51 protein-coding genes and 1 tRNA gene (2 of these 52 only partly in view) are annotated in these 57,671 nt (G+C 48.6%); 22 read left to right on the top strand and 30 right to left on the bottom strand.

The window, feature by feature from the left end:
- Window positions 1-281 carry the 3' portion of an HNH endonuclease gene (locus tag ACXAGC_RS17450; RefSeq protein ID WP_119501225.1) on the top strand. 274 nt of this gene lie to the left of the window's left edge, so the window shows 281 of its 555 coding nt (coding positions 275-555); its start codon lies off the left edge, out of view; it ends in the stop codon at window positions 279-281.
- Window positions 282-283: 2 nt separating this feature from the next.
- On the opposite strand, the gene ACXAGC_RS17445 is transcribed toward ACXAGC_RS17450, so the two are convergent.
- The 5 genes from ACXAGC_RS17445 to ACXAGC_RS17425 all read right to left on the bottom strand — a co-directional run bounded on the left by ACXAGC_RS17445 (window position 284) and on the right by ACXAGC_RS17425 (window position 6,493).
- A complete protein-coding gene (locus ACXAGC_RS17445; protein ID WP_442858461.1) occupies window positions 284-1,171 on the bottom strand; it encodes a mechanosensitive ion channel family protein in 888 nt (295 codons plus the stop codon).
- 110 nt (window positions 1,172-1,281) lie between these two features.
- The gene (locus ACXAGC_RS17440) at window positions 1,282-2,529 is read right to left on the bottom strand and encodes a glutamate-5-semialdehyde dehydrogenase (RefSeq protein WP_474845807.1); all 1,248 of its coding nucleotides are present in this window, start codon (window positions 2,527-2,529) and stop codon (window positions 1,282-1,284) included.
- Window positions 2,526-3,635: a glutamate 5-kinase gene (gene proB / locus ACXAGC_RS17435; protein ID WP_474845805.1), complete on the bottom strand. Its 1,110-nt coding sequence runs from the start codon at window positions 3,633-3,635 to the stop codon at window positions 2,526-2,528. Before proB ends, ACXAGC_RS17440 begins: the two co-directional genes overlap by 4 nt.
- Window positions 3,636-3,649: 14 nt before the next feature.
- Window positions 3,650-5,149, bottom strand: a complete 1,500-nt coding sequence (gene putP / locus ACXAGC_RS17430) for a sodium/proline symporter PutP (protein ID WP_474845803.1) — start codon at window positions 5,147-5,149, stop codon at window positions 3,650-3,652.
- Between the two features lie 345 nt (window positions 5,150-5,494).
- Complete coding sequence (locus ACXAGC_RS17425; RefSeq protein ID WP_474845801.1) at window positions 5,495-6,493, bottom strand: DNA topoisomerase IB; 999 nt, start codon at window positions 6,491-6,493, stop codon at window positions 5,495-5,497.
- A 403-nt stretch (window positions 6,494-6,896) separates the two neighbouring features.
- Here ACXAGC_RS17425 and ACXAGC_RS17420 point away from each other — a divergent pair, with 403 nt between their 5' ends.
- The gene (locus tag ACXAGC_RS17420; RefSeq protein ID WP_474845799.1) at window positions 6,897-7,448 is read left to right on the top strand and encodes a hypothetical protein; all 552 of its coding nucleotides are present in this window, start codon (window positions 6,897-6,899) and stop codon (window positions 7,446-7,448) included.
- 57 nt (window positions 7,449-7,505) lie between these two features.
- Here ACXAGC_RS17420 and ACXAGC_RS17415 read toward each other — a convergent pair whose 3' ends face one another.
- Window positions 7,506-8,036, bottom strand: a complete 531-nt coding sequence (locus ACXAGC_RS17415; RefSeq protein WP_474845797.1) for a DUF2878 domain-containing protein — start codon at window positions 8,034-8,036, stop codon at window positions 7,506-7,508.
- A gap of 148 nt (window positions 8,037-8,184) precedes the next feature.
- On the opposite strand from ACXAGC_RS17415, the gene ACXAGC_RS17410 reads away from it, so the two are divergent.
- Window positions 8,185-9,804 carry a diacylglycerol kinase family protein gene (locus tag ACXAGC_RS17410; protein WP_474845795.1) on the top strand — a complete coding sequence of 540 codons (1,620 nt, stop codon included), beginning with the start codon at window positions 8,185-8,187 and terminating at the stop codon, window positions 9,802-9,804.
- A gap of 28 nt (window positions 9,805-9,832) precedes the next feature.
- Entirely contained in the window at window positions 9,833-11,137 is a 1,305-nt protein-coding gene (locus ACXAGC_RS17405; RefSeq protein ID WP_474845793.1) for a DUF2254 domain-containing protein, read from the top strand.
- A 2-nt stretch (window positions 11,138-11,139) separates the two neighbouring features.
- Here ACXAGC_RS17405 and ACXAGC_RS17400 read toward each other — a convergent pair whose 3' ends face one another.
- From ACXAGC_RS17400 to ftsH, 7 genes are all read right to left on the bottom strand, one after another.
- Window positions 11,140-11,298 carry a YqaE/Pmp3 family membrane protein gene (locus ACXAGC_RS17400; protein ID WP_119501215.1) on the bottom strand — a complete coding sequence of 53 codons (159 nt, stop codon included), beginning with the start codon at window positions 11,296-11,298 and terminating at the stop codon, window positions 11,140-11,142.
- A 185-nt stretch (window positions 11,299-11,483) separates the two neighbouring features.
- Window positions 11,484-11,568 (bottom strand) — tRNA-Leu (locus tag ACXAGC_RS17395).
- Between the two features lie 7 nt (window positions 11,569-11,575).
- Entirely contained in the window at window positions 11,576-11,962 is a 387-nt protein-coding gene (gene secG, locus ACXAGC_RS17390; protein WP_119501131.1) for a preprotein translocase subunit SecG, read from the bottom strand.
- Window positions 11,963-11,972: 10 nt separating this feature from the next.
- Window positions 11,973-12,719 carry a triose-phosphate isomerase gene (gene tpiA, locus ACXAGC_RS17385; RefSeq protein ID WP_474845790.1) on the bottom strand — a complete coding sequence of 249 codons (747 nt, stop codon included), beginning with the start codon at window positions 12,717-12,719 and terminating at the stop codon, window positions 11,973-11,975.
- Window positions 12,720-12,813: 94 nt separating this feature from the next.
- Window positions 12,814-14,157: a phosphoglucosamine mutase gene (gene glmM, locus ACXAGC_RS17380; protein WP_119501129.1), complete on the bottom strand. Its 1,344-nt coding sequence runs from the start codon at window positions 14,155-14,157 to the stop codon at window positions 12,814-12,816.
- A gap of 1 nt (window position 14,158) precedes the next feature.
- Window positions 14,159-15,001: a dihydropteroate synthase gene (folP, locus tag ACXAGC_RS17375; protein ID WP_474845788.1), complete on the bottom strand. Its 843-nt coding sequence runs from the start codon at window positions 14,999-15,001 to the stop codon at window positions 14,159-14,161.
- Between the two features lie 91 nt (window positions 15,002-15,092).
- Window positions 15,093-17,042 (bottom strand): ATP-dependent zinc metalloprotease FtsH, encoded by a 1,950-nt coding sequence (gene ftsH / locus ACXAGC_RS17370; protein WP_119501127.1) that lies wholly within the window; start codon window positions 17,040-17,042, stop codon window positions 15,093-15,095.
- 458 nt (window positions 17,043-17,500) lie between these two features.
- Between ftsH and yhbY the strand changes: the two genes are divergently transcribed.
- Entirely contained in the window at window positions 17,501-17,797 is a 297-nt protein-coding gene (gene yhbY / locus ACXAGC_RS17365) for a ribosome assembly RNA-binding protein YhbY (protein ID WP_119501126.1), read from the top strand.
- Window positions 17,798-17,889: 92 nt separating this feature from the next.
- On the top strand, window positions 17,890-18,681 hold the full coding sequence (locus ACXAGC_RS17360; RefSeq protein ID WP_474845785.1) for a 3-hydroxyacyl-CoA dehydrogenase: 792 nt from the start codon (window positions 17,890-17,892) through the stop codon (window positions 18,679-18,681).
- Window positions 18,682-18,686: 5 nt separating this feature from the next.
- Here the strand turns inward: ACXAGC_RS17360 and ACXAGC_RS17355 are convergent, their stop codons facing one another.
- Together ACXAGC_RS17355 and ACXAGC_RS17350 are read right to left on the bottom strand one after the other, a co-directional pair.
- Window positions 18,687-19,778, bottom strand: a complete 1,092-nt coding sequence (locus tag ACXAGC_RS17355) for a DUF2891 domain-containing protein (protein ID WP_474845783.1) — start codon at window positions 19,776-19,778, stop codon at window positions 18,687-18,689.
- An 87-nt stretch (window positions 19,779-19,865) separates the two neighbouring features.
- A complete protein-coding gene (locus tag ACXAGC_RS17350) occupies window positions 19,866-22,271 on the bottom strand; it encodes a Lon protease family protein (RefSeq protein WP_474845781.1) in 2,406 nt (801 codons plus the stop codon).
- A gap of 231 nt (window positions 22,272-22,502) precedes the next feature.
- Here ACXAGC_RS17350 and ACXAGC_RS17345 point away from each other — a divergent pair, with 231 nt between their 5' ends.
- The 13 genes from ACXAGC_RS17345 to lipA all read left to right on the top strand — a co-directional run bounded on the left by ACXAGC_RS17345 (window position 22,503) and on the right by lipA (window position 35,520).
- The gene (locus ACXAGC_RS17345; protein ID WP_474845779.1) at window positions 22,503-23,030 is read left to right on the top strand and encodes an SRPBCC family protein; all 528 of its coding nucleotides are present in this window, start codon (window positions 22,503-22,505) and stop codon (window positions 23,028-23,030) included.
- A gap of 117 nt (window positions 23,031-23,147) precedes the next feature.
- Window positions 23,148-25,754 (top strand): leucine--tRNA ligase, encoded by a 2,607-nt coding sequence (leuS, locus tag ACXAGC_RS17340; RefSeq protein ID WP_474845975.1) that lies wholly within the window; start codon window positions 23,148-23,150, stop codon window positions 25,752-25,754.
- Complete coding sequence (locus ACXAGC_RS17335) at window positions 25,754-26,272, top strand: LPS-assembly lipoprotein LptE (protein WP_119501123.1); 519 nt, start codon at window positions 25,754-25,756, stop codon at window positions 26,270-26,272. Before leuS ends, ACXAGC_RS17335 begins: the two co-directional genes overlap by 1 nt.
- A gap of 9 nt (window positions 26,273-26,281) precedes the next feature.
- Window positions 26,282-27,316 carry a DNA polymerase III subunit delta gene (gene holA, locus ACXAGC_RS17330; protein ID WP_474845777.1) on the top strand — a complete coding sequence of 345 codons (1,035 nt, stop codon included), beginning with the start codon at window positions 26,282-26,284 and terminating at the stop codon, window positions 27,314-27,316.
- A gap of 79 nt (window positions 27,317-27,395) precedes the next feature.
- Complete coding sequence (rsfS, locus tag ACXAGC_RS17325; protein ID WP_119501121.1) at window positions 27,396-27,713, top strand: ribosome silencing factor; 318 nt, start codon at window positions 27,396-27,398, stop codon at window positions 27,711-27,713.
- Window positions 27,714-27,806: 93 nt separating this feature from the next.
- Window positions 27,807-28,277 (top strand): 23S rRNA (pseudouridine(1915)-N(3))-methyltransferase RlmH, encoded by a 471-nt coding sequence (rlmH, locus tag ACXAGC_RS17320; protein WP_474845774.1) that lies wholly within the window; start codon window positions 27,807-27,809, stop codon window positions 28,275-28,277.
- Between the two features lie 2 nt (window positions 28,278-28,279).
- Complete coding sequence (mrdA, locus tag ACXAGC_RS17315; protein WP_119501119.1) at window positions 28,280-30,193, top strand: penicillin-binding protein 2; 1,914 nt, start codon at window positions 28,280-28,282, stop codon at window positions 30,191-30,193.
- Window positions 30,190-31,305 (top strand): rod shape-determining protein RodA, encoded by a 1,116-nt coding sequence (gene rodA / locus ACXAGC_RS17310; protein WP_119501118.1) that lies wholly within the window; start codon window positions 30,190-30,192, stop codon window positions 31,303-31,305. The genes mrdA and rodA overlap by 4 nt, the downstream gene beginning before the upstream one ends.
- A gap of 6 nt (window positions 31,306-31,311) precedes the next feature.
- Complete coding sequence (locus ACXAGC_RS17305) at window positions 31,312-32,166, top strand: septal ring lytic transglycosylase RlpA family protein (protein ID WP_474845772.1); 855 nt, start codon at window positions 31,312-31,314, stop codon at window positions 32,164-32,166.
- 247 nt (window positions 32,167-32,413) lie between these two features.
- A complete protein-coding gene (locus tag ACXAGC_RS17300; protein ID WP_232373553.1) occupies window positions 32,414-33,562 on the top strand; it encodes a D-alanyl-D-alanine carboxypeptidase family protein in 1,149 nt (382 codons plus the stop codon).
- Window positions 33,563-33,644: 82 nt separating this feature from the next.
- Window positions 33,645-33,908, top strand: coding sequence for a DUF493 family protein YbeD (ybeD, locus tag ACXAGC_RS17295; RefSeq protein WP_474845770.1), 264 nt, complete (start codon window positions 33,645-33,647; stop codon window positions 33,906-33,908).
- A gap of 72 nt (window positions 33,909-33,980) precedes the next feature.
- Window positions 33,981-34,565, top strand: coding sequence for a lipoyl(octanoyl) transferase LipB (gene lipB, locus ACXAGC_RS17290; RefSeq protein ID WP_474845973.1), 585 nt, complete (start codon window positions 33,981-33,983; stop codon window positions 34,563-34,565).
- A complete protein-coding gene (gene lipA / locus ACXAGC_RS17285) occupies window positions 34,558-35,520 on the top strand; it encodes a lipoyl synthase (RefSeq protein WP_119501113.1) in 963 nt (320 codons plus the stop codon). Before lipB ends, lipA begins: the two co-directional genes overlap by 8 nt.
- 44 nt (window positions 35,521-35,564) lie before the next feature.
- Here the strand turns inward: lipA and ACXAGC_RS17280 are convergent, their stop codons facing one another.
- From ACXAGC_RS17280 to ACXAGC_RS17270, 3 genes are read right to left on the bottom strand one after another with little or no spacing between them, the layout of a single operon-like run.
- Window positions 35,565-37,274 (bottom strand): GGDEF domain-containing protein, encoded by a 1,710-nt coding sequence (locus ACXAGC_RS17280; RefSeq protein ID WP_474845767.1) that lies wholly within the window; start codon window positions 37,272-37,274, stop codon window positions 35,565-35,567.
- Window positions 37,275-37,313: 39 nt separating this feature from the next.
- Complete coding sequence (locus ACXAGC_RS17275; protein ID WP_474845765.1) at window positions 37,314-37,526, bottom strand: hypothetical protein; 213 nt, start codon at window positions 37,524-37,526, stop codon at window positions 37,314-37,316.
- Window positions 37,523-38,329, bottom strand: a complete 807-nt coding sequence (locus tag ACXAGC_RS17270; protein ID WP_119501110.1) for an SAM-dependent methyltransferase — start codon at window positions 38,327-38,329, stop codon at window positions 37,523-37,525. The genes ACXAGC_RS17275 and ACXAGC_RS17270 overlap by 4 nt, the downstream gene beginning before the upstream one ends.
- Before the next feature lie 260 nt (window positions 38,330-38,589).
- Between ACXAGC_RS17270 and ansA the strand changes: the two genes are divergently transcribed.
- On the top strand, window positions 38,590-39,597 hold the full coding sequence (gene ansA / locus ACXAGC_RS17265; protein ID WP_474845763.1) for an asparaginase: 1,008 nt from the start codon (window positions 38,590-38,592) through the stop codon (window positions 39,595-39,597).
- A gap of 13 nt (window positions 39,598-39,610) precedes the next feature.
- Window positions 39,611-40,447 carry a DUF2797 domain-containing protein gene (locus ACXAGC_RS17260; RefSeq protein ID WP_474845761.1) on the top strand — a complete coding sequence of 279 codons (837 nt, stop codon included), beginning with the start codon at window positions 39,611-39,613 and terminating at the stop codon, window positions 40,445-40,447.
- A gap of 88 nt (window positions 40,448-40,535) precedes the next feature.
- On the opposite strand, the gene ACXAGC_RS17255 is transcribed toward ACXAGC_RS17260, so the two are convergent.
- The 7 genes from ACXAGC_RS17255 to ACXAGC_RS17225 all read right to left on the bottom strand — a co-directional run bounded on the left by ACXAGC_RS17255 (window position 40,536) and on the right by ACXAGC_RS17225 (window position 48,770).
- A complete protein-coding gene (locus ACXAGC_RS17255; protein ID WP_232373521.1) occupies window positions 40,536-40,736 on the bottom strand; it encodes a hypothetical protein in 201 nt (66 codons plus the stop codon).
- A gap of 20 nt (window positions 40,737-40,756) precedes the next feature.
- The gene (locus ACXAGC_RS17250; RefSeq protein WP_474845759.1) at window positions 40,757-43,555 is read right to left on the bottom strand and encodes a DUF349 domain-containing protein; all 2,799 of its coding nucleotides are present in this window, start codon (window positions 43,553-43,555) and stop codon (window positions 40,757-40,759) included.
- On the bottom strand, window positions 43,545-43,835 hold the full coding sequence (locus tag ACXAGC_RS17245) for a YeaC family protein (protein ID WP_119501105.1): 291 nt from the start codon (window positions 43,833-43,835) through the stop codon (window positions 43,545-43,547). The genes ACXAGC_RS17250 and ACXAGC_RS17245 overlap by 11 nt, the downstream gene beginning before the upstream one ends.
- Complete coding sequence (locus ACXAGC_RS17240) at window positions 43,832-44,161, bottom strand: hypothetical protein (protein WP_119501104.1); 330 nt, start codon at window positions 44,159-44,161, stop codon at window positions 43,832-43,834. Before ACXAGC_RS17240 ends, ACXAGC_RS17245 begins: the two co-directional genes overlap by 4 nt.
- Before the next feature lie 144 nt (window positions 44,162-44,305).
- A complete protein-coding gene (locus ACXAGC_RS17235; RefSeq protein WP_474845756.1) occupies window positions 44,306-45,970 on the bottom strand; it encodes an alanine/glycine:cation symporter family protein in 1,665 nt (554 codons plus the stop codon).
- A 44-nt stretch (window positions 45,971-46,014) separates the two neighbouring features.
- Window positions 46,015-47,142, bottom strand: a complete 1,128-nt coding sequence (locus tag ACXAGC_RS17230; RefSeq protein ID WP_474845754.1) for a M14 family metallopeptidase — start codon at window positions 47,140-47,142, stop codon at window positions 46,015-46,017.
- A 182-nt stretch (window positions 47,143-47,324) separates the two neighbouring features.
- The gene (locus tag ACXAGC_RS17225) at window positions 47,325-48,770 is read right to left on the bottom strand and encodes a glyceraldehyde-3-phosphate dehydrogenase (RefSeq protein WP_474845752.1); all 1,446 of its coding nucleotides are present in this window, start codon (window positions 48,768-48,770) and stop codon (window positions 47,325-47,327) included.
- A 241-nt stretch (window positions 48,771-49,011) separates the two neighbouring features.
- On the opposite strand from ACXAGC_RS17225, the gene ACXAGC_RS17220 reads away from it, so the two are divergent.
- The gene (locus ACXAGC_RS17220; protein ID WP_474845971.1) at window positions 49,012-49,791 is read left to right on the top strand and encodes a DUF2989 domain-containing protein; all 780 of its coding nucleotides are present in this window, start codon (window positions 49,012-49,014) and stop codon (window positions 49,789-49,791) included.
- A 160-nt stretch (window positions 49,792-49,951) separates the two neighbouring features.
- Here ACXAGC_RS17220 and msrB read toward each other — a convergent pair whose 3' ends face one another.
- From msrB to malQ, 5 genes are all read right to left on the bottom strand, one after another.
- On the bottom strand, window positions 49,952-50,353 hold the full coding sequence (gene msrB / locus ACXAGC_RS17215; protein WP_303574270.1) for a peptide-methionine (R)-S-oxide reductase MsrB: 402 nt from the start codon (window positions 50,351-50,353) through the stop codon (window positions 49,952-49,954).
- A gap of 26 nt (window positions 50,354-50,379) precedes the next feature.
- A complete protein-coding gene (gndA, locus tag ACXAGC_RS17210) occupies window positions 50,380-51,927 on the bottom strand; it encodes an NADP-dependent phosphogluconate dehydrogenase (protein ID WP_474845750.1) in 1,548 nt (515 codons plus the stop codon).
- A 137-nt stretch (window positions 51,928-52,064) separates the two neighbouring features.
- A complete protein-coding gene (gene glgX / locus ACXAGC_RS17205) occupies window positions 52,065-54,140 on the bottom strand; it encodes a glycogen debranching protein GlgX (protein ID WP_474845748.1) in 2,076 nt (691 codons plus the stop codon).
- 17 nt (window positions 54,141-54,157) lie between these two features.
- Entirely contained in the window at window positions 54,158-56,326 is a 2,169-nt protein-coding gene (gene glgB, locus ACXAGC_RS17200) for a 1,4-alpha-glucan branching protein GlgB (RefSeq protein ID WP_474845746.1), read from the bottom strand.
- Between the two features lie 51 nt (window positions 56,327-56,377).
- Window positions 56,378-57,671, bottom strand: partial view of a 4-alpha-glucanotransferase gene (malQ, locus tag ACXAGC_RS17195; RefSeq protein ID WP_474845744.1) — the 3' portion only. 911 nt of this gene lie beyond the right edge of the window; 1,294 of the gene's 2,205 nt are visible here — the last part of the coding sequence; its start codon lies beyond the right edge, outside the window; its stop codon occupies window positions 56,378-56,380.

Here is a 57,671-nt window from a genome sequence, read left to right as displayed (position 1 = left end):
GTCAGCGCTTCAGCCCCGGCCAGCTCACCCGCGACCATATCATTCCACGATCCCGTGGTGGTCAGGATAAATGGACGAATGTCGCCACAGCCTGCGGGCGCTGTAATCACGCCAAGGGAGCCCGTACACCGGAAGAAGCTGACATGCCGTTACTTGCCGTTCCTTTCAGGCCAAATCTTTATGAACGTTTCTACCTGATGAACCGGCGTATTCTGGCTGACCAGATGGCTTTTCTGAGCAGTCACTTTTCACGACAGCGTAACTGGCAGGAAGGCGTATAGCGCTATTCCTCTGCTACCGTTTTGCCGGACGGGCGATTGGCTGTGGCAATTTCACTGTGCCACAGCGCCATCCAGTCTTCTGATATTTTTTGCTGCAACGTATGGGCTTCATCAATGGGGCAGAACAAAGACACGGTGATGCGCAATTTAGCAAACTGATTGGTTTCAATTGCGATATCCGGATCGATATCAATAAACTCCGCTTCCATATGGCGTTCGATTAAACTTTTATAACGTCCGGCGACTTCACGGAAATGTTCGCAATGCTTCAGCGTCCGGGTTTTAAAAGCAGGCAGAATTGCATAGGGATTCGTCTCCGGCTCCATGACCAGAGTAAAACTGTGCAGGGTGTAGCGTCGCAGGAAGTTAAGATTTCTGATTGGCTGGGTAACCAGCTGGCTGTTCGGAATATACAAATGCTTACCGGTGTAGGTATGGGATTCGGGATCGACTTCCAGCAGCGCGGTTTTAGCCCAGTCCATTTCCACCACTTCACCACGAATATTATTCATCTCAATCCAGTCACCCACGCGAAACGGCCGGGCGCCGAGGTAATAAATAAATCCCATAAAACACTGAATGAATTCACGGGTAGCAAAAACAATGGCCACCATAAAAGCAGCAATGGAGATTGCGAGGTTCTGGATTTCGGTGGACCATACCATGATCAACAGCACCAGTAAGGTTGCGTTACCCAACTGTTCAATGATGTTGATGGAATGACGTCTGTCTTCGCCGGTTTTTTTACTGCGTTTTTTAAGCAAACGTAAAATGGCACGTTTAGTCAGCAAAAAAACAATGATCAGGACTGCAGACGCCGGCAGTTTGTGGGACTGGGAAAAATCGGCAACCTGTTGCCACCAGGCTTGAAAATCAACGCTGATGTCTATCATAAAACCTACGTAAGAACCGGATTAACATAAAAAAACACCGGGCTGTTGCCCGGTGCTTTGGATTATCGCAATTCAGTACTATAAGTACAATGCGGACCAGTGAAAAGTTACGATCTCACCTGCCCTGTTCCGTTAACGAGGAATTTCTCAGCGGTGAGCGATTCCAGACCCATCGGGCCATAGGCATGCAATTTAGTGGTTGCGATACCAATTTCTGCTCCCAGCCCGAGCTGACTGCCGTCAGAAAAACGTGACGAAGCGTTTACCATCACAACTGAGGCGTCGACAGCACGCTGGAAGTAGTTCGCTGCATCAGCGTTTTCGGTACAAATAACTTCGGTGTGGTTACTGCCGAAATCAGCAATATGCTGAATAGCGGCATCGAAGTCTTCAACCACACGTACGGCGATTTCCAGTCCAAGGTACTCTTCACCAAAAGCATCATCAGCAATAACATCTGCATTATTGAAGTACTGCGCACCTTTGTCATTTACATGCACTTTCACATTGTGCTCTTCAAAGGCTTTCGCTACCTGAGGTAAAAAGTCACCGGCAACAGCCTCATGCACCACCAGACCTTCCAGTGCATTACACACACCGGTACGCTGTGTTTTACCGTTCAGCAGCAGCGCCATAGCTTTATCCAGGTCAGCATCTTTATCTACGTATAAGTGACAAACACCTTTGAAGTGCTGGATTACCGGCACTTTAGAGTTGTCCGTTACGTAGTTGATGAGCCCTTCACCACCACGCGGGATAATGACATCAATGTAATCACGCTGCTCCATCAACTCCTGCATTAACGCACGGTCCGGATCAGGAACCACACTAATCAACTCTTTCGGTAACCCGTGCTTTTCAAGTACATCCTGCAATAACCCGGCAATTGCCAGACTGGTATCCAGTGCTTCTTTACCGCCACGCAGGATAACGCCGTTACCGGATTTAAAACACAGTGCACCAGCGTCAGCCGTTACATTAGGTCGTGCTTCATAAATCATGCACACTACGCCTAACGGGATACGCATTTTCTTAATTTCAATGCCATTCGGACGGGTACCGATAACACGTTCCTGCCCGACAGGATCGTCCAGCGAAATAATCACTTCAATGCCTTCCGCCATGGCTTCAATGCGTTCATCATTCAGCGTCAGACGGTCAATCATAGCTGCATCCAGACCATTCTCTCTGGCCCGTGCAACTTCTTCAGTGTTGACCTGTTTAATTGACGCTGTATTAGCACGGAGAGCCGCTGCCATGTCTTTAAGCACGGCATTCTTCGTGCTTTCATCCAGTACCGCTAATTTCTGTGCGGCTTGTTTGGCATTTTTTGCTAATGTCGTAATTAAACTCATTCTTTCTCCAGATTTGCTAAATTCTTTTTCGAAATGATGGGGCCGGTTTTTTCTTCAAACTCCGACGCAAACTCATCATTTTCCTGATTGGCGATAAAGTTAAGCAGGCAACTGCTGTAATTCGAGCGTGCCTTCACCAGTTTGGTCCCGTCATCTTTTCTGACGATGATGGTGTCTCCCACCGAGAACTCACCTTTAACGTCCACAATTTCTTTGCTGGTCAGCGATTCTGCATCTTCAGACAGGATCGGCGCAAATTCACTTTCTACGATCACCTCACCCTGCGCGCGGGTTGTGTGTCTCATCCAGTGCTCGTTTTCTGCCATCGGCTTCTCATGAGCAATGAAGTGAGTACCCGGATTTTTTCCGTCCAGCAGCATATTAAACGAAAGCTCGGTAAAACCATTAATAATGAAAGTATCTATACCATGCGATACCGCTTTCTCTGCTGCTTCAATTTTCGTGCGCATGCCGCCAGTACCCACACCGCCTTCAACAGCCCCACCAGCCATGTCATAAATTTGCTGATCGATATGCTCAACTTCCGACAGTAAAGATGCATCATCATTGGTATGCGGATTTTTATCATAAAGACCATCCACATCAGAACAAATAATTAATGCATCCGCATCAGCAGCTGCTGCTACCATCGCAGATAAGTTATCATTATCGCCAACTTTCAACTTGTCTGTTGTTACCGTATCGTTTTCATTTACGATAGGAAGAATGTTGTGATCAAGCAGACTGAAAATCGTGTCCCGGATGCTCACGTAACGCTCACGGTCACGTAAATCAGCATGTGTCAGCAACATCTGTGCCGAAGGAAAGTCAAATAACCGGTCCCAGGTAGCCATCATTTCTGTCTGACCCGCTGCGGCCATCGCCTTCTTCACAGTAATATCGGTACGTTCTCCATCAGGGAACTGATGTGCACCTGCGGCTACTGAGCCTGAAGATACCAGCACAACCTGTGTTCCCATCGCACGGCATTTCACAATGAACTGTGCAATACTGAGCAGATAGTGACTGCTGCAGCCTTTGCGGTTCGGTGAAATTAAAGCACTACCGACTTTAATGACAATGCGATTCCAATTTTTACGTATCATAATATCAATTTACCTTAAGATTGTTGATTCGCCAGTTCCCGGTTCGCTTCGCTGAACATCGCCGATACTTCAGACGACGGGGCCTTGCCCATAGCGGAGAACAACCACAGTGTTACTGTGCTTACAGCAAACCCGGGGATAATTTCGTAAATAACACTACTCAGTGTTTTCCCGTCTTCCAGGACAGGAACATAAATCCAGACCAATACCGTTGCCGCACCACTGATAATACCAGCCAGCGCTGCGTTATGTGTCAGGTCACGTTTATACAAACAAAACAATACCAATGGTCCGAAGGCTGCACCAAAGCCTGCCCACGCATTGCTCACCAGAGACAAAATTGTATTCGACGAGTCCAGTGCCAGTAGCAACGCTGCTATCGCAACCCCTGCTACACCAAAACGTCCAATTTTCACGGTGTCTGATTCACTCACCTGTTTCTTACTGACCACACGATAAATGTCTTCAGTCAGTGAACTCGCCGATACCAGCAACTGCGATGAAATCGTACTCATGATCGCAGCGAGAATTGCTGCCATCAAAAAACCGCTGATTAACGGATGGAACAATAATTGAGAAAACACAATAAATATTGTTTCCGGATCGTCAATCGCAAGGCCAAACTGATTAGCATAAGCAATACCGACAAACCCCGTTCCCAGTGCACCTGTGATTGTTACCAGCATCCACGACATACCAATATTCCGGGCAGTAGAAATTGCCTTTACTGACCGGATTGCCATGAACCGTACAATAATGTGCGGCTGGCCAAAATATCCCAGCCCCCACGCCAAACTGGACACCAGTCCAATCAAAGTGACGCCTTCCCAGGATGCGACCAGGCCAGGTATCGACTCATGAGCTGCATTATTCATTTGTGCAATACTGTCAAACTCTGTGAATGCAACAACCGGTACGAGTACCAGAGCGACAAACATAATGCATCCCTGAACGAAATCGGTCATGCTGACGGCTAAAAAACCACCAAGTAGAGTATAGGATACAACCACGCCCAGCGTGATTAATAATCCCCACTGGTACTGTACGTCGAAAGCACTCTCAAACAGCTTGCCCCCGGCCACCAGACCAGCAGACGTATAAAGCGTGAAAAACATCACGATGATGGCAGCAGAAACAATTCGTACTCTTGCGTCGGATTTACCGAACCGTTTCGCGAAAAATTCGGGCACAGTCAGTGAGTCATCTGCTACTTCTGTGTAAACCCTCAGTTTGGGTGCCACCAACAGGTAATTAGCCAGTGCACCGGCAACCAGACCGATAGCAATGTAAAGCGCATCAAATCCCGATAAATACATCGCTCCCGGTAATCCCATTAACATCCAGCCGCTCATGTCTGAGGCGCCTGCTGATAACGCTGTAACCTGAGGGCTGACCTGCCGGCCGCCGAGAATATATCCTGAGATATCGCTGGTAGATTGCCTGTACGCAAATAAACCAATTCCCAGCATTGCCAGAAAATACAGGGCTAAAGAGATGTAGCCTTCAAATTGCATAACCGGTATTCAGCTCCTTACTTTAAACAGATAAAGAAAAAGGCGCCGCATGCGCCGTTTTGTTTACCTGACCAATTAATTTGAGTTCTAACTATAGCAAAAAAACGCAATTACCTTCAAGTCTAATTATTTGAAACACTGACTTTACGGCTTCTTGCTGCCAATTTCTTCATTACCGGATTCAGCAACACTCCAACAATAAAAGAAAATTCAAATCATTGTTTTAGAACATATAAGCAACAGAAAAATAAATTAGCTTAGCTATCAGACACAGCAATTCATGCCAGTTATACGCTAAAAATTGTTTTTCAGATTAAAACTACCCTGTTCAGCAAGTTGACAGTTTTATGACACAATAATTTGAGCAAGACGCTGTTCAATCGCCGAAGTGAGCTTGTTGCCTGGTTTATTCTTTTCCAATATCCCTTCGATCTCCATCAGAGTCTGCTGACGATTTTCTTCCTCTTCACACAGAGAAATTAGTTTCGGGTGAATGTAATATTGCCGGCACACTGAGGGCGTATTGCCGAGCATGGAAGCAATGTGCTTAACAAAAGTCGTATCCCAGCGCCGGCGCTGGTTTTGCAGATACAAATTCTCCACATCCGGCAGTGACAAAAGACCGAAACGGGATGCCCCCCAAGTTCTGAAATCTTTGCAGGAAAAATCATCGCCAAGACGGGAGTGAATAAAGGCATTCACGTCACCACTGTCAACGTCCTGCCAGCGGCCATCATCACCGGTGTAACGAAAAATTGCGTAACCCTGCGCCTGCGCACTGTCACACACCAGGCTGGCTAATTTTGGATCTGAGATATCTACATGACGCTCCTTTCCGTGCTTTCCGGTAAAACTCAGCGACACCGCTTTACCCTCTTTCTCAAGATGCTGCCTGCGTAATGTGGTTAATCCGAAGGTACTGTTTTGCTCAGAATAGACCTTATTACCTGCCCTCAAACCCGTGTGGTCTAACATCAGGCAAACAAGGGCCAGACTCTTTTCGCGGGACCATCCTTTAGTGTCTACAGCACGCCAGCAGAATTGCCGGAATTCCGGTAAAGCGTCTGCAAAGTCGCTGAGTTTCGAAAATTTTTCCTGCTGACGTTGTTTATGCCAGTTGTCGTGATAAATATATTGTTTGCGACCCTTTGCATCGATACCGGTTGCCTGCAGAGGTGCGGAAGCGTCACCCGCAATGTGTACATCACGCCAGTTGGGAGGAATCACCATTTTACGGATGCGATTAAGCTTGCGCTTATCCTGCAGTTGCCTGCCACTCTCGTAGCAATAACTGAAGCCCTTACCTCTGCGCTGACGCACAATATTTAATTCACTTTTTTCCATGTTACAGTCCGGTCTAAAAAAAGATGGATGCTCTGGTGCGCCCTTTAACAACCCTAAGCAAATAAAAAGCCAGACTCCTTCGTGATGCTTGCAGGCAACTCATATCGCTGGCGTACGTTTTTTTGTCGCCGGAAACACTGCGGAAACACTGGTTGATGAGTCTGAATAATTTTCAGTAGTTACGAAAATTATTCAGACGAAACCATGAAAATCTTATATTCACCTCTCTAGCACTTAAGTAAGTACAATAAAAACAAGAACCTGCAAAAAGGAATAAAGTTTGAATATATCTGTTTGACCATGAGTATTTGAATATATTAATCAGGTCCGGTGTTAAGAAATAGTTTAAGCGTGACACGTGTTCTCTTAATCCCGCTCTGAAAGGAACGTAAAGGTAAGAAATATGAGTAACAAAGCTACATTGACTGACATTCATGCGATTGTACATGCTGAACACATTCAGGTAGCTGCTGTCTATGATTCACAGCAGGATGCGCTAAATTCGATAGCGTCTGTTATCGCTGAAACCGCAGTTGAAAAAGATCAGATTACTTTGATAAACCCTATGGACCCTCATTTCAGTGAGAAACTGGAAAGAGTCAGTAGTAAAATAGGCAAAACATTATGGTCGTCTCACCTGAAGCTGGGCTTTGCCGGGCTTGTTGCCGGCTTAATTGTCGCGGCTCTGCTCGTCCAGTTCGGACCGGCACTCACTAAAAACAATCCCTTATTCACGTACATCGCGCTAATCAGTCCGGGACTGTTTATCGGGCTGTTCATCGCAGGACTGACAGGATTACGTCCTGACCGGCACGAAATTATAGAAACTGTCAGATCGGCCATAAAGCGCAAGAAGTACGCACTTGTTGTGAACCTGAAAAAGGGTCAACAAGTTAACAGCATAAAAACGTTGCTGGGTTCGCGGGGACACAAGGTCACTGAAGCAATTCAGTAGTACGGATGACTGGACTGACGAATGTCTGGTCTCATTACCCTGTCGTCCCGGCTGCAATCAGCTCCCAGCAGCGGTTTTGCCTTCCCGGCCGTTGAGAAAGGCATCTGCGTAGAGACCAAGCGGAACCGTAACGGCCCATAGTGCACTGAGTATGCCGAGGGTTAATACCGTATCAGCCGGAAATACAACGGCACCTGCCTGTGCACCGGCGTAATAGCTCAGCGGACCTGACACGGCGCCCAACACTGCAGCAAGAGCATATCTGCCCTGTAAGTAATCGAGGCTGACACGCAACATTAAACCAAAGGCAATCCACAACGAAATAAGCCATATAGGTATCAGCCAACCTTCATAGTCACTGAATGCAAAAAATCCTGACCAGAGCAACGCGCCATCAATGACACAGCCATAAATGGCAATCCCTGCAGCCATTATCAGGTCCGTTTTTTTACGGGGAGACAGGATGAAAAACGCGGCAATAAGTAGCCCGATAATGGCGACATGCTCCGAGGTGTAAAGAATAGCCAGAAACCAGATAGTCTGAAACCAGACAAAGTACAACACTTTTCTTATCGCAGAGGCCGGCATAGGTTTCCTTCAGGTAATCAGGTTAAAGATAAAATGAAAGTGACAACAGCGAATATATTTCTCCTGTTGCTAACAGGATTTTTAACCGTTTTAGTATTTCATTACGTAATGACAGCAGCATAGTTCAATACAGGAAAGGAGACACTTTGTGAAAATGGTGAAGTATTATCTGGCCGGCGCGATATTAGCATTTGCACTGGGTTTTCTTATTCCCTGGTGGCCTGCAGTTGTTGTTTTTTGGTGGAGCGGATTTTCACTGGCAGCCGTTTCACTGGCGTACATCGTAAACTACCCTGCTCTTTTTCGTAAACGTGAAGACGGCTCTATCCCCTTCTACATCAGGTGGATATTCATCCCTTTTTTACTCGGTACGGGAACCTATAATGCATGGGCTAGAAAATACGACAAAGTACCTCCTATCCAAAGAATTGAGCCTCAGTTGTATCTTGCCTGCAGATTGTCAGGTAGTGATGTCGCGGCGCTGAAAGAAGAAGGCGTGGATGCCATTCTTGATGTCACGGCTGAATTTGATGGCCTTGACTGGTCTGCGTACCAGTATGACTGTGCTTATCTGAATATCCCTGTTCTTGATCATACCAGTCCGACACCGGAACAACTTACCACTGCCATAAACTGGATCCAGCAGCAAACGTCAGCAGGAAAAAAAGTCGTTGTACATTGTGCACTGGGACGGGGACGTTCAGTACTGACAGTTGCAGCCTGGTTACTGGCAAAAGATCAGACGCTCTCAGTGATGGATGCCATGAATCAAATCCAGTCTGTCAGACAAACGGCCAGGTTAAACAAAAAGCAACTGGCGGCACTTAAGAGTGTTAAATCTGGTGGCCGCCTCAAATTGACACGTACATTGTGCCTCATCGCCAATCCGGTCGCCGGTGGCGGTAAATGGGAGCAGGAAAAAGAACATATTCTTTCAGAACTAAACCCTCATTTCAGGGTAACGGTAAGTGAAACCACCCCGGAATACTCAGCAACGGAGCTTGCTGAGAAGGCGCTCAATCAGGGTACGGATATCATTGTCGCCTGTGGCGGTGACGGAACAGTCACTGAAGTAGCCAGTGTATGCACAGACAACCGTGCGGTGCTGGGTGTTATTCCTCTTGGCACGGCAAATGCCCTCAGTCAGGTATTCCATGGTTACATCAGCAAACTCATGCCCATTCAGACGGCCTGTGATGTCATTATCGACGGACACACACGGGCCGTTGATACTGCAATGTGCAACGGAGAACTGATGTTACTGGTTGCAGCCGTAGGCTTTGAACAGGAAATGATTGCGTCTGCTGACCGTGAAGAGAAGAACGAAGGCGGACAGATGGCTTACTTGCGCGGTTTATGGCAGGCAATATCTGCAAACACCGACATGAAACTGGAGGTCAGTTTTGACAATAATGAAACTGAGACCATTACTACTCCGAGCTTCGTTATAGCGAATGCTGCACCGGTGACCACAGCACTGGCTCAGGGCGGCGACGAACCGGACGTAACCGACGGAAAACTGGACATTACCTGGCTGACCTCACAGGAGGACAGTGAAACACAGTTTCTATCGCTGGCCGAACTTATCTTCACGACTAAAACCAGTAAGCAAAATTCAGGGCGAATAAAACACAGACAGGTAAAAAGTATCACCGTCACCCTTCCTGAGCAGGCAAGTTATGCCATCGACGGAGAAATACGTGAAGCAGATAAGCTGGAAGTACAAGCGATACCCGGCAACCTCACCGTACTGACTGCCCGCGATTAGTTCGAACAGGAAAAGGGAACGCCTGACTATGATAAAACCTGTCACCAGCTTTGCCAGAGCAAGATGGGAAGGAATACGTGCCAGTTACTGGTTTATACCAGTATGCATGATGTTTACTGCATTTTTGCTGGGTTACACTCTGATTTACTATACGCCGGAGGTAGTGTCTGAAGCGGTATTCAAAAACCTTATCCCTCCGGTACCTGCCGAAGAAGCCAGTGATCTTATCTCTGCAATTGCAACGTCTATCATTACTGCCACGAGCATAGCGTTCTCAATGACACTGGTCGCTCTGACCATGGCATCTTCTCAGTTCGGGCCCAGACTGCTGCAGACATTTATGGACGACCGCGGTACCCAGTGCGTACTGGGGATCCTCACCTCCACCTTTATATTTTGCTTAAGCGCACTCCACCGCATCAGTGTCAGTGACACCGATTTGGTTATATCTTCAGTACTCTCGCTGATTGTCCTTGCCATCGGTATTGCTGACACTCTGGTATTAATTTATTACATTCACCATATCGCCAGATTTATTCAGGTGGATGAAATCATTAACCGCTGTTACCGCGAGTGCACTGACAATCTGAAAAATTTATTTGCACTGACCGACGAGGAGAAGGGCCACCATCGCCTTGCACCGGCCCTGATCAACGATAGTCCTGTCACTACGCATCTCTCGCTGGACAAAGCCGGGTATATCCAAACCATAGACTATCTCAGCTTGTTGTCCGGTGACGGTATTGACGGCGTGAAAGTGTATGTTCGTGCCGGTGATTATGTGGTACCCGGTGAAACAATTATCACTGTGCACAGCAGTGAAAAGCTTAGCAACGACAGCCGTGATTTTTATCTTTCGTGTTTTGTGCCGGGTAAGCGCAGAACATCATTGCAGGACCCGGAATTTTCATTAACGCAACTCGTGGAAGTGGCACTCAGAGCTCTGTCACCCGGCATCAATGATCCGATAACAGCAATGACCTGTGCAGACCGTCTCACAGCCGTTTGCTTACTGATGTCCGAATGTGAATTTCCCTGTGACACGGTGATGAACAGTCATGTCGACGTGTGGATGCAACGAAGGACTTACACCTTTGAGTCTGTTCTTAACACTGCATTTGACCAGATAAGGCAGGCGGGCTCATCTCACGTGGATGTAATGTTGCATCTCCTTGGCTGTCTCAAAACATTGAAAGAAAAGTTGCCGGAAGAATACAAAGGGACAATTCAAAAGCAGGTTGAGGCTGTCAATGACCTTGCAGCCCTACATCTGCATTGCGAAAAAGACAGGAAAGATGTTGCGGCTGCCGTGAATGCAGCCGCAACAGTCTGAACTTAACGGGTTGCGATGATATACACTGCGTGAACGATTCCAGGGATGTAACCCAGTAACGTCAGCAGAATATTAATCCAGAACTGCACCCCGATGCCAACCTGTAAAAATACACCCAGCGGAGGCAGTAAAATTGACAGTAATATGCGAAGAATATCCATAGTTTTCCCTTTCTGTTGACTAATAAATACAGTTACAAGGGATGAAGCCAGAATGATGCCAGAATGTTAAGGGCAAATATGAAAAGCCGCACTGTCCGCTGAGTGTTACCTCCGGCTAACCGCAAAGAAGGACAAATATTACAGACATAAAAAAAGCCCCGGCGTTTAAGCCGGGGCTTTCAGTTTGGTGCGGAAAGCGGGACTTGAACCCGCACGACCGAAGTCACCACCCCCTCAAGATGGCGTGTCTACCAATTCCACCACTTCCGCAAAACTTTTAGTTAGGAATATCACCTTCTGCTGAATCTGTTGCCGGTACGTCAGAAACCGGAACATCAGATGCATCTGCAGCAGGAACATCATCAGCAGCAGGTAATTCCTGTTGCTCTACAGGAACTTCAAGATCCTGCCAGCCGTCTTCGGCTTTTTCTGTGTTCGCTGTGATGTTACCTAAGAATAAACTCAATACAAAAAATAAGGTAGCCAGTACAGACGTGGTTTTGGTCATAAAATTACCAGAACCCGAAGAACCGAATACGGTATTAGAACCACCGCTACCAAACGAAGCGCCCATGTTTGCACCTTTACCCTGCTGGATAAGTACAAAACCAATAAGCATCAACGCTACAATCAAATAAGCGACTAAAAGCACTTCGTATAACATAATTACCTCGTCAATTTGCCGCCTGGCAGATTGCGTTAAAATCTGACGCTTTAAGACTTGCTCCGCCAATTAAGCCGCCATCAATATCAGGCTGGCCGAACAATTCTTTTGCGTTATCCGGCTTCACACTGCCGCCGTATAATATCTGCATTGAAGCAGCAAGTGAACCGTCATATGAAGCAATGAACTCACGAATGAATTTATGAACATCCTGAGCTTCCTGCGGCGACGCTGTAACACCCGTACCGATTGCCCAGATTGGCTCATAAGCTATAACGGCATTTTTCAGTGAAGAAACCGGAATCAAATCGAATACGGCTTTCAACTGTGCTTCAACAAACTCGTTAACTTGTCCGGCTTCTCTTACTGAAAGAGGTTCGCCACAACAAATTACCGGTGTAATTCCTGCTTCAATCAGCTTCAGGGCTTTTTCAGCAACCAGTTGACTGGATTCACCATGGTCATCACGACGCTCTGAATGCCCGACAATACAATATTTGCAGTCAAACTCTTTCAGCATTGTGACGGATAAATCGCCGGTATGTGCACCATTATCACATGCACTCACATCCTGAGCACCGGTGGCGATACCTTTACCTGAGAAAGCTGGAATAAGAATTGATGGCGGACAAATCACAACATCAATATTTTCTGCTGCAGTCCTGTCAAAAGACGCTGCAAATTCTTCTACCAATGAACGACTTCCGTTCATCTTCCAGTTTCCGGCAACCAGAAGCTTACGACTCACTGTATCCACAATTTATCCCTGCCCTGACCTGAAGCGGGCCTGATATTAACGATATCCGCCCTATTATACAAGCCTAAAAATGATAATATTTATGACGAATCAATCAATTGGCCACTTTGCGTACAGCATCGGCGATAAACTCAGCCCATTTCAGAGACTGCATTTCATCGTCGGATTCTACCATCACCCGGATCAACGGTTCTGTACCGCTTTTACGTAGCAATACCCGCCCTGTTTTACCCAGTGAACTTTCAGCTTCTTTCACTGCATCTGTAACAGCAGACATGGCCAACGGATTATCAGAGGACTCATCATAACGGACATTAATCAGTTTTTGCGGAAATTTATCAAACCCGCCGCTTAAATCGTGCAAATCCATGCCCGAACGTAACATGGCAGTGATGACCTGAAGACCGGCGACAATACCGTCTCCGGTAGATGCCACATTTAAGTTCAGCACGTGACCACTATTTTCACCACCGATAGCCCAGCCTTTCTGCTGCAGTAACTCCATTACGTAACGGTCACCTACAGCACTGCGGGCGAACGGAATGGATAATTTGCCCAAAGCCACTTCCAGACCCAGATTGCTCATGAGTGTACCCACTACACCACCGGATAAACGACCGGATTTAAGCGCATCGCGGGCGATAATATATAAAATCTGATCACCATCCAGCACGTTACCCAGGTGATCAACCAGCATAATTCGGTCGCCGTCACCGTCCAGAGCAAACCCCATGTCAGCGCCTGTCTCAAGCACTTTTTCCACGATGGCGTTCATTGAAGTAGCACCGACTTTGTCGTTAATGTTCAGGCCGTCCGGCTTAGTACCGATTTCGATAACTTCTGCACCAAGTTCTGACAACACATTCGGTGCTATGTGATACGTCGCACCGTGGGCACAGTCGACAACAATCTTCATGCCTTTTAACGACAGATCTGACGGGAACGTGCCTTTACAGAACTCAATGTAACGTCCGGCTGCGTCGTTGATACGGGTTGCCTTACCCAACTTATTGGAAGCAACGCATGTCATTGGCTTATCAAGCATGGACTCAATGGCAATTTCGATATCGTCATCCAGTTTGAAACCATCGGATGAAAAGAACTTAATGCCATTATCATAATAAGGATTATGAGACGCAGAAATCACAATACCGGCTTCTGAGCGAAATGTTTTAGTAAGATAAGCAATCGCCGGTGTGGGCATCGGACCTAACAAACCGATATTAATACCGGCTGCGGACAAGCCTGCTTCCAACGCAGACTCAAGCATATAACCTGAAATCCGCGTATCTTTCCCTATCAGTACTTTATTTGTACCATGGCCTGCCAGCACTTTACCGGCTGCCCAGCCCAACTTGGTGACAAACTCGGGATTAATAGCGCTTTCACCTACTTTCCCTCTGATGCCGTCTGTACCAAAATACTTGCGCTGACCCATTTCAGGCTCCTTGAATATTGTCTTTTATTTGTTGAATCTTATTCACGATTTTCATCGCATCCATTGTTTCTGCCACATCGTGAACACGGATCACTTTTGCGCCCATTTGCGCCGCAATAGTGGCAAGGGCAATGCTGCCCGCCAGCCGCTCTGATACAGGTTTATCCAGCAGTTGGCCAATCATAGATTTTCTCGACATACCAACCAGTAGCGGATAACCGAGATGTTGCACCCTTCCCATTTCAACCAGCAGTTGATAATTGTGGTCGAGGCTCTTTCCAAAACCAAAGCCCGGATCCAGAAGAATGCTGCTGTCATCAATACCGGCATGCTTACAGGCATCTATGCGTGACAGCAAAAAATTAATCACTTCGTCTGCCACATCATCATACTCAGGGCTCGCTTGCATGGTTCGCGGCTGACCTTTCATGTGCATCAGACACACAGGTACCTTTGCTTCTGCTGCGGCCTCCAGTGCCCCCGGTTCCTGCAAGGCGCGGACATCATTAATTAAACCCGCTCCGGCCTTCACGCTTTCCCGCATTACAGTGGCCTTGCTGGTGTCCACAGAGAGTACTACGCCTTCCAGACCGGCCAGTTTCTCTACCACCGGCACCACGCGGTCTAACTCTTCCTGTTCAGACACTTCCGGCGCCCCCGGGCGTGTCGATTCACCGCCTATGTCAATAAATGTCGCGCCGGCCTCTACCATCCGCATGGCATGTTCAACGGCTTTAACTACCGTATTGTGGGCTCCGCCGTCTGAGAAGGAATCCGGTGTGACATTGAGTATACCCATAACGCGGGCCTGATTGAGGTCGATTTCGGTATGTTTGAAATGCATAACGTATATCTGTCTTTATGAATATGGAGAGGAAAGCTGGCTTTATAAAGCACAAACAAAAAGCGCCAGTTGAAACTGGCGCCTGGAGATTTTAGCCCGGAAGGTCGCCGGGTTTACCTACCGGTGGCTTATCCAAACCATCGTCGGTAATTTCGCCCTCACGGGCCGGCTTGCCGCCGGGAGGATTGTCTCCACCTTTCGGCGCACGATCGTCCCAGTCCGCAGGCGGACGCACATCACGGCGTGCCATCAGATCGTCAATTTGCTTCGCATCAATGGTCTCGTACTTCATCAGAGCATCTTTCATCGAATGCAGAATATCAATATTCTCTTCAAGAATTTTATAAGCACGATCATAGTTTGCATCGATAAAAGATTTAATCTCTGCATCGATGGCGCGGGCAGTATCGTCAGACATGTGCGAAGCTTTAGACATGGATTTGCCCAGGAACACTTCGCCTTCGTCTTCTGCGTACAACATCGGACCCATTTTACTCGACAGGCCCCACTGCGTGACCATCTTACGGGCGATCTCAGTTGCACGTTCAATGTCATTAGAAGCGCCGGTGGTCACCATGTCGTCGCCGTAAATGATTTGTTCAGCAATACGGCCACCAAACAGACTTGAAATCATACTTTCAAGATGTTGCTTGGAATGGCTCACACGATCCTGCTCCGGCAGATACATGGTAACACCCAGTGCACGACCACGGGGAATGATCGACACTTTGTAAACCGGATCATGTTCAGGAACAAGACGGCCAACGATTGCGTGACCGGCCTCGTGATACGCTGTCATGGCTTTCTCGTTTTCCGACATCACCATGGACTTACGCTCAGCACCCATCATGATCTTGTCTTTGGCTTTATCGAACTCTTCCATCGACACAAGGCGTTTGTTAGCACGGGCGGCGAACAGAGCAGCTTCGTTAACCAGGTTCGCAAGGTCAGCACCGGAGAAGCCGGGTGTACCACGGGCAATTACAGAAGCTTCCACGTTGTCACCAACCGGTACTTTGCGCATGTGGACTTTCAGGATTTGCTCACGGCCACGGATATCAGGCAGACCTACAATAACCTGACGGTCGAAACGGCCGGGACGTAACAGTGCCGGGTCAAGGACATCTGGACGGTTAGTCGCTGCGATAACGATAATACCTTCGTGACCTTCAAAACCATCCATTTCTACCAGCATCTGGTTAAGTGTCTGTTCACGTTCATCGTGACCACCGCCAAGACCAGCACCACGCTGACGACCTACTGCATCGATCTCATCGATAAAGATAATGCAAGGCGCAGCCTTTTTGGCTTGCTCGAACATGTCACGGACACGGGATGCACCCACACCCACAAACATTTCAACAAAGTCGGAACCTGAAATAGTAAAGAACGGTACTTTTGCTTCACCGGCAATGGCTTTAGCCAACAATGTTTTACCTGTACCCGGCGGACCCACCATCAGAACGCCTTTAGGAATCTTACCGCCAAGCTTCTGGAATTTTGAAGGATCGCGCAGGAAGTCTACCAGTTCTACTACGTCCTCTTTCGCTTCGTCACAACCGGCAACGTCGGCGAAAGTGGTTTTAATTTGATCTTCACCCAGCAAACGGGCTTTGCTTTTGCCGAAAGACATGGCTCCGCGGCCACCGCCACCCTGCATTTGACGCATGAAGAAAATCCAGACTGCAATTAACAGCAGCATGGGGAACCATGAAATGAAGATAGACGTCAGGATAGACGGCTTCTCAGGCGGCTCACCTAATACACGTACATCCTTCTTCACCAAATCTGAAATGAGCTGATCATCAAAATAGGGAATATAGGTAACGAATGTTTCGCCGTTACGTTTCGTGCCGCGGATTTCGCGGGACTCACTGTCAATGCGAACTTCGCGGACATTGCCCTGATTCGCTTCTTTCAGGAATGTTGTGTAATCCGTTTGTGCACGTGTCGATTCACCAGGTGAAAAGCTCTGGAACACCGACATCAACACAACGGCGATAACCAACCATAAGATTAAATTTTTTGCCATATCGCTCAAGCTACTAACCTCTAAAAATACCGGAACACCCGGGATTGATGACAATTTACTGCCAACATGTTCATTTACCGCTCACTATGGTGAAACCGGCGTCCGGAACATGCTCCGCTCCCATTGTTTCCGTACGAAATGCGATCCTTACTTCGTCAAATTACAGCCTACTACAAATTATAGACCGTAGCCACCAATACACGTTCCCGTTACCACGTAAATTAACGCCTTGTAACGTTTTACGTGCAAGTGTGCAGTTCTGTTCAGTATTGCTTATATAATTGGTGGCATTATGCGACTTTTTTGTCATTCGCACATAATGTCGTTAGGATTGTAACGAAGATGGCGTTAGAATATGGCATTTCAAGGCATTAACTTAAAATAAATGGTTTTACGTTCAGTCAGTGACCACGTTGGCCCGGCGTTTAGGTTAAACAAATTTATCAATAGTAAAGAAAAACGACGAAATGAAACTTTCCAATAAACAGAAACAATTCCTTAAGGGCCTGGCCCACTCTTTGAAACCCGTTGTGCAATTAGGTGCTAACGGCCTCACAGAGGGTGTTGTATCTGAAATTGACAGCGCACTGGCACACCACGAACTGATTAAAGTGAAGGTGCCTACCGATGATCGTGAAGAAAAAACACTGATCATGGATGCTATTGTGCGGGAAACCGAATCTGTAAAAGTACAGTCCATCGGACACACACTGATTATCTTCCGCCCTTCCGAAGAGCGTAAAATTCAGTTGCCAAAACAATAAAGTCTTTTTACATCTTCTATTATGTAATCACTTTGTTAACAAACTCTGCCACGTTACACTTACGTTAACGTAAACCTGATAACGGGCAGAGAATGATGTCAGAACAAACCACACTTCCGCTTTCCTCCATCACAGCCGTCATTACCGGTGGCAGTTCAGGACTGGGTTTTGCTACCGCGCAGCATCTGTTGCAGCGTGGCGCGACCGTTGCTCTTTTTGATATAGACCGTGAAAAAGGGGAAAAGGCTGTCCGTGAGGCAGGTGGAAATGCACATTTCTACCCCGTCGATGTTTGCAGTGAAGACGAGGTTTCTGACGCATTGCAAGCTTTCCGGGAGAAAGCCGGACGTATTAACCTTTGTGTTTCCTGCGCTGGAATCGCACCGGCTGCGAGAACGCTTGATAAAACAGGCAATGCTGCCTCTTTTGATCAGTTCCGTAAAGTAACCGATATCAATCTTAACGGTACCTTCAACGTGAGCCGGCTTGCTGCTCAGACCATGGCCGCACAGGAAGCAGATGAAAACGGTGAACGGGGTGTCATCATTAATACTGCATCCATTGCCGGCTACGAGGGGCAGACCGGACAGACCGCCTACGCGGCCAGTAAGGCGGGCATTATCGGTATGACACTGCCCATGGCCAGGGACCTGGCCGCTGTGGGGATCCGTGTTAATGCAATTGCGCCCGGCGTAATGGGCACTCCCATGTTACTGGCCATGCCGGAGCACGTTCAGGCAGCATTGAGCGCCAATGTGCCCTTCCCTAAACGGCTTGGTCTGCCACAGGAATTTGCAGCACTGGTGGCGCATATTGCACTTAACACCTATATAAACGGTGAGACCATCCGTCTTGATGGCGCACTCCGTATGCCGCCTAAATAAATGATTTACTCTGTGGCGCGGGCACGTTGTTGTAACGCATAAACAGCAAAGCTGCCCAGCCAGTGTGTACCTTCATAATTTTCATCAACGATGGCGGGCAATGAATGGGCCACGTGCGTGTCTGCCAGCGCCCGCAGATGACCAAATTCATCGGGATATTCTGCTGCAAGGCCATACATCACCCAGGCACGGCTGAAATTAAGCCCGTCCAGATGCACCAGTTTACCGTCAGTCCGGTCACTTACCCGTGCCACATCAATGTGAAAGTCAGCATGATCTAACGCCGGCAGAAAACCTTCCGCCCAGTTCATGAAGGACTTCTTATCCATCACTTTTCGCATCAGATCCAGTTCTTCAAAACAAGGGGAAAGAAAATCGAAGCCGTTTGGCTCCCATGAGAGCGGACACTGTTTATCGCCGCCAAACCAGTGCACAGCCCGCTCTGTAATGAGCCTCTGCAATGCTTTGTCATCAGCAATCAGGGCATAATCCAGTGCCATCGACATTCCGAAAGCCGTATTCGGATGCTCGCCGGTGCGGACCGGATACACCAGCTTTGGTAAGAACTGATGATATTTGCCAACAATCAGTTCAGTCAGGGGAGACAGGTTCTGACTCAGTTCAGCAGCCCCGGTGTCATCCCAAAGTTTCAGTTCTGCGGCCAGAGCCAGTAACCAGGCCCAGCCATAAGTGCGCTCAAAACTGGCATTTTGTGGTTTTTCAAAATATGCCACTTCCTGAAGAATTTTATCTGCGGTCAGGTTTTCCTTAAGCTTTGCTTTAATTTCTGTCGCTTTGGCAAGATCAGGAAAATGGCGGAGCAGATTTACCAGCATCCAGTGACCGTGTACGCTGGAGTGCCAGTCAAAACACCCGTAAAAGGCGGGGTGCAGTGCAGCCGGTCCCTGCAAGTCCTGTGGACCGGATAATGTTTGATTTAACTTGTTCGGGTACTCTGTTGTTACACAATGCAGCGGCATCTCTGACAACCGCTCAGCTTCCTGCAGAGATAACTCCGGAGTTTCAGGTGCACTGAATGCGCCCGTGCTGAAGAGCGTCAGGGCAACTAAAGCTGTTAGTTTTCTACCCGTTACCATTCCGGTAATTATACTCCCCGCAAATAAACTCCCCGTAGATAACTTTTTCATCTTTCCTGCCACCTTCTGACGTTTTTTATTATGTGTTTATTCATCGTCGCCTCCGTTAACAATCAGTGCAATGTTATAAAGGCGGTTCACGGCATGATAGTTCACCGAATTTTTCGGATAACGCCCGCGGGACGTCATATTGCCGGCTTCTTTTTCCATCAACAGTGAAATGGCATCATCCACGGTTTCAGCAGTGTAAATATGGAAAAGCCCTTTTTTTACTGCATCAATAACTGCTTTATCCAGTACCAGGTTAATGGCATTGGATTTAGGGATAATCACCCCCTGACTACCGGTAAGCCCGCGGTGCTGGCATAAATCGAAAAAGCCTTCAATTTTTTCGTTCACGCCGCCTACTGCCTGTACCTCACCGTACTGGTTAATTGAGCCGGTTACTGCCAGAGACTGGGTAGCCGGAATTTCCGTCAATGCAGATATCAGTGCAATAAGTTCTGCCAGCGAGGCACTGTCACCATCAATGTGTCCGTAGGATTGTTCCAGCGCTATATTGGCTGACAAGGTCAACGGGAAATGCTGGGCATATTTGTTTCCAAGATAACCGGTTAACAGCATAACCCCTTTAGAGTGAATGGGTTGTCCCAGTTCAACTTCCCGTTCAATATCCACCACGCCGTTGGCACCGGCATACACCGTAGAGGTAATGCGGGCCGGCGTACCGAATGCTGTACCCCCGACTTCCAGTACGGTCAGGCCATTAACGGTACCTACTGACTTACCTTCGGTAGCGATTAGGACATGACCTTCTTTAATGTCGTTTAGCAGTGCATGACTCACCCGGCCGGTGCGGCGTTTTTTCGCACTCAGTGCAATTTCAATGTGCTCCAGTTCAAGATGCGTGCTTTGCTGCTGAGCCGCAAAATACCGGGCCTCATTGATAAGCTCTATGACTTCGGCAAAATGGGCTGAGAATTTTTGCTGATGTTCAGCCATACGCAGGGAATATTCCACCAGCCGCTGCATGGCTTTAGAGGAAATCCCGCTTAAGCCGCATTCGCTGAGGTGATGACGCACCTTTCCCGTAAAATCAAAAGTAGATTGACGGGTTACCGGTATTTCGTAATCGAAATCCACCAGCACTCTGAACAGTTCGTCAAATTCATCATCATAATCCTGCAGGGTATAATAGAGATCCCGTGAACCCAGCAGTATCACTTTCACATCCAGGTCCACCGGTTGCGGGTTTAATGTGATGGCGTTCACCATACCCACATCCTGCTGGGGAAGATCCATTTTCAATGAACCGGATTTTATCGCCAGTTTCAGTGCATCCCACACGAAGGGCTGCTCTATGACCTGATCAACATCCAGTAACAGATAGCCACCATTGGCACGGTGCAAAGCCCCTGCTCTTATCATTCTGTAATTGGTATAAACACTGCCATGCAGGTTGGTGTACTCAATTTTACCAAACAAGTTTTGATAGGTAGGGTTCGGCTCATACACCACCGGCGCGCCGTCCTGTAACTGATGACCCACCAGCACATTAGGCAAATAAAGTTCTTCCAGATAAAGCCGTCTGTCGAGTTCGTCGGGCTTGTCCTCTTTTGACTCCTCTGCCAGCAGTGACACGATGGTGTCTACCAGATGGGAACGCATGCGCCGCAGGGTTTTCAGTACGCCGAGATGGCCGGCATATTTATGTTCCAGTACTTTGAGTAAGGGTCTGATCCCCTGCTCTGCGGTTTTCTTATTCAGTTGCCTGATACGCTCAGAACTTTCACGTTTCCATACCGGCAACCCGAGTAAACTTTCACTGAGACGGTTTTCAAGTTCAGCAATCAAGTCATAAAAATACTGACGCTTGTCATCATCGAGTACGGCAAATTCTTCATCGGTAACGGGTTTACCGTTTACTATCGGGGCGAAGGTAATGGCGTTAGATTCGTCATAAAGGGCTACATCATGAGCCTGCGCGTAGCGTTCCACTGCATCGATGGCTTCATCATAACGGCGCTCAAATTCTCTGGAAATGGCTGACTTCTGACGCTGATAGCCCGGGTTGTCAAAAGCTGCCGGAAATGTATCAAGCAAGTCGTCAATCAGACCGTTTATATCTTTAACCAGATCTTTGCCTTCACCCGGCGCCATGCGCAGAACAAAGGGTTCACGTTCTTCATCAAAGTTATTCAGATAGACCCAGTCTTCCGGTGAAGGCAATGATGCCACCTGACGCTCAATGTAATCCTTTACCAGCGAGAACCGTCCGGTGGCCGGCTCCCCCATCACATAGAGGTTATATCCGCGGTTGCGTACGCCAAGGCCGAATGACAATGCTTCACGGGCACGCTCCTGGCCAATAAAGGTTGCATTAACGGCTTCCTCATCTTTTAAAGCCTGGTTTATCTGCCGCCGGTTCAGCGACGGTGTCAGTGCTGCGGGAGATAAAGCATATTTAGCGCGCAGAACGGAAAGGTCGGTCATAACTGCCTGTTTACCTTATATCATCAAACTGCTCCGTTAGCCGGCAGGTTTGATTTTGTGGAGATAAGATCAAGTGAAACGCGAAAAATTCCCACTGTCAAACCATAAAAAGGCTGTATCAGCCATTTTTCTCCACTTGTTTTGATAAATTGTATCAAAAAGCACCACATTACGGTTTAATGGGCATTATTAACCGTATTGCCAGCAAAATTTTAAGGATTATGAGCGTCCATGACTAAAACCACTGCTGCACTCGCCCTCCTGAGTTTAATTTTATCCTTTAACACCTCTGCCAAAGTGGAAAGCAGTGGTAACGGCGGCTTTATTGTTCTTAATACCGTTTCGGTGAACGCAGCGGCTGACACTGTCTGGCAAGCGCTGGTAAACGATGTCGACCGGTGGTGGCCCAAAGATCACTCATGGTGGACGGGCACCTTCAGTATTGATGCCCGTGCCGGCGGTTGTTTTTGCGAACGGGCCGGTGAACGGAGTGCTGAACACATGCGGATAAGTTTTGTTGACCCTGCAAAGCAGTTGGTAATGACCGGCGGACTGGGGCCGTTACAAGCTATGGGCATGACCGGCGCTCTGAACTGGCAACTGGAACAAACCGGCGCAGATACAAGAATATCGCTTCGGTATCACGTTCAGGGATACAGCGAAAGCGGATACAAAGACCTCGCGCCTGTTGTCGACCATGTCCAGGGATTACAACTTAAAGCGCTGGCAGATTTTTTAACCACTGCCAAAACTGACTAAAATCCCGTCAGATAAGGATAAAAGTAGCCCCCGCCTATTGTGAGTGCACTGCGCGCCGGGGTATTCTATGCGGCTAATCACGAAGTAATTAATACCAACGCGGAAGCCTTATTCACGATGGCCGAAAATCAGTACAACCCGAAACAAATCGAGCAGGATGTCCAGCAGTACTGGGAATCCAATCAGTCTTTCAAAGCAGAAGAAGACGCGTCTAAAGAAAAATTCTACTGCCTTTCAATGTTCCCTTACCCCAGCGGCCGTCTCCATATGGGACACGTACGTAACTACACCATCGGTGACGTAATCAGCCGTTTCCAGCGCATGCAGGGTAAAAATGTTCTGCAGCCAATGGGTTGGGACGCATTCGGGTTACCTGCTGAGAACGCAGCCATCAATAACAATACGGCTCCGGCAAACTGGACCTATTCAAACATTGAATATATGAAAGGCCAGTTGAAGTCGCTGGGTTTCGGTTATGACTGGGATCGCGAAGTCGCTACCTGTAAACCTGACTATTATCGCTGGGAGCAGTGGTTTTTCACCCGCCTGTACGAAAAAGGGCTGGTATATAAGAAAAACGCCACCGTTAACTGGGATCCGGTGGACCAGACAGTACTGGCCAACGAACAGGTTATCGACGGTCGTGGCTGGCGTTCAGGTGCTCTGGTAGAACAAAAAGAAATCCCTCAGTGGTTTATTAAAATTACAGACTACGCTGAAGAATTATTATCTGACCTGGATCAGCTGGAAGACTGGCCTGATCAGGTTCGCGCCATGCAGGCAAACTGGATTGGCCGTTCAGAAGGTGTAGATATTACCTTTAAACTGAAAACACCTGCCGGTGAAGTGGAAACCCTGACCGTTTACACCACACGCCCTGATACATTCTTTGGTGTTACATACCTGGGCGTTGCTGCCCAGCATCCTGTGGCAGAATTTGCTGCCAGACATAACCCTGCTCTTGCAACCTTTATCGAAGAATGTAAGAACACGAAAGTGGCTGAAGCAGAACTGGCCACCATGGAAAAGAAAGGGTGTGATACCGGATTAACAGCGATTCACCCGCTCACCGGCGAGGAAGTACCGGTTTGGGCTGCTAATTTCGTATTGATGGGCTATGGCTCCGGTGCAGTCATGGCCGTTCCCGGCCATGACCAGCGTGACTGGGAATTTGCTACCAAATACAATCTGCCGGTTAAACAGGTCATTACACCTGCAGATGGTAACAGTGAAACCTGTGACTTAACTGCGTCTGCGTATACTGAAAAAGGCACCTTAATTAACTCCGGTGAGTTTGATGGCTTAGCCTTCGACGCCGCTTTCAATGCAATAGCAGAAAAATTATCTGCCGCAGGTGTGGGTACTAAGAAAGTTAATTACCGTCTTCGTGACTGGGGCGTAAGCCGTCAGCGTTACTGGGGCGCTCCTATTCCAATGCTGAATCTGGAAAACGGCGAGTCTGTGCCGGTTCCCGCCAGTGAATTACCGGTGGTGTTACCGGAAGACGTGGAAATGAATGGTGTAACTTCGCCAATCAAAGCTGATCCTGAATGGGCAAAAACGACCTTTAACGGTGAACCAGCCCTGCGTGAGACCGACACCTTCGATACCTTTATGGAATCATCCTGGTATTATGCCCGTTACAGCTGCGCACAAAATGGCGATGCCATGCTTGATCCAACTCAGGCGAATTACTGGCTGCCGGTAGATCAGTACATCGGCGGTATTGAACACGCCATTCTTCACCTGCTCTACTCCCGTTTCTTCCACAAACTGCTGCGTGATGAAGGTCTGGTAGAGTCAGATGAGCCGTTTAAACGCCTGTTATGTCAGGGTATGGTGCTGGCAGATTCCTATTTCAGTGAAGATGAAAACGGCAAGAAAACCTGGTATTCGCCGCTGGCTGTTTCCACCGAGAAAGATGATAAAGGCCGGATCACGAAAGCCTGGCTGACCAGCGACGGTACGCCGGTAGAACACGGCGGCATGACTAAAATGTCAAAGTCGAAAAATAATGGTATCGATCCTCAGGCGGTTATCGATCAGTACGGTGCAGATACTGTACGCCTGTTTACAATGTTCGCCGCGCCACCTGAGCAAACCCTTGAATGGGTTGATTCCGGCGTGGAAGGGGCAAACCGCTTCCTGAAACGTATCTGGAAACTGGTCAGTGAGCACATTGAAGTTTCCGGCACACCGGGCAAGGTTGATGCACAAGCACTGAATAAAGATCAGCAAGCGTTACGTCGTGAAGTGCATAAGACAATTGCCAAGGTCAGTGATGACCTGGGTCGTCGTCAGACCTTCAACACTGCCGTAGCTGCGGTAATGGAATTACTGAATCATCTGCAAAAGGCACCTCAGGAGTCTGAAACTGACCACGCTATTATGCGTGAAGCGGTTGAAGGCGTGCTGCGTTTGCTAAACCCCATCACGCCGCATATCTGTCATCACCTGTGGCAGGCACTTGGCCATGATACACCTGTAGAATATGCCGGCTGGCCGGTAGCTGATCCTGCTGCCCTGGTAGAAGATGAGAAGCTGATTGTAGTGCAGGTTAACGGTAAAGTGCGCGCTAAAATGACCGTGGCAGCAGATGCGGCAAAAGAAGCCGTCGAAGCAGATGCCCTTGCCCAGGCCAATGTTCAACAGTTTATCGAAGGTAAAACGGTGCGCAAAATCATCGTAGTACCCGGTAAGCTGGTTAACATTGTAGCTAACTGATGAAGACGTTCTTCCGGCTGTTAACAGCAGGCGCAGCCGCACTGGTGCTTACCGGTTGCGGCTTTCATCTGCGCGGTAATGAAGCGTTGCCGCCATCAGTTAATTACGTTGCGGTAACGTCTGCGCAGGCCCATGCGCCACTGGCCAGAGCGTTGAAGAAAAAACTGGCAGTGTACGACCTCCACGGCGGTACACTGGCAGACAGCCCGTCTCCGGACATGTCGGTTCTGATCAACATTCAGCCGGAGCAACTGGAACGGCGTTTATTGTCCGTGTTTTCTACCGGTCAGGTAGCTGAATACGAGCTGATTTACGGTGTCCGTTATACAGTGACCTTCCCCGACAAGGCTCCCCTGCCCGCGTATTTTGAAGTATTGCGGGATTACCAGGATGATCCTGAACAGGTGCTGGCAAAATCGCGGGAGCTGGAACTGGTTCTTAGCGAAATGCGGGATGAAGCGGCAGACAAAATTATCCGTCGTATAGCCAGCCAGTCTTCTCAGGCAGTGGCGGAATAAACAACTGCCATGCAAATCTATCCAAACCGTTTTGAAGCGGAACTAGATAAAGGCCTCAAGCCTTGTTATTTGCTGTTTGGTGATGAGCCACAGCAAAAATTTTCCATGATCGAAGCGGTGCGGGAAAAAGCCAGAGCTCAGGGCTTCACTGAGCGGACAGTATTCGTTGCCGACAGTGGTTTTAACTGGAGTCAGTTAATTGAGGCCACTCAATCTCTGTCCTTATTTGCTTCGCAACAAATTATTGAACTGGAACTACCTACCGGTAAACCCGGTACTGAAGGTAGTCAGACCCTGCAATCGGTAGCAGCGAATCTGGGTAACGACATTCTGTTACTGATCCACGGTCCCCGTATTGGCAAAGATGTACAAAAAGCCAAATGGTTCAAGGTTCTTGACGATACCGGCATTCATTCCATTTGCTATGCACTGGAAGGTAATAATCTTCACACATGGATCCAGCAGACTATGCAAAAAGCCGGACTTAACGGCGATGCAGCCTGTGTCCGCATGATTGCAGATATGTGTGAGGGCAATATGCTGGCCGCTCATCAGGAAATCCAGAAGTTATCGCTGGTTTATGCCGGACAGGCCATTACACCTGAACAGGTAGAAGCGGCCATTGTCGATCAATCCAGATTCAATGTATTTCAGCTGGTTGATGTCATGCTGAACGGAGACCGGCAGCGCTGTATCCGCATGTTGTACCGTCTGGAAAGTGAGGGCATTGAACCTAATATACTGATCTGGGCATTTATTCGTGAATGGCAGACCTTAAGCCAGTTACACGAAGTCAGATCGTCCGGACAACCTGTCCAGTGGATGAAGTTCGGGATCTGGAAAAATCGTCAGGGCTGTTATCAGTCGGCACTGAACCGGCTGAGCGCTGCCCACCTTGACCATATCAGAGAGGCGCTGGAACAGGCCGACTTTGCTTTTAAACAAAATACAGTGGAAAGGCCTTATATCAAGCTTGCACACCTTTGTATGTTGTTCATGGGCATAGAGCTTAACGGATTAACTTTGATGCCGGACCTGCACTGACACCGGTGTGGGAATTGCGGTAAAATTCGCTATAGTTAAAATGTTGTACGTTAATTTTTTGTGTATTTGAGGAGAACTTTTGGACAGTAACCAGTTCAAACAATTCGTGTTAGATAAAATCGACGACATGAAAGCCCGTGATGTCATTCAACTGGACGTTAAAGGTAAGTCGACAATTACTGACCTGATGATTATCTGCTCGGGTAATTCCAAGCGACACGTGGTGTCTATCGCGGATAATCTGCATGTAGAAATGAAACAGGCCGGACATCCGCCTCTGAGCATTGAAGGCAAAGAGACCGGTGAATGGGTTCTTGTTGATCTCGGTGACATCATCGTGCACGTCATGCAGGATGAAGCGAGAGATTTCTACCAGCTTGAAAAGCTCTGGGGCTGAACATCAGCCATCAGTATGCCACGGCGTTGACTGTCAGCGGCGTTCCGGCAAGACTTATCACTTCAAATCGCTCAACCGGGAAGTTGTAAAACGGTGAAAATTCAAATCGTTGCGGTAGGAACTAAAATGCCTGACTGGGTTGCCAGAGGTGTTGATGAGTTTGTGCGCCGTTTTCCCGCTGACATGCCTGTCAGCTTTACTGAAATTGCCGCGGGAAAGCGTGGTAAAAATGCAGATATCCCGCGCATCCTTCAAAAGGAAGGAGAAGCAACGCTGGCGGCAATCCCGAAGGGAAACCGCATCGTCACACTGGAAGTCACCGGTAAGCCATGGGATACCCCCCAACTTGCCAGACAACTCGATGCCTGGAAGATGGACGGGCGTGACGTAAGTTTACTCATCGGAGGCCCGGAAGGACTCGCTCATGAGTGTATTGCCGCATCGGAACAGCGCTGGTCACTTTCTAATCTGACATTACCCCACCCTCTGGTGCGCATCATTGTGGCGGAAAGCTTGTATCGCGCCTGGTCTGTTACCCAGAACCATCCGTATCACCGGGAATAGTCATGGCCCGTAAACGTCAGGCGATTCGTGACCATACAGCGGAAGCGAACCTGTTTGCCCGCCGCGCCGCTGTTTCACTGCTTATTGTGTTTGCCATGCTCGGTATCGTGGTGAGTAACCTCTACGTACTGCAAGTGGAACAGCACGATGCTTATCAGACCCGCTCCAACGGTAACCGCATAAAGGTTCTGCCCATTGCCCCTAACCGTGGATTGATTTACGACCGCAACGGTATTTTGCTGGCTGAAAACCGGCCGGTATTCAGCCTGGAAGTCATTCCTGAAGAAGTCGACAGTCTGGACGACACCCTGGACAGCCTGTCTGCACTCATGGGGATCACGCAGGAAGAGCGTGACAACTTTCTTAAAATATACCGCGGACAACGACGGTTTAAGCCCATCGCTCTGCGCACCCAGCTAAATGAAGAAGAAGTGGCATTGTTTTCTGCCCAGCAACACCGTTTTCCGGGTGTTTCTGTGGAAGCCCGTCTTTCGCGCTACTATCCCTACGGTGAAACGCTGACTCACGTACTTGGCTACGTAGCAAAAATTAATAAGAAAGATTTACAGAAATTGCAGGAAGCCGGTCAGGAAGATAACTACGCAGCTACCTACGACATCGGTAAACTGGGTATCGAAAAATACCATGAAGAAGAATTACACGGCCAGGTCGGTTATCAGCAGGTAGAAGTGAACAGTCAGGGACGGATAATCCGTACGTTGAGTGTTGATCCGCCGGTGCCAGGTAAAGACATTGTGCTGAATATTGATCTTGCCCTGCAACTGGCTGCAAAAAAAGCGCTGGATGGTAAGCGGGGTACGGTGGTCGTTTCGGCGCCTGATACCGGTGGTGTACTGGCCATGTATTCCAGCCCGAGTTACGACCCTAACCTGTTTGTCCACGGGATCAGCAGCAAAAACTACAGTGCCTTACTGAATTCCCCTGACCGGCCTCTGATTAACCGCGCTACGCAGGGACAATATCCACCGGCTTCCACTATCAAGCCTCTGCTTGGTCTGGTGGGCCTTGAGGACGGTGTCATTACACCAAAGACCACTATCAATGACACCGGACGTTACAAGCTCCCCAACGTCAGCCATGTGTGGCGTGACTGGAAAAAATGGGGGCACGGGAAAGTGAATGTTGAACGGGCCATTATGATGTCCTGCGATACTTTCTACTATGACCTTGCCTACAAGCTCGGTATCGATCGAATCAGTGATGCGATGTCTGAATTCGGTTTCGGCGATTACACCGGCGTAGACTTATACGAAGAATCAGACGCCAATATGCCAAGCCGCGGCTGGAAACGTGCCCGTTTTAATCAGCCCTGGTACATCGGCGATACGATTCCTGTGGGTATTGGCCAGAGTTACTGGACAGCGACACCAATCCAATTGAATCAGGCAATAAATACACTGATAAACCACGGCGAACGGTTTGTTCCTCAAATTATGATGGGATTCATGAGTGAAAACGGCGAGGTCTCGCAGGAGCCTTTAAAAACCATGCGTCCGATTATGGTGAAAGAAAGGAAAAACTGGGATTTAATGCTCAGTGCCATGCACGATGTTAATCATTCCGATGAAGGTACAGGCCGCAAGTCATTCTCTGATGCCCCTTACCAGTCCGGGGGTAAATCCGGTACTGCACAACTTTTTTCAGTAGGCCAGAACGAGTCCTACAACGAAGAAGAGGTTTCTGAACATCTTCGTGATAATGCCATGTATGTAGCCTTCGCCCCTTATGAGCAACCTGAAGTCTCTGTGGCGGTTGTGGTTGAAAATGCCGGAGGCGGCAGTTCCAATGCCGCGCCGGTAGCCCGTCAGGTTATGGATTTTTTCTTCCGCGAAAGGGACTTTATGCAGCCTGATTATGTGCCGCCGGAGCAAGCATCAAAGGAACAGGCTGAATGAAACGTACAACGATAAAACAAAATCAGTCTACTCTGCTCGAACGGCTTCATATTGACGGCTGGCTGTTGCTGGGATTGCTGGTTTTAATGGTGGTCGGCCTGTATACCCTTTATTCGGCCTCCGGTCAGGATCCCGGCCAGATGGAACGGCAGTTCGCCCGTCTCGGTATTGCCATGGGTGTAATGTGCGTCATGGCGCAGGTACCACCTATGGCCTACCGGCGGTTATCCACTTATGCTTACATTGCCGGCTTACTGATGCTGATTGCTGTACTTTTATTCGGCGACGTGGGTAAAGGTGCCCAGCGCTGGCTTGATCTTAAATTTGTTCGTTTTCAGCCATCGGAACTGATGAAGCTTGCGGTGCCCATGATGGTGGCCTGGTATATCAGTAAGTTTACCCTGCCCCCCCGTCTTATTCAGATAGGCATTGGCTTCACTCTGGTTATCGTACCCACAATCCTCATCGCTAAACAGCCGGATTTAGGGACGTCGCTACTTATTGCCAGTTCGGGAATTTTTGCTATTTTTCTGGCAGGCATGAGCTGGCGTCTTATTGGCATTGTTGCCGCCATGGGCGGTGCGTTTGCACCGGTAATGTGGTTTTTTCTGATGCAGGAATATCAGAAGCAGCGGGTAATCACGTTTTTAAATCCTGAATCCGATCCTCTGGGCGCCGGTTATCATATTATCCAGTCTAAAATTGCCATTGGTTCCGGCGGCCTTCAGGGCAAAGGCTGGTTGCAGGGAACCCAGTCACAGCTTGAGTTTCTGCCGGAACGTCACACCGATTTTATCTTTGCGGTTTTCAGTGAAGAATTCGGTCTGACTGGCGTCATCGGATTACTCGCAATTTACCTGTTTATCATTATTCGCGGCCTGATCATTGCCAACCGTGCTCAGGACGCCTACAGTAAGTTACTGGCGGGTTCGATAACCCTGACCTTCTTTGTTTACGTGTTTGTAAATATGGGTATGGTGTCAGGCTTACTGCCCGTAGTAGGAGTGCCACTGCCACTGGTTAGTTTTGGCGGTACGTCAATGGTGACATTGATGGCAGGTTTTGGCATTCTGATGGCAATCGGAACACAAAAAAGATTCTTATCCCGATAACCGGTTATGTGCGCTAAATACTGTATCTTACTGCTATGTGCAGTCGTGTTATGCGGCTGCCAGTCTTCAGGTCGCTATGCCCAGCACAGCGATTCAGCCCCCACGTTTGTGTATGACGAACCGGATTACACTGACGCAGACCCGCAATACGAACCTTACCGTGAATGGAACAGCCGCCCCTACGAAGTATTGGGTAAACGATATTTTCCGTTGCAATCCGGCAAAGGTTTTGTGGAAACCGGGCTGGCTTCCTGGTACGGCCAGAAATTTCACGGGCACCTCACTTCTAACGGTGAAACCTACAATATGTTTGCAATGACAGCGGCACATAAAACCTTGCCGCTGCCCTCATTTGTTAAAGTGACTAACCTGAGTAATGGCAAGACAGCCATCGTGCGGGTAAATGATCGTGGCCCCTTTCATTCCAGCCGGATTATCGACTTGTCTTATGCCGCAGCGAAGAAACTGGATTACCAGCAGCACGGCACGGCAAAGGTGAAGCTGGAAGTGATTCATTTTGATGAGAACAATCAGGTGACTGTGGGCGATCAGCCTACTGTCAGCTATGAACAATATGCCGGCATTGTTCCGCTGCCTGAAGAGCCGGAAGCTGAGCCGGTTTCTGCTGCTGACGACGGGCTTTACATTCAGGTCGCCGCAGTGAGTGATCCTGAACGTGCCAAATCAGTATCTACCGTCCTGTCCCAACTTTATCAGGTGCCTGCTGAAATACCGTTAATTAATAATATCTACAAATTACGGCTGGGCCCGCTGGCTGACCGCTTTCAGGCAAAAATGCTGTTAGATGATTTGCAGAAAAATGGCTATCCCGGTGCTTATACCGTGGGCGGCAACCTGTAAATATGGCATTCATCTGCCGAACTTGTGGATTTGCCGGGTAAATCGGTCAGCAACACTGTAATCCGGTAGACTTTTAAGGTACAAATCAGCATCTGAATCACTTTGCTCTTTATATAAGGAACAAAGCTGCACTGACTCTGGTCCAGGCTTGTTGCTTACGTTAAAATTCAAAACAGTTTGTCTTAAATAAAAAACGGTAATTGATATTCCCATGCATAAAATTATAAATCGCGCTAAACCGTCTTTCATGCTCACCATGTTTATCATGATGTGCATGTCTTATGTTGCCAAAGTCCACGCCAACGTCGTGATCCCGCCGCCGCCAAGTGTTGCCGCTGAAGGCTTCGTGCTGATGGATAACGAAACGGGCCAGGTTATCGCAGAGAAAAATGCAGACATGCAGTTGCCGCCTGCAAGTCTGACTAAAATGATGACGACGTATGTCATCGGAAAAGAGCTGGAAGCCGGCAATATCAGCATGGACGATGAAGTAACCATTTCTGAAAATGCATGGGCGAAGAATTTTCCGGAATCATCAAAAATGTTCATTGAGGTGGGTACACAGGTAAAAGTGGCCGACCTGGTTCGCGGTATTATTATTCAGTCCGGTAACGATGCCTGTGTTGCTATGGCTGAACATATCGCCGGTTCTGAAAGTGCCTTTGCCAGCATGATGAATGCCCACGCGCAGGCGCTGGGTATGTCTTCTTCACATTTTGTGAACAGCCACGGCCTGCACGACCCCGATCACTACGTAACGCCGCGGGATATGGCGCTGTTGTCTCAGGCGCTGGTCGCTGAGACGCCGGAAATCTACGCGATTTACAGCGAAAAAGAGTACACCTACAACGGTATCAAACAGTACAACCGTAACAGCTTGCTGTGGGATCAGAGCCTGAATGTGGATGGCATTAAAACCGGTCACACTTCTGATGCAGGCTACAGCCTCATCACCTCGGCCAAACAAGGTGATATGCGTTTAATTTCTGTTGTGATGGGCACAGACAGTGAACGCGCCCGAAAAGAAGAAAACAAAAAATTATTGCGTTACGGTTTCCGTTTCTATGAAACTGTAACCCCTTATAAAGCCGGTGAAAGCTTCGTTGCTCACCGCATTTATATGGGTGACCGCGAAACTGTAGATCTTGGAATTAATCAATCTACCCCCATTACCATTCCCCGTGGCCAGGCAGGTAACCTGGAAGCCAGCTTTGAGTTAGATAAGAAACTGGAAGCGCCACTGGCAAAAGGCCAGGTGGTCGGCACACTTTACCTGCAACTGGACGGCGAAGACGTTGCCAACTATCCCCTTGTTGCTTTGCAGGAAGTGAATGAAGGTGGTTTCTTCGATCGTATGGTTGATTATGTCATGCTGCAGCTTGGCTGGGACGAATAACCGGTCAGTAGTGCTAGTTGATCAGCGGCCAGATTGTTATAATCTGGCCGTTTTGTTTATATAAAGAAGTAAGGATATCGTAATGGATACCCGTTTCGATGAGTTGCTGGATTTTCCCTGTTTCCAGACGTTTAAAGTAATGGGTGTAGCCCATGAAGAATTACCGCAGCAGGTGATTACCTGTCTGCAGAAGCATTCGCCGGGAGATTACTCTCCTACCGTTAAGCCCAGTGCTAAAGGTAACTACCATTCTGTGTCGGTGAGTGTCCGTGTGACCAGTAAAGAGCACATGGAAACCATTTATACCGAGCTGGCTAAAATTGAACTGGTCAGGGTTGTATTGTAAGTGACCGCAACACATCATCCTGTAATTGTCCGTCAGTTAGCCCGTCAGTCTTATTTGCCGGTGTGGCAAAAAATGCAGTCGTTCACAGATGAGCGTGACGCAGACACAACCGATGAAATCTGGCTGGTAGAGCATGACGCTGTGTTTACCCAGGGTCAGGCGGGTAAAGCCGAACACATATTGATGCCGGGAGATATTCCTGTAGTCAACGTAGACCGTGGCGGTCAGGTTACCTACCATGGTCCCGGCCAGCAGGTTATTTACCTGATGCTGAATATTAAGCGTCGAAAACTGGGTGTGCGGGAGCTGGTGACGGCGATGGAAGATGCAGTGGTTGCATTACTGGCAGACTACGGTGTAGAAGCCCGCGCTAAGAAAGATGCTCCCGGTGTGTACGTTGATGAACGGAAAGTGTGTTCCTTAGGATTACGGATCCGTAAAGGTTGTTCATTCCATGGACTCGCACTCAATGTTAATATGGACTTAGCTCCGTTCAACCGGATTAATCCCTGCGGCTATGCCGGCATGGAAATGATTGATACTGCGCGGTTAGCAGGGCCTGATTCGCTGGAAATTGCAGGCCCGGCTCTCACGCAACACCTTCTGAATATTCTAAATATTCAGGAAGTCATAAACAAAGAAGGTTTTGATGAGTAACGCACGTCCTAAAGCCGGGGTAAAACTCCGCGATGATGAGAAAGTAAAACATATTCCGATTACGATCGTCCCTACCGAAAAAGAGGAGATGCTTCGTAAACCGTCATGGATCAAGATTAAGCTTCCACGTACAACTGATCGTATTGACGAAATCAAACAGACGCTGCGTAAAAACAAACTGCATTCCGTATGTGAAGAAGCCTCCTGCCCTAACCTGGCTGAGTGTTTTAACCACGGAACTGCCACCTTCATGATTTTAGGTGATATTTGTACCCGTCGTTGTCCTTTCTGCGATGTCGCTCACGGAAAACCATTACCGCCCAGTGCCGAAGAACCGGAAAAACTGGCTAAGACCATTGCGGAAATGAAGTTGAAATACGTGGTGATTACTTCAGTAGACCGTGATGATCTCAGAGACGGTGGTGCTCAGCACTTTGTTGATTGTATTAATGCAATACGTGAACACAGTCCGTCAACCACCATTGAAGTACTGGTACCGGATTTCCGTGGCCGTATGGATCGTGCACTGGAGATTTTCAAAAGCGGTGTACCGGATGTATTCAACCATAACCTTGAAACCATTCCTCGCCTTTACCGGGAATGCCGCCCGGGCGCGAACTATCAGTGGTCTCTGGATCTGCTGAAGAAGTTTAAAGCTCAGCACCCTGACGTGAAAACCAAGTCCGGCCTGATGATGGGCATGGGTGAAGAGAACGAAGAGATTGAAGGTGTACTGCGTGATTTACGTGCTCACGATGTCGACATGCTGACTCTGGGTCAATACCTGCAACCGTCCCGTCACCATTACCCGGTGAAACGTTATGTGCACCCGAACGAATTTGATGCGCTTGGCGATTACGCGAAAGATATCGGCTTCGTGCACGCGGCATGCGGTCCAATGGTTCGCTCAAGCTATCATGCAGACCAGCAGGCAGCCGGTAAAGAAGTGAAGTAACTCTCAGCTAAGTATTATAAAAAACCCGGCAAATGCCGGGTTTTTTAATTCATTGAATGACTGTACTCATAAACCTGATTGCGGCCGAAGCGTTTAGACTGATAAAGCGCAAGATCCGAAGCCGAAAACAGGTTATCCAGACCATATCCTACCTGCGATGAACTGCTGACTCCGAAACTGGCTGATACAGTAAACTTATGACCGGATATCCCGGAATCAATTTCTTCAATGGCCTGCCTGCAGCGTTCCGCCAGTTCGAATCCCTGCTCTGTTGTCATTCCTTCGGCCAGAATTCCAAATTCTTCTCCGCCCATGCGGGTGACCAGACCTTTCTCCGGACAGCAATTTTTAAGAACACGGGCCACTTCCCGCAAAACCCAGTCTCCCACCTGATGACCATAAGTGTCGTTAAGACCTTTAAATAAATCCAGATCCAGCAGTAACATCACCACAGACGTTTCATTTTTCTGGCAGCGTTTAAGTATTTCTGCGGCAAGGTCGGTAAAGTAACCCCGATTATAAACACCTGTCAGACTGTCGCGGGTTGCCAGGTAGCGCAGGCGTCTGGCAAGCGTGCGGCTGCGGTAGCTCCACAATAGCAAAGCAACACCCATTACTGACACCAGCGAGAGGGCCAGCACCGTGGTCTTCATTTTCTGGCTGCTGTATTTTGCTTCTGCCTGAAGTAACTTGTTTTGTTTGTCCAGCAGGAGAATTTCATTTTCTTTACTGGATACATCAAACATGGCTTTCTGAAATGCGAGTTCTTTTATGCTTTGTTCTGAATGCAGCGCATCTTCCATGCGTTGTTTATTGCTGATGTAATCAAACGCCTTATGATATTGCTGCTTTTCAACGGCTATCCCGACCAGGATACGGTATGCATCGCGCAGGGCCTCTTTAAATTCCTCACGGATATCCTTTTGAATCACACCCAGTGCCAGTGCTTCAGCATCTTCTACTTTTCCTTCGCTGAGGCGCATCTCAGCCAGCGATAAACTGAATCCGGCCATCAAATGATGAAACTGACTCTCGTTTACCCGCCAGGTAGCCTCCTTCTCGATAATGCGTGCTTTGTTGAAAGCCTCTTCATTTACATATAAATCAAGCAGATGGACGTAATTGAAAGCGATGTAGTAGTTTTGCCCTGCCCGTCTGCAGACATCAATCGCATGATTAAAACCTTTTTCAGACGCCGTGTTGTTATGGAGGTTTATTTCTTCACCCAGAGAGAGTGCGAAACAGCGCAAATCATCCCCTGCCTCTTTTGTTGCAAGGATTTTTCCCACCATATCAGACGCCATGTCATACAAACCGGCCTGGCTGTAAAATACCACCATGCCTTTCCAGGCGGATAAATTACTCTGTACGTCATTCAGCCGGGCGATTTGCGCTTCAAGTTCTTTTGCCAGGCCGAACGCATGGTCCCATTCGTTCAGATAAGCTTCCAGTGCCAGCAGAGATTTAGCAACTTTAACTTTCACCGCCTCATCCGGCAGCGTGCGGTAAAGCCCTTTATACTGACCGACAACAGTTTCAAGAGGCGTATCTTTCGTAGAAAGGTAAATGGATAAATAGCGGTAAAAATGTTTATCTGCCGGTGCAAGCACCTCCGGGTTAACTTCTTTCAGGAGGATTTTTGCCGTGTCCCAGTCAGACAAAGCGAGGGATTCAATGCGCTGCAGTCTTTCATGATCATCCGCTGCCGTGCAGACGAAAGGAATAAACACCAAAATGAAAAGAAAACAGCGCATTCAGCAATCTCAGTATTAAACAACTATCCGTTGCAGCAGTTACGCCACAATCGGGTTTCTGTCGGGCTCACGCTCCGGTTCCCGTGAAGGCTCGTCGGGATCATTAGGCTCCACGATAGCCATCAGCGGGTTCATTCTAACAGTTTCTGCTTTCAAACGTGCGATATCTGCCATTTCTTGCGGTGATAACTGATCGACCGAACGGGTGACATCCTCTGCCAGTGCAGCGAGTATTTCAATAGTCTTATTCATGATGTTGCTTCCTTGTCAGATGAGAGTGAGTTGAGTTTATTTAGTATTTTTTCGTTTTTAATTAATCGCTTGCATGGTGGTATCACCAGGGTGGTGATCAAGGATAACGCTGCTTCGTGTAACGTATTCAAAGGCAGCCATTCAATTCTGGTTTTATCCGTTATCACCACGGGGCATTCATACAACGCAACACGGTGCTCCGGCGGATAGCCATAATCATCAATTAACAGATCAGTAAGTACTTTACGCTGAGCCACCGACGTTGATTTTTTTGTGATGGATAAGTCCCCTGCCAGACCGACCTGCCAGAGGAAGAGATACGCGGTAGTATCGATATTACGTGAGAACATCATGAATTGAGTGGTTTCAAAATGTTGACTGCCATAGGCGCCGGGGTCGATGCCCATATCAGCATACAGGCAGTCTTCAGCAGAAATGCCCGGCTCCATATGCGCACGAAAGCCTGCCTGCTTTGCCTGAGCAATAGCCGTGTGAGGCACCTGAGCAAATACACCCGGATGCCCGTAGAATACACCGCACACCCGTTTGCCCGATGTCACTTCCGCCATTATCGCTGCGACCATTTCGCGATAAGTATCACGGCGATCTTTACCTTCCGCATAAAGTGGCTGTAAAGAACGGGTATCTTTGTTCATGGTGCTTACCCATTGCTCCATCAGAGGATGACAATTGGTAAAGACCACATCAGCGTTTTCGATGTGACTGCGGCAGCGCAGCGGCATATGAGCACCAAGGGTCATTCCCGGCCCCACGCAGACTAAACTTCCTGTGTTACTTTGCATAATAATAACCGTACTGCTGTATTTTTTATGATTTTATAAACGGTTTCAGACCAGCCTGTTAAAGGCTGTATATTGTCTGAGCGATCTATTCTAATTATGCCCTGATAATTTTGCGGAGCAAGCATGAATTATGTCCGTCTTACCTTTATTAATCAGACATGTGAGGCAAATCAATCACCCTACCCGCCTCTATTCGCAGCGGCACATGATGACTTGCCCTGCCAGCCTGTTACAATACGCCGCTAAAAACAGGAGTCCCTATGAGAAAACATATTTACATTGCCTATACCGGCGGTACTATCGGGATGAAACCCTCCAGACAAGGCTATGTGCCCGCAGCGGGATTCCTTGGCAACACCCTCGCCAACATGCCTGAGTTTCATCGTCCTGAAATGCCTTTATATACTCTGCATGAGTACGACAACCTGATTGATTCTTCTGATATGAATCCGTCAGACTGGCAGCGTATCGCTGATGATATCGCAGATAATTACGATAAATATGACGGATTCATTATTCTCCACGGTACGGATACCATGGCTTACACGGCATCTTCCCTCAGCTTTATGCTGGAGGATCTGAGTAAACCGGTTATCGTTACCGGCTCACAAATTCCGCTGGCAGAACTGCGCTCTGACGGTCAGGTTAATCTGCTCAATGCCCTTTACGTCGCGGCGAACTATCCCATTGCAGAAGTCAGCCTGTTCTTCAACAACCGCCTTCTGAGAGGAAACCGGAGCCGAAAAGTCGATGCTGACGGTTTTAATGCGTTTGACTCACCAAACTTTCCGCCGTTACTGGAAGCCGGTATTAATATCCGTGTCAAAGCCGGAGAACTGGCCAAACCGGCAGCAACACCACTGAAAGTCTGCCGTGTTAAATCACAACCCATCGGTCTGGTGAGCTTATACCCCGGGATTTCACCGGAAGTAATTAAAAACACGTTACAGCAGCCGGTTAATGCACTCATTCTGTTAAGTTACGGCGTAGGCAACGCACCACAACAGCCTGCTCTGTTACAACAACTCAAGTACGCGGCAGACCGGGAAATCGTTGTACTTAACTGCACACAATGCCTCCGTGGCCGGGTGAATATGGGTGGCTATGCAACGGGTAACAGTTTAAAAGAAGCCGGTGTACTGTCCGGCAGTGACATGACGCCGGAAGCAGCCCTTGCCAAATTGCACTATCTGCTCAGCCAGTCATTAAGTTATGAAGAGATTAAATCAAAGCTGACGACAAGTTTACGTGGTGAGCTAAGCGAATAAAAAAAGAGTAAACATGCAATCATTTACAGGCGCACTTGGCAAGATGAAGGTAACCGTTAATACCAGTCATCTTGTCCACTACACATTACCGCTGGGTGATGAGACGGTAGATATGAACAGTCTCATCGGGAAAGAAATTACGCTGACCACAGAAGGTGAAATCCGCTGCGTTCATTGTGATGCGAAAACCAAAAAAAGTTTCAATCAGGGTTACTGCTACCGCTGCCTGATCACCCTGGCTCAATGCGACAGTTGTATTATCAAACCTGAACTTTGCCATTACAAAGAAGGCACCTGCAGGGAACCGGAATGGGGAGAAACCCATTGTCTGAGTGACCACTTTGTTTATCTGGCGAATACCGGCAACCTGAAGATTGGCATTACCCGTCATGTATCTGATCATGTGTCCAGCCGCTGGATGGACCAGGGCGCCAGTCAGGCTATGGTTTTTCTTCGTGTCAAAGACCGCCTGACCAGTGGTCTGGTGGAAACTTTATGTAAAGCCCACATCGGGGATAAAACCAACTGGCGGACAATGCTGAAAGGCGAAGCGGAAGCGGCAGATTTACCGGCGCTGAAAGCCAGTCTGATGGAGAAAATCGCTGACGGTCTGGAAGATATACGCCGTGAACACGGGCTTGATGCGGTAAGCGAAACTACCGCAGAAGCGGTGTCTATTCACTATCCGGTGGATAACTATCCGGTAAAAATCAAATCAATAAATCTGGACAAAACCCCTGCATTCACGGGCACGTTGCATGGCATCAAGGGCCAGTATCTTATGCTCGATGGTGACAGAGTCATAAACATCCGCAAATATGCGGGTTACCGGGCAACATTATCTTTTTAATGCTTGCCGGAAAGCTGGCAGGAAAGAAAACGCATTAAAATAAATGGGAGCCGGAAAAGCCGGCTCCCTGTCTTATCCGGTCGCTTTATCAGCCGGAAAACTCTTCACCACCCATTTCACGGGCCAGATCGTCAAGCTTTGCTGCCGTATCATCAAATTCTCCGTCAGCATAACGGTAGCGGATCAACACATGCTGTGAAGTCCTGCCCCGTTTAACGATGAGATCTTTTGCAGCAAAATGCTTCGCTGTATTTAAGAAACGGTAAGCATCCGGTTCCGTATCAAACACAAATTCCAGTTGCACCTGCACTACACGACCTCTTTCAGTAATACGGCATTTTCCTGCACCTGACCAATAATTTGCAGTAACCGCCGGAACTCAGCATCACCGGGTTTTCCGTGACCAAGCCATGCACAAAGCGCCTCACTGAAACTGATATCATCGCCCTTTTCCAGTTTCGCAGTCATCAGTGCAAGCTGCACATCACGACGCTCCGCCTGCAAAGACGGTGCTGCATCAATATTTAATTTAAGCTCAAGCACATGGGTGTACCAGTCGCGGGATTTATCTGCAGCAGACTGACCTGTCAGTGCATTACGCCATGCTTTCGGTAATGATACCCAGGCATCACTGTCCACCGGTAAAGCATCATCCGCCAGCCAGCTTTTCAGCACATCATGTAATGACAACATGGCTGTTTTACGATCATCCAGCGCCTGTTCCTGAACCTGCTGCTGCGCGTTTTTGCGTAACCGGTCAATACGCTGCTGCACCACCGCCTGTTTCTTTGCGTCAAGGGTATGCATCGCTTCGACTACAGGTACCAGTGCCGCATCCATTTCTTCCGGATGTTGTTTCACTGATTTGCCAACTACTTTAACCTGTTCAAGCAGCGTATTCAGCTGTGCATTTTCTTCCTCTGCAACGGCATTTCGCTGCTCTTTGACCCGGGCGAACAGCTCATCATTGATGCTCTTAAAGGTTTGCCACATACGACTTTCATGACGCTTGCCGGCATGACCGGTATTTTTCCATTCCACTTGCAGTGCTTTAGCCTGTTCAGACACAGAAGCACTGTCTTCCTGAGACGCCAGAGATCGGGCTTGTTCAATAATGGCCTGCTTGCGCACACGGTTGTCATTAAACCACTGATTGACGCTGTCACTGAGTGGCGCCAGCGCAGTATCCCAACGTTTCTTAAGCGCCTCATACACGGGTTTATCTACAGCACCGGCATCGCGCCAACGCTGACGCAATTTATCCAGCTGTTTAGCCAGTGACGCGGGGTCATCACAAGCCGGTGTGAGTGATGATAACTCACTGATCAACCCTTCCCGTTTTTGCTGCGCAGCGAGTCGCTGCTGTTCCTGTTCAGCATAATGGGCACGACATGGCGCAAAAGCCTGTTCCAGCGCTTCGTCAAAGGCGATATCTGCTTCATCCTTATCCTGAGAGGTTGCCAGTGACAGCCATTGTTTACGCAGTTGTTTGATAGCTGCCGCTCTGGCAGCAATATCAGCAGGAGCTGTTGCAGCGAGCTGTCGTGCTTCTTCCAGCATGGCCGGTTTGCGCGGCGCAGCCAGATATGTTTGCCAGCCCTCAAGACGGGCTATCTCTTCAGTGAGCTGCCCGTATTTGCGCTCAACGGAGAGCCGGTTGCTCTCATCGAGTGCATCATATAAAGTCTGAAGTTCAGTGAACCGCGTCATGGCAGCTCTGAAACGTCCGGTTTCAATAAGATTACTGACTACAGATGATAATCTCCGGACCTGCTTCAGCGTATTGTTCTGAGCCACACGACGCTGAGTCTGTTCACGCTTCTTCGCTTTCGACAGTACACTCCAGCGTTGCTTTAACGCATCCGCTACAGGGAACAATAAGTCTTTGTGTTCTGCCCAGCGGCCTGCCAGCGCACGCCACACTTCATCGTCAATGTTTTCTGCGCCACCGGCATCAGCAGCGGCACGTTCAGCATCACTGAGCACCGCATTGAGCCGTATGGCGATCTGCTGTTGTGCTGAGAATGCATCCAGTTTACCGGCAAGGTCATTAATTGTATCTGCCAGTGCCTGTCGTTCCCCGGCAGGCTTTAACTGTGCGAAGCTGTCAGCTTTGCCTTCCAGTTCCCTTACCGCATCATTGACAGATTCGACATCAGAGAGTGTTGCTTCTGACAAACGCTCATTAAACAGCCAGGCAACCTTTTCTTCCGCTGCAGACAATGCAGCCTTGAATAACAACCACTCCTGCTGCAATGCCCTTTCTGCTTGTTGCGCATCCCAGTCGACCTTCAGACGATCGCGGTGTTGCTGCGCGCGTGCAAGTAAACGGGTTTGCTTTTCAGTGATCGTTGCAACAACATTTTCAGCGAGAACGGGTAAATCCGCTGACAGCGCATCTAAATCTTCAGCACAGGCCTGCAAACGTGCATCCACATCTTCATAATCAAAACGGTCAGTGACTGCCTGCAGCTTTGACAACACCAGCGTATAAGCCTGCTCAGTTCTGGCCGGCTTCTCTGCCGCTTCCTGTAAGGCGCTCAGCTTATCCTGAATAAACGTTTGTACCTGCGTATCGTCCGCCTTTTTTATTAAACGGCCCAGCAATACTGCATCATCGCATTGTTCTGCGATACGCATTTGCAGCGACACAGATGCAAATGCTCCAAAGAATTCCCGTGTGTAGTCACTGCGGCCGATTTTTTCCAGCAACGCAAAAATCTGAGCCTCCGTCAGGGTTTCCCGGCGGGGAGATTCCACTAACTTGCGTGCCAGTTCAGCAGGGGCCTGCTTCAGCACATACTCATACTGGTCGTCAGTAGAAATATCAGCACTGTCAGCATCAATAATGGCGGATTCAACCCGTGCAACCGCACGGCGCCGGATTTTGTCATCACGGGCTGTCTGTGACATTTTCATCCACAGAGGAAAGGAATCCAGTTTTTCCAGTGCGGCCAGACTCACATCGCTGTTGCTGTCGTTGAAAGCCAGTTCATGCAACGCCGAGCGTTCTGCTGGTTTACTTACCGATAATCCGGCAATGGCCTGAAGTCGTTTTTGCGGGTCTGAACTGGTGTGCGCCGGGGAAAAAAGTCGACTAAATATCATCCTGTTTGAACCGCGCTATGGTGTTTTCATCCTGTTCCGCCTGCAACGCATCACGGAATTCTCTTTTACTTTTTTGCACGATCTCTCCCTGCGCATTTATTGTCATGTGCTCGGAGGATTTTTCGATTTTGGACTGGTACAACAATACCGCCTGCATGCAACTGTCCCGCTGCTCTTCAGACAGTACAGTGCCATCAGGCCATTTGCCGGTTTCAACTGCCTGACGCAGACGTGCGTACACATCGGGCGTCATAGCGGCAAGTAATGCATCTATATTCATGAGGAAAAACGTTTAATAATGACTAATCTGACACGGTTCACAACATACCACATAAAGCCGGCCACAGCGGCTAAAATCGCCAGGTTATGCTGAATATCACCGGGCTTTGTGCCGCCCCAGTACATAAAGCCGAATCCGGCAACAAACAACAGCACTGCCAGCAGTGACTGATTTTGTATACTTTGTTTTTTCTTGTAGCGCTGCAAACTCTGCTTTCTCAACACATCTTCAGCTGAAGCATCACCCACTCTGAACTGGCAATGGGGGCACTCTTCAGACTTATCGGATATTTTTTTATTACATGACGGACAATCTGTTAATGCCATTATTGCTCCCGGACTGTTTTACTGGTATTTAAATAAGTTTCATTGCGGAACCCTGCGTGTGGCCCGCTTATACAAAAAAGGACACCAATGTGTCCTTTTCAATTCGACGGCTGACATAAGTGTCAGCCGGAATACGCTGACGGTTTACTTATCGTCCCGGACTTTGGCCCAGTACTCGTTCACCGTCTGCTTCATTTCCTTGCTCAGCATCATAATACCAAACAGGTTAGGCAGTGTCATAACAACTATTGCGACCGCCGATAAAGCCCACACCAGCGTGGTATCTGAAAACGAAGCCCAGATAAAACCAGCCACGTAAATCACCCGGTAAGGCATAACAGAACGGGGACCTAACAAATAGGTCATTGCCCTGTCACCGTAATACGACCAGGCAATAGCGGTGGAGAAAGCGAATAACATCAGACCAATAGATACAATGTACTGCCCGTAGTCACCGAAATACCCACGGGTGAAAGCAATGGTAGTCAGTGCGGCAGAATGCACCAGCGACTTGCCCTGCACTTCCAGGTTGTCTTTAACCGGTTTACCATTCTTAATTTGCAGCGTGCCGGTGTAAGCGTCGTCGTCACCCAGTGAATAGGTTACGTCTTCCGCAATAGAACGGGAGTTAATCAGGGTGAAGCCCTCACTGACTGCCGTACCGTTAACCACTGAAACCGGGCCGGTATAAGCCTCAACGCCACTGCCGTCGACACCGTTTAAGTATTTGTAAAGTGCTTCACGATCCTGCGGCTGTTCATCAGAATAGACGCCCTGTACGAAATACATATCTGCGCGGTCAAACACGTTTTCATGCTTTTCTTTCCATACACCTGAAGACAGGATAACCAGACCGGTTACTGTACAAATCAAAATGGTGTCGATGAAAGGTTCAAGCAGAGATACCATGCCCTCAGATGCCGGTTCACTGGTTTTCGCAGCGGCGTGAGCAATTGGTGCTGAACCCTGACCAGCTTCGTTAGAGAACAGTCCCCGGTTTACACCACGGTTAAATGCATAAGCCAGTGATGCACCAAGGAATCCGCCTGCAGCAGCGGAACCGGTAAATGCATCTCCGATAACAGCAGCGAATGACGGCCCGATATTTTCCAGGTTAGCAAAAATTACCGCCAGCGCACCAATCAGATACACCATCGCCATAATGGGAACAATTCTGGCTGTAAATGCTGCAATACGTTGAATACCGCCTAAGATAACCAGTGCCAGCAGGATACCCAGCACGCTACCGACGATAACCGGATCAATACCGAAAGTGGCTTCGATACTCTGTGCGATACCATTACTTTGTGGCAGGTTTCCGGTACCGAATGAACTGATTACCGTCGCAATAGCAAAGGCTACGGCTAACCATTTCATGTTCAGACGACGGTCCATGTAATACATGGGACCACCGGCCATGGTCCCGTCTTCCGTTTTCACACGGTACTTGTGGGAAAGTGTCACTTCTACAAATTTAGTGGTCATACCCAGAAAGGCTGTTGCCCACATCCAGAATAACGCCGCAGGACCGCCAAGAAAGATTGCGAAAGCAACACCACTGATATTACCTGTACCCACTGTGCCGGAAAGTGCAGTGGTTAACGCGCGGAAGTGAGTGGTATCCCCTTCCTCGCCTTCTTTATCATACTTGCCGGTGACGACCAGCCAGGCATGCTTAAAGAAGCGGATTTGCGGAAATTTAAGGTACACGGTAAAGAACAAACCGACACCCAGCAGAACGAAGGGGAACCAAGGTGCTCCCCCGAGCATGCCATCTAATGACACAAGAAAATTATACAAGCCTTCCAAGACGAGTTCCCCTCAATACTTTGTTGTTATTTTGCGTGTTTTTATTATCGTAGTTTTGACACTACCGCACGCACGGCAATCAAAAGGTCTTCTCCCAGCTGGCGGCAGCGTTGCACTGACCATCCATACACAGGATCAGGTAAATTATTATTATCTTTGAACGGCATTTCCAGCGTGTAGGCAAGGCAATCAAATTTCTGACCAACAGCATTGGATGCCACGGTCAGGTTTGCTTCACCCGGCTTGTCTTTTGGATAGCCATATTCGTCCTGAAATTCCGGCGTAGCAGACAGTAATGCTGCTTTAAACGTGTCCTCCAGATCTTTCAGGCGTGCAGAATAACAAGGGATCCCCTCGCTGCCTGCGACAAAATTGTACGGTAATGCTTCGTCACCGTGAATATCAAGATACATGTCTACACCGGTGTCTGTCATGGCATTTAACACATGCAAGACTTCCGGGCTTTTCTCTGCGCTGGGCTCAGCCCACTCACGGTTCAGGTTAGTACCCGCCGCGTTCGTACGCAAATGGCCCCGTGCAGCGCCATCCGGATTCATGTTCGGCACAATATAGAAAACAGCATCGTCCAGTAATTGTCTGGACAGACCGTCCTGTTCATCCAGCAGGCGATAAAGCAGTCCTTCTGCACACCATTCGGCCATGGTTTCGCCGGGGTGTTGTCTGGCTGTGATCCAGATTTTCTTTTTAGCCGGCTCTTCGTCACCGATAACTAACAGGTTAATGTCACGACCATCCAGCGTTTCGCCTAACAAGCGGTGTTCACAGCGCAGAGACATTTGTGCATCGTGAACCAGATCCAGATGCCGTTCATAGCTGTAAGGGATGAAATAGGCAAAATAGACGGCTGGCTGTTCCGGTGTGAAGCTGAATGATAGATTATCACCGTCAAATTCGCTGTCTACGCGAAACCAGTTCTGGCGGTCATAAGAAGCCAGTACATTGTAATCTTTCCAGCCATCGGGATACGCAGATTTAGCCAAATCAGTGAGCGTGATGTGATGGGTTTCGAATACTTCCCCGAATAAACGGAAATGGAACCACTGATAAAAATCCGACTGATTGTCTTTGTTGATGCCAAGAACGATTTTTTGCGGAGAGGTGGCTTCGATGACACGGATATTTCCGCTGTCAAACTGTGCTGAGATATGCATGGATCTGTCGTGTCCTTCTATTTTTGCCGCTAATTTAGCATAGTCGGGAATGTAAATACCATGTTTAACACATCCGTCCGGTGGTTATGCCCGGGAAATGAACAGCACGAAGGTTTACATTTCTGCAGACAAAAAAACCGGTAACGCCGAAGCGATACCGGTAATAACGCCTGCGCTAACAATTATGCAGGTAACGTTGGGAAAGTGATCCCGGCCATGTCGCGCACTACACGCATCACCTGGCAGCTGTATCCGAATTCATTGTCATACCACACATACAGCGTCAGACGGTTATCAGCGACGATTGTTGCCTGTGAATCCACCACACTCGCAGCACGTGAACCCACCAGGTCAGTTGAAACGATTTCTTTACTGGCCGTATAGTCAATCTGATGCTGCAGCGATGAGAACAGAGCCGTATCCCGCAGGAACTCATTCACCGCCAGCTTCTCGGTGGAAGTTTTCAGGTTAAGGTTCAGAATAGCCATAGACACGTTTGGTGTAGGCACACGAATCGCGTTACCAGTCAGCTTTCCGGCCAGTTTAGGATAGGCTTTTGCTACTGCTTTCGCAGCGCCGGTTTCAGTGATAACCATATTAAGCGGTGCACTGCGGCCACGACGGTCAGCTTTGTGGTAGTTATCAATGAGGTTCTGGTCGTTGGTAAAACTGTGTACGGTTTCCACGTGACCGGAATCAATACCATACTCTTCATCCAGCGCTTTCAGCACAGGCGTGATTGCATTCGTTGTACAACTGGCGGCTGACAGGATTGTGTCTTCTGCCAGAATGTCTTCATGATTAACGCCGTGAACGATGTTTTTAATGTCACCTTTACCCGGAGCAGTCAGTAATGCCTTCGCAGCACCTTTGGCTTTAAGATGCAGACCCAGACCGTCGCGGTCGCGCCACATGCCGGTATTGTCAACGACGATAGCATTATCGATACCGTATTTGGTGTAGTCCACTTCATCCGGGCTGTTTGCATAGATGATTTGAATAAAAGAACCATTAGCTTTAATGGCCTGGCGCTCGTGATCAATTGTGATACTGCCATTGAACGGACCATGTACCGAATCACGACGAAGTAAGCTTGCGCGCTTTTCCAGGTCGCCGTCTTTGCCGCCGCGCACAACAATTGCACGCAAGCGCAACTTGTTCGCTTTACCCTGTCTTTCTATCAGCAGACGGGCAAGTAAGCGGCCGATACGGCCAAAGCCGTAAAGTACCACATCCTGAGGCGTCTGCTCATCGTCTTTACCGGCTACATCAGCCAGCTTTTCCTGCAAATAAGCATTCAAATCGGTCTGATCGACGGCACTACCATAATGGAAATCAAAAGCCAGTTTACCAATATCAATTTGTGCCGGTGCGAGGGGCATTGCTGTTAACGCTTCAAGTACAGGAAAGCTCTCCCGTAAACGCAGTTTAATGCCTTCATGTAAACGCACTTTGCGGTGTGCTTTAACGATATCGATGACACTGGCACCCAGTAACGAACGGCCATACACAGACACTTCTACTGAATGATTTCTGTAGAGCTTACCGATGAGCGGCATCATCATTTCCGCGTATTCCTGACGTTCCTGCCAGCTACTTTGCAATTCCTGTTCAAACTGTTGATTCATGCCTTTGCCTTAACCATTTGAAATTAACCGGACAGTCCACGCAGAAAGCTTCATAATTGTAGGGTACACTAAGGTGTAAAAGTCGTTGTCTGCGTGGAACGGACTTATTCTAAGAAAACCATCAAGGAAGACCAAACTGTTGAAAATTTTCAGTATTTCATCATTTAAGCTACAAACACCCCGATCCTTTAGTAATTTTCCAACACAACTGGCGAAGTGCCTGCCGTTACTGATTGGGACAGTGGTATTGCCCGGTTGCGGTGATATGTTTGCGCCTAAAGTCGCCACAATTTGTCAGGATAATCCGCAAATGTGTAACGATCTCAACAGCGATGAATGGTGCCGCGGGGAAAAAGCAGAAATTATCAAGCAACGCTACCGCCACCCTGACGACGGTGAAGGTGAAGACATTTATCGCCTGATGCTGATGTTTGAAGACTACCAGCGTTGTATTGTTAACGCCTCCGGCCTGACCCACAAAAAATACCGGGACAAAGAAGCAGACCGGATGAAAGGTGTGCTGACAGCACGCAAAGAACTCGATCGTCTCAACCGTAAAACCCGCAATAGCAGTGAGCCCCTTCTCGCCTGGTATCACTGGTCCCGTTCCGGTGATGAAGACGCATTGAAACGGTTTATGTCTGCTGCCAGTGCCGGTCACCTTAACACGCCGGAACAACTGATCGCCCTGGCGTCAATACAGGCGCAAGATGACATGAACCGCACCCGAGACACCCTGTACCGCGCGTTGAGTCTTTACAAAGATGATGAAAATGTGGATGTCTCTGTATTTCATACGCTGACAACCATCAGCATGGAACAGAAGAAGTACAAACTTGCCTGGATCTGGTCAAAAGTCGCCAGTCACTACTCCGACTCAATCAATACGCATCAACTGGAAGCAATGGCAACAAAGTTTCAGTTACCGGCGTCACTGATGAATAACGTAGCAGATGAAATAACCGGCGCACTGGAAGACGGTGAATTCGATGCAAAGGCGCTTGGGCTTACCAAACTGTAACCGTCAGACTTCAGCATTTACCGGGGTCGCTTTTTTCAACGGATCCTGTAAGTCACTTTCACAGGAAATTTCAGTATTTCCACCCGTTATGACGAAGTCACAAACAAAAACACCGCTTTACAATAAAGCGGTGTTTATTTTTTAACCAGAAGTGAACATGTCAGCCGCGGACGACTTCATCCTCAGCAGTTTTCAAATTCAGTGATAACGAATTTACACAATACCGCTGGCCGGTCTCTGTGGGTCCGTCAGGGAAAACATGGCCCAGATGGGCGTCACAGGATTTACAGATAATTTCCGTTCTGCGCATGCCGTGACTATTGTCTTCACGGTACAACACATTACCGTCATTTGTTTGCTGATCAAATGAAGGCCAGCCACAACCAGAATCAAACTTAGCATCCGAACTGAAAAGCGGCGCACCGCAACACTTGCATATATAGGTTCCCGGACGCTTCTCGTCCAGTAATACACCGGTGTAAGGACGCTCTGTACCAGCCTGACGGGTGACACGATATTCGTCAGGTGACAGCGTTGCTTTCCAGTCTTTATCGACAGCCATGTTTGCTCCTGTGTTCGTTTACACGATTACTTTTTGATAGCAATCTGAGGACGCGCCGGATCACTCCAGTCAAGGTGAAACTTCTTACCCGACGGTTTATCTACACGCTGATACGTGTGTGCGCCAAAGTAGTCACGCTGGCCCTGAAGCAGGTTGGCTGGCAGTACTGCGGTGCGGTAAGAATCGTAATAACTTAACGCTGACATCATTGCCGGACAGGGAATACCTGCCAGAGCAGCCTGTGCCAGTGATTCCCGCCAGTCAGACTGATATTGGGTGATTTGATCAGCAAAGAAAGGATCAAGCAGCAGGTTCGCCAGATCTTCGTTGTTTTCGTAGGCTTTGGAAATAGATTGCAGGAATACCGCACGGATAATACAGCCGGCACGCCAGATTTTCGCAATACCACCGAAGTCCAGTTCCCAACCGTGCTCTTTAGAAGCAACAGCCATCAACTGGAAACCCTGCGCGTATGCACAAATCTTTGAGCAATAAAGCGCATATTCCAGCTTGTCGATAGCCGCAAACTTCTCTTCGTCAGAAAGGACTTTGACTTCCGGTCCCTGCAGAACTTTGCTGGCTGCGACACGCTCGTCTTTGAGACTGGACAGACTGCGGGCAAATACCGCAGAAGTAATCGTCTGGGCAGGACTTCCCACTTGCAGCGCGCTGACGGCGGTCCAGAGACCCGTGCCTTTCTGACCAGCCTTATCAAGAATGACATCTACCAGTGGTACACCGGTTTCAGGATCCAGCTGCTCCAGCACTTCTGCACTGATTTCCATAAGGTAACTGTTCAGCTTGCCTTTATTCCAGCGACGGAAAACCTCTGCAATCTCAGCAGCAGACATGTGTAAAGCGGTACGCATGACCTGATAGGTTTCGCAGATAAGTTGCATGTCGGCATACTCAATACCGTTATGCACCATTTTAACGTAGTGACCGGCACCCACAGGACCAATGTACGTGGCACAGGCTTCCCCTTCCAGCACCGGCTTACCCGGGGTGAAAGATTCAATCGGCAGACCTGTCTCAGCATCGACTTTTGCTGCAATAGCTTTCAATACCGGCTCAAGGCGTGTCCACGCATACGGGTTGCCTGAAGGCATCAGAGAAGGGCCGAAACGTGCGCCCACTTCACCGCCGGAAACCGCAGTAGAGAAGAAGATAAACTTACTTTTGTACTTTTCTTCCCGTTCGACAGAATCCGTCCACAAGCTGTTTCCGGTATCCACAACAATGTCATCGGCCTGGATGCCGGCGTCAATCAGGTGAGAACAAACATGGTCGACAGGTTCGCCGGCAGGCACCGACAGAATAACCATGTGAGGTGACTTCAATTTGCTGAGTAATTCGGTGTATGAGCTGCAGCCTTCTACACGGGCAGCCGCGTCGCCACGCTCTTCAGCATCTTTAGCAATAATTGCATCGACTTTGGTTTGATCAAGGTCGAAACAGGCTACGCGATAACCATGATCGACCAGGTTAAGCGTCAGGTTGGCGCCCATTACGCCTAAACCAATAAAACCGATATCACACTTAGTTTCAGTGTGCTTTCCATCTTCTTTTTGCATTGGGTGTCACCTCAAGTTACAGATGGCTGCGGATCATACCACCCGATAATAGTGCGAACACTAACTTATGACTGATTTTCTGCGAATTATGCTCAAATCATGACTGATTGCTTACTTGCCGTGCAGCAGTAAACCCTTTACGGCACTATCTGGCTTTGTTTAAACACGGCTACGCTTCTGCCCGCCTGCAAAAACACTCTCTGAATACAAATATCCGGTTGTTCCGGTAAAGAACCGTACCGGGTATCGACCATCAGTTGCCAGGCACACTGAGGCGAGATCCCGGGCAGATTAAAACGCTTGTCCTGCAGGCTGGCATTAAAACACAGGAACCAGTGTTCAGGGTCGTTTTCATCTTTGGTTGTACCGCGGATTTCAACGCCGAATGACTGACTGTCCGGTGACTGCCAGTCTTCTGATTCTTTATCCTGTCCGTCAGGTTTATACCAGCGGATCACCGCTACATTCGTATCAAGCTGAAATAAATCGTCGTCGAGCAGTAAATGACTCAGCAACTCGCTGCTACGACGCAGTTGAATCACGTGCTGACAGAAATGCAGAAAATCAGACTCCCGTTTATTCAGCTCCCAGTCATACCAGTTAAGGGAATTGTCCTGACAATAGGCGTTGTTGTTTCCGTTCTGGGTTTTACTCAGCTCATCACCGCCCAGAACATGAGGGATCCCCTGTGACAGCATCATCGACAAAAACATATTTCGTTTCTGACGCTCACGAAGCTGGAGAATTTTCTCGTCCTGAGTGGGTCCTTCCACACCATAATTGGCTGATAAATTGTGACCATGCCCGTCGCGGTTATTTTCACCATTCGCCTCATTGTGGCGTTCGGTGTAGCTCACCAAATCGTGAAGGGTAAAGCCGTCATGGTAGGTCACATTGTTTACCGATGTATAAACAGGCCGGAATCCCTTATGGAAAATATCCCGTGACCCCATCAGCCGCGTTGCAAACTCCGCGGTGATAGCGTGATCACCCCGCCAGAATGCTCTTAAGGTGTCACGGTAACGGTCGTTCACTTCCAGCCACGGATACGCAAAAGCGCCTAACTGATAACCGCCCGGACCAATATCCCAGGGTTCCGCCACCAGCAAAGCCTGTTTCAGCACCGGGTCCTGCGAAATTGACTTAAGCAAACCGGAGTGAGGCGAAAATTGTTGCGGATCTCTGCCCAGACACACGGCGAGATCGAAACGGAATCCGTCAACGCCGATAACCTCAACCCAGTAACGCATGGCATCCATAATCATTGTCGTCATGACCGGACTGGCAGTATTTACTGTATTTCCGCATCCTGAGTGATTGCTGTAAACAATCTCACCGGTTTTGGTTTGCTCATACAAATAAGCCTGATGGGGAAAGAAGCCTTTGAAAGACAATACCGGTCCGCCATCTCCGCCCTCAGCGGTATGGTTGTAGACCACATCAATGATGACTTCCAGGCCGGCTTCATGATAGGCATCCACCATGGCTTTCAGTTCACGGACAGCATCCGCTTTTCCGTACCGGGGTTCAGGTGCAAAGTAGTTTACCGGATTGTAACCCCAGTAGTTGGTCATGCCTTTTTCTGTAATGTAAGGTTCCGGCATGAACGCTGACAAAGGCATAAACTGTACCGTGGTCACACCGAGATCAACCAGATGTTTTATGACATCCGGATGGGCCGCCCCTGTATATTTACCTTTGTCCTCGCCGGGCACAGCCGGGTGCAGCATAGTCAGCCCTTTCACATGGGCTTCGTAAATAATCCGCTGATGGGGCTGAAAGGCAGGTTTCGGCGGCCGGTCATGATTATCATGACGCACCACGACACATTTCGGCACCATAAATTGTGAGTCATGTTCATAGTGTCTGGCATTCCAGTGCAGTGGCCGGCTGAGTTTATGCGCGTAAGGGTCGATTAACAGTTTGTCTGTCGGCACATGGTGAAGGGATTCTTCACCTCGCTCCACCCTGTATGCGTAATGCTGATTCTCGCCGGCACCTTCCACTTCGCAATGCCAGACTGAACCGGTTTTGGCCGGCATCACAATCTCTGCAACCGGTTCCTCTGTATCACTTTGGAAAAGGCACAGCACGACAGCTCTGGCGTCCGGCGATTCAACAGCAAAATTGCAGCCGTCGCCGGTGACAGTCGCCCCCGGCGGATACGGCACGCCAGCCTTAACGTTATAGTTTACAAGTGAGTCTTGCTTCACCTTTGCCGGTTCTCCTGTTATTCATAAACCCAGTAAAGTGTTGCCAGTGGCGGTAAAGTGATTTCAATAGAATACGGCTGATTGTTCCATTCCACCGCGTCAGCAGTAACAATTTCAGGTGCAGGGTAATCACTGCCCCAGAACTCACCGCTGTCGGTATTCAGTACCAGTGAGTAAGTGCCCGGGTCTTCCACGCCAATGCGGAACTTCTCACGGGGAGAAGGCGTAAAGTTATTCACCACATAGACTTTTTGCTTGTCGTCTTTGGCTTTTCTTACGAAGGACAACATACTTAGTTCAGCATAATTATGGTCTATCCAGCTGAAACCTTCATAATTGTGATCCTGCTCATACAGTGCAGGCATAGTCCGGTACAGATGGTTAAGCTTACGGTAAAGTGCCTGCATGCCTTTATGCTTGTCGAACTCCAGCAACCACCAGTCAAGCTCACCATCGTGATTCCATTCCCTTGACTGGGCAATTTCATTACCCATGAAATTCAGTTTTTTGCCCGGATGACCATACATGAAACCGGCATAGCAACGCAGGTTTGCCGCCTGCTGCCATTCATCTCCCGGCATTTTACCAATCAGACTGCCTTTTCCGTGTACGACTTCATCGTGGGAAATCGGCAATACAAAGTTTTCATCGAAGGCATACACCATGGAAAAGGTGATTTCTCCGTGATGATAGCGGCGATACGCCGGATCTTTACTGATGTAATGCAATGAATCGTGCATCCAGCCCATATTCCACTTAAAGCCGAATCCGAGACCGCCTTCGCTCACCGGTCTGGATACACCCGGGAATGAAGTGGACTCCTCAGCAATAGTCATTGCACCCGGGAAGTGCCAGTAAACCTCTTCATTCATCCATTTCAGCAGACTGATGGCTTCGTAGTTTTCATTGCCCCCGTGCACGTTGGGGATCCACTCCCCTTCATTACGGGAATAATCCAGGTACAACATGGACGCCACTGCATCCACCCGCAAGCCGTCAATGTGAAATTTATCCAACCAGAAAAGTGCGTTGGCAACCAGAAACTGGCGAACAGTATCTTTACCGAAATCGTAAATGCATGAATTCCAGTCCGGATGCCAGCCACGGCGGGGATCGTCATATTCGTACACATGGCTGCCATCGAACCGCGCAAGGCCATGGGCATCTTCCGGGAAGTGCGCCGGTACCCAGTCAATGATGATGCCGATATCTGCCTGGTGGCACTGATCAACAAAGTATTTAAAATCATCAGGTGAACCGAAGCGGCTTGTCGGTGCGTAAAGCCCCACCGGCTGATACCCCCAGGAACCGTCGAAAGGAAACTCTGATACGGGTAACAATTCTATATGGGTATACCCCATCTCTTTCACGTAGGGGATCAGCGAATCTGCCAGTTCATGATAACTGAGATAGCGTTTCCCGCTCTCTTCAGAAGGCCGGCGCCATGAACCCGGATGCACTTCATATACGCTCATGGGGTTTGCGTATTTGTCTGCCTGCCGCTTCTCCATCCAGGCACTGTCATTCCACTCATAGGCATTGTGATCGAACACTTTTGAAGCGTGAGATGGATACTGCTCAGCAGCAAAGCCTAACGGGTCAGCCTTGTGAGGTAAATCGTTACCCCAGGCATCTTTTAACTGATATTTATAGCGCTCGCCGGCAACGAGTCCCGGAATGAAGAGTACCCAGTAGCCCATGTCAGTTTGTTGCATGGGATGAGTACGGCCATCCCAGCGGTTAAAATCACCGATGACGGAAACCGCAGATGCGTTAGGGGCATAAACAGCAAAACGTGTTCCGGTAATGCCATCTGTGGTTAGCAGTTGTGCCCCGCCCTGCCGGTAAAGATTTTCAGGCTGATGGTCGATAAAGTGCACAGCATGAAATGCTTCTTCACGGAACTGGTAAGGGTCGGTGAAGCTGTATTCGCTGTCTGCCGTTGTCACCTGCAGTTCGTAACGCTGCGCAGGCTTTAACTTTTTTGATAATGCAGAAAACAGAGCTGAGTCGCCCTGTTTTTTGAGTTTGATGATTTCTTTGCGGGTTTTTAAACAGCGGACTGACACTGTTTTGGCTTCCGGGATATAGGCGGTAACCGTTACGCCATCTTCGCTTTGCTGATTACCAAGTACGGAAAAAGGCTGACTGCACCGCGCTTGTGCCAGTTGCTGCTCTACTACCATTTGTTACTCCTGCAAAGTCTGCCGCACAATACGGCAGACTGCAGAACATCCCTAATCTGTGCTGGCCTGCTTTCTGACAGCGGTCAGCTTAGCAGCCAGGTTAGTGATGTCCTGATTTTCAAAAATAGTCTCTAAAGGCTGAGATAACTTCCTGCGCCAGTTAGGATATTCGTTAAACGTACCCGGTACATTAACAGGCTTATCCATTTCCAACCAGTCTTCAAGTTGCAGACTGAGTAACGCACTGGAACCTGCCGCCATATGCAATTGCATACCGCGGTTAAGTTCTGTAGTCATTCCCGTCACATTCACATCACGACTAATGTTGTCACTGATGGAATGGTGACCGTGCAAGGTATCCAGTATCGCCTGTTTATTCTTATGCCTGTCGTGATACAACACAGACAATATTTCATCAGTAGGATACAAACCAAGCTCTTTACCCAGCTCAAGATCCAGGCAATGCCAGAAGCCGGTCAAAGTTGGCATATCGTGGGTTGTCAGTGTCGACATAGATTGCACGGGGTAATGGGCCGGTGAATAAAAGCCGCCGTCTTTAGCCTGCTCAAAGAAGAATACACGGTACGAATGGACACCGTTATCCGCCAGTTTTTCACGGATTTCTTCCGGTACTGTACCCAAATCTTCACCAATCACGAGGCTCTGATTCCGGTGGCTTTCCAGTGCCAGAATGGCCAGCAGATCATCGACAGGATAATAAACGTAACCACCGTCTTTTGCATGGTCACCTTTAGTCACCCACCACAGACGAAGCAGTGCCATAACATGGTCAATACGCAAAGCACCGGAACCGGCCATGTTGGAAGCAAACAAGTCTATGATTGGCTGATAGGCCTGTTCGTAAAGCTTGTAAGGGTCCATAGGCGGCAGCCCCCAGTTTTGTCCGAGTGGCCCTAAAATATCCGGCGGCGCCCCCACAGAGGCACCGGTACAGTACAAGTCTTTGTTACCCCAGATTTCTGCACTGCCTTCACTGACACCTACGGCGAGATCACGGTATAAACCGATAGCCATGCCGGCATTAGTTGCCACATCACTGGCGGCCTGTAATTGCAACGCAGCCTGCCATTGCAGGAACAGGTAAAAAGAAACCCGCTTTTTATTCTGATCTCTGAATACCGCTACATCAGTTTTGTGGTATTCACGGAATTCCTCAGGAAATACCGGCCAGCCCCAGGAAGGCTTACCTTCTTCAGCCAGCTTTTCCTGCAACGTATCGTACACCGCCAGCATATCAAGGCTTTCACCACCGGCTTCCACGAACGCTTTAAATGCTTTGTTCTGTTTTGTATTTTTAGTCAGGTACTTGTTGTAGTACACGTCG

This window comes from Alteromonas sp. AWJ4_197, from assembly GCF_056160285.1.
This window is presented reverse-complemented; position numbering and strand designations above follow the sequence as displayed.

Bases quoted from the DNA above. Each gene is read 5' to 3' on its own strand.
- ACXAGC_RS17280 (WP_474845767.1), bottom strand. From the start codon at position 37,274: ATGCGCTGTTTTCTTTTCATTTTGGTGTTTATTCCTTTCGTCTGCACG.
- msrB (WP_303574270.1), bottom strand. From the start codon at position 50,353: ATGGCTGTCGATAAAGACTGGAAAGCAACGCTGTCACCTGACGAATAT.
- ACXAGC_RS17360 (WP_474845785.1), top strand. From the start codon at position 17,890: ATGATGTCAGAACAAACCACACTTCCGCTTTCCTCCATCACAGCCGTC.
- ACXAGC_RS17270 (WP_119501110.1), bottom strand. From the start codon at position 38,329: ATGCAAAGTAACACAGGAAGTTTAGTCTGCGTGGGGCCGGGAATGACC.
- ACXAGC_RS17260 (WP_474845761.1), top strand. From the start codon at position 39,611: ATGCAATCATTTACAGGCGCACTTGGCAAGATGAAGGTAACCGTTAAT.
- secG (WP_119501131.1), bottom strand. From the start codon at position 11,962: ATGTTATACGAAGTGCTTTTAGTCGCTTATTTGATTGTAGCGTTGATG.
- leuS (WP_474845975.1), top strand. From the start codon at position 23,148: ATGGCCGAAAATCAGTACAACCCGAAACAAATCGAGCAGGATGTCCAG.
- ACXAGC_RS17405 (WP_474845793.1), top strand. From the start codon at position 9,833: ATGATAAAACCTGTCACCAGCTTTGCCAGAGCAAGATGGGAAGGAATA.
- folP (WP_474845788.1), bottom strand. From the start codon at position 15,001: ATGCATTTCAAACATACCGAAATCGACCTCAATCAGGCCCGCGTTATG.
- yhbY (WP_119501126.1), top strand. From the start codon at position 17,501: ATGAAACTTTCCAATAAACAGAAACAATTCCTTAAGGGCCTGGCCCAC.
- ACXAGC_RS17240 (WP_119501104.1), bottom strand. From the start codon at position 44,161: ATGGCATTAACAGATTGTCCGTCATGTAATAAAAAAATATCCGATAAG.
- ACXAGC_RS17400 (WP_119501215.1), bottom strand. From the start codon at position 11,298: ATGGATATTCTTCGCATATTACTGTCAATTTTACTGCCTCCGCTGGGT.
- glmM (WP_119501129.1), bottom strand. From the start codon at position 14,157: ATGGGTCAGCGCAAGTATTTTGGTACAGACGGCATCAGAGGGAAAGTA.
- lipB (WP_474845973.1), top strand. From the start codon at position 33,981: ATGCAGTCGTTCACAGATGAGCGTGACGCAGACACAACCGATGAAATC.
- ACXAGC_RS17420 (WP_474845799.1), top strand. From the start codon at position 6,897: ATGAGTAACAAAGCTACATTGACTGACATTCATGCGATTGTACATGCT.
- ACXAGC_RS17425 (WP_474845801.1), bottom strand. From the start codon at position 6,493: ATGGAAAAAAGTGAATTAAATATTGTGCGTCAGCGCAGAGGTAAGGGC.
- ACXAGC_RS17440 (WP_474845807.1), bottom strand. From the start codon at position 2,529: ATGAGTTTAATTACGACATTAGCAAAAAATGCCAAACAAGCCGCACAG.
- ACXAGC_RS17335 (WP_119501123.1), top strand. From the start codon at position 25,754: ATGAAGACGTTCTTCCGGCTGTTAACAGCAGGCGCAGCCGCACTGGTG.
- proB (WP_474845805.1), bottom strand. From the start codon at position 3,635: ATGATACGTAAAAATTGGAATCGCATTGTCATTAAAGTCGGTAGTGCT.
- ACXAGC_RS17305 (WP_474845772.1), top strand. From the start codon at position 31,312: ATGTGCGCTAAATACTGTATCTTACTGCTATGTGCAGTCGTGTTATGC.
- rodA (WP_119501118.1), top strand. From the start codon at position 30,190: ATGAAACGTACAACGATAAAACAAAATCAGTCTACTCTGCTCGAACGG.
- ACXAGC_RS17415 (WP_474845797.1), bottom strand. From the start codon at position 8,036: ATGCCGGCCTCTGCGATAAGAAAAGTGTTGTACTTTGTCTGGTTTCAG.
- ACXAGC_RS17225 (WP_474845752.1), bottom strand. From the start codon at position 48,770: ATGAATCAACAGTTTGAACAGGAATTGCAAAGTAGCTGGCAGGAACGT.
- ACXAGC_RS17250 (WP_474845759.1), bottom strand. From the start codon at position 43,555: ATGATATTTAGTCGACTTTTTTCCCCGGCGCACACCAGTTCAGACCCG.
- holA (WP_474845777.1), top strand. From the start codon at position 26,282: ATGCAAATCTATCCAAACCGTTTTGAAGCGGAACTAGATAAAGGCCTC.
- ACXAGC_RS17230 (WP_474845754.1), bottom strand. From the start codon at position 47,142: ATGCATATCTCAGCACAGTTTGACAGCGGAAATATCCGTGTCATCGAA.
- ACXAGC_RS17275 (WP_474845765.1), bottom strand. From the start codon at position 37,526: ATGAATAAGACTATTGAAATACTCGCTGCACTGGCAGAGGATGTCACC.
- mrdA (WP_119501119.1), top strand. From the start codon at position 28,280: ATGGCCCGTAAACGTCAGGCGATTCGTGACCATACAGCGGAAGCGAAC.
- gndA (WP_474845750.1), bottom strand. From the start codon at position 51,927: ATGCAAAAAGAAGATGGAAAGCACACTGAAACTAAGTGTGATATCGGT.
- ACXAGC_RS17355 (WP_474845783.1), bottom strand. From the start codon at position 19,778: ATGGTAACGGGTAGAAAACTAACAGCTTTAGTTGCCCTGACGCTCTTC.
- putP (WP_474845803.1), bottom strand. From the start codon at position 5,149: ATGCAATTTGAAGGCTACATCTCTTTAGCCCTGTATTTTCTGGCAATG.
- ACXAGC_RS17245 (WP_119501105.1), bottom strand. From the start codon at position 43,835: ATGAATATAGATGCATTACTTGCCGCTATGACGCCCGATGTGTACGCA.
- ACXAGC_RS17350 (WP_474845781.1), bottom strand. From the start codon at position 22,271: ATGACCGACCTTTCCGTTCTGCGCGCTAAATATGCTTTATCTCCCGCA.
- ACXAGC_RS17300 (WP_232373553.1), top strand. From the start codon at position 32,414: ATGCTCACCATGTTTATCATGATGTGCATGTCTTATGTTGCCAAAGTC.
- ACXAGC_RS17345 (WP_474845779.1), top strand. From the start codon at position 22,503: ATGACTAAAACCACTGCTGCACTCGCCCTCCTGAGTTTAATTTTATCC.
- ybeD (WP_474845770.1), top strand. From the start codon at position 33,645: ATGGATACCCGTTTCGATGAGTTGCTGGATTTTCCCTGTTTCCAGACG.
- glgB (WP_474845746.1), bottom strand. From the start codon at position 56,326: ATGGTAGTAGAGCAGCAACTGGCACAAGCGCGGTGCAGTCAGCCTTTT.
- lipA (WP_119501113.1), top strand. From the start codon at position 34,558: ATGAGTAACGCACGTCCTAAAGCCGGGGTAAAACTCCGCGATGATGAG.
- ansA (WP_474845763.1), top strand. From the start codon at position 38,590: ATGAGAAAACATATTTACATTGCCTATACCGGCGGTACTATCGGGATG.